The 57,671-nt window shown below is 55.4% G+C and carries 47 protein-coding genes, 2 rRNA genes and 3 pseudogenes (2 of these 52 running past the window's edge); 39 read left to right on the top strand and 13 right to left on the bottom strand.

Annotated features, from left to right (window positions below; genetic code table 11):
* The 8 genes from ACWHXD_RS26505 to yfiB form a co-directional block, all read left to right on the top strand.
* A 23S ribosomal RNA gene (locus tag ACWHXD_RS26505) occupies positions 1–1,542 on the top strand (it extends 1,350 nt beyond the left edge of the window).
* A gap of 158 nt (positions 1,543–1,700) precedes the next feature.
* Positions 1,701–1,816 (top strand): 5S ribosomal RNA (rrf, locus tag ACWHXD_RS26500).
* 160 nt (positions 1,817–1,976) lie between these two features.
* Positions 1,977–5,429, top strand: coding sequence for an exodeoxyribonuclease V subunit gamma (recC, locus tag ACWHXD_RS26495; RefSeq protein WP_138763281.1), 3,453 nt, complete (start codon positions 1,977–1,979; stop codon positions 5,427–5,429).
* Entirely contained in the window at positions 5,426–9,097 is a 3,672-nt protein-coding gene (recB, locus tag ACWHXD_RS26490; RefSeq protein WP_499084841.1) for an exodeoxyribonuclease V subunit beta, read from the top strand. Before recC ends, recB begins: the two co-directional genes overlap by 4 nt.
* Positions 9,094–11,163: an exodeoxyribonuclease V subunit alpha gene (gene recD, locus ACWHXD_RS26485; protein ID WP_138763279.1), complete on the top strand. Its 2,070-nt coding sequence runs from the start codon at positions 9,094–9,096 to the stop codon at positions 11,161–11,163. The genes recB and recD overlap by 4 nt, the downstream gene beginning before the upstream one ends.
* A 141-nt stretch (positions 11,164–11,304) precedes the next feature.
* Entirely contained in the window at positions 11,305–11,871 is a 567-nt protein-coding gene (gene yfiR / locus ACWHXD_RS26480; RefSeq protein WP_032895306.1) for a regulatory sequestration protein YfiR, read from the top strand.
* Positions 11,868–13,130 (top strand): diguanylate cyclase DgcN/YfiN, encoded by a 1,263-nt coding sequence (dgcN, locus tag ACWHXD_RS26475; RefSeq protein WP_098950366.1) that lies wholly within the window; start codon positions 11,868–11,870, stop codon positions 13,128–13,130. The genes yfiR and dgcN overlap by 4 nt, the downstream gene beginning before the upstream one ends.
* 5 nt (positions 13,131–13,135) lie before the next feature.
* Positions 13,136–13,624 carry an outer membrane lipoprotein YfiB gene (gene yfiB / locus ACWHXD_RS26470; RefSeq protein WP_032895308.1) on the top strand — a complete coding sequence of 163 codons (489 nt, stop codon included), beginning with the start codon at positions 13,136–13,138 and terminating at the stop codon, positions 13,622–13,624.
* A gap of 127 nt (positions 13,625–13,751) precedes the next feature.
* Here the strand turns inward: yfiB and ACWHXD_RS26465 are convergent, their stop codons facing one another.
* Positions 13,752–14,699, bottom strand: a complete 948-nt coding sequence (locus ACWHXD_RS26465) for a LysR family transcriptional regulator (protein ID WP_138763278.1) — start codon at positions 14,697–14,699, stop codon at positions 13,752–13,754.
* Between the two features lie 131 nt (positions 14,700–14,830).
* Here ACWHXD_RS26465 and ACWHXD_RS26460 point away from each other — a divergent pair, with 131 nt between their 5' ends.
* On the top strand, positions 14,831–16,348 hold the full coding sequence (locus ACWHXD_RS26460) for a CoA-acylating methylmalonate-semialdehyde dehydrogenase (RefSeq protein WP_044268513.1): 1,518 nt from the start codon (positions 14,831–14,833) through the stop codon (positions 16,346–16,348).
* Positions 16,349–16,363: 15 nt separating this feature from the next.
* Entirely contained in the window at positions 16,364–17,251 is an 888-nt protein-coding gene (gene mmsB, locus ACWHXD_RS26455; protein ID WP_044268510.1) for a 3-hydroxyisobutyrate dehydrogenase, read from the top strand.
* Between the two features lie 48 nt (positions 17,252–17,299).
* Here mmsB and ACWHXD_RS26450 read toward each other — a convergent pair whose 3' ends face one another.
* Positions 17,300–18,010 (bottom strand): SIR2 family NAD-dependent protein deacylase, encoded by a 711-nt coding sequence (locus ACWHXD_RS26450; RefSeq protein WP_098950369.1) that lies wholly within the window; start codon positions 18,008–18,010, stop codon positions 17,300–17,302.
* Positions 18,011–18,161: 151 nt separating this feature from the next.
* Here ACWHXD_RS26450 and ACWHXD_RS26445 point away from each other — a divergent pair, with 151 nt between their 5' ends.
* Entirely contained in the window at positions 18,162–18,698 is a 537-nt protein-coding gene (locus tag ACWHXD_RS26445; protein WP_138763276.1) for an N-acetyltransferase, read from the top strand.
* 41 nt (positions 18,699–18,739) lie between these two features.
* Positions 18,740–18,907, top strand: a complete 168-nt coding sequence (locus tag ACWHXD_RS26440) for a hypothetical protein (protein ID WP_169918575.1) — start codon at positions 18,740–18,742, stop codon at positions 18,905–18,907.
* A 65-nt stretch (positions 18,908–18,972) separates the two neighbouring features.
* Here the strand turns inward: ACWHXD_RS26440 and ACWHXD_RS26435 are convergent.
* Positions 18,973–19,116 (bottom strand): annotated as a pseudogene (locus ACWHXD_RS26435) (cupin domain-containing protein); the annotation flags it as partial.
* Positions 19,117–19,192: 76 nt separating this feature from the next.
* Here ACWHXD_RS26435 and ACWHXD_RS26430 point away from each other — a divergent pair.
* From ACWHXD_RS26430 to ACWHXD_RS26410, 5 genes are all read left to right on the top strand, one after another.
* On the top strand, positions 19,193–20,491 hold the full coding sequence (locus tag ACWHXD_RS26430; RefSeq protein WP_236300007.1) for a tyrosine-type recombinase/integrase: 1,299 nt from the start codon (positions 19,193–19,195) through the stop codon (positions 20,489–20,491).
* On the top strand, positions 20,488–22,152 hold the full coding sequence (locus tag ACWHXD_RS26425) for a hypothetical protein (RefSeq protein ID WP_236300010.1): 1,665 nt from the start codon (positions 20,488–20,490) through the stop codon (positions 22,150–22,152). The genes ACWHXD_RS26430 and ACWHXD_RS26425 overlap by 4 nt, the downstream gene beginning before the upstream one ends.
* Before the next feature lie 4 nt (positions 22,153–22,156).
* On the top strand, positions 22,157–24,178 hold the full coding sequence (locus ACWHXD_RS26420; RefSeq protein WP_236300011.1) for a hypothetical protein: 2,022 nt from the start codon (positions 22,157–22,159) through the stop codon (positions 24,176–24,178).
* Positions 24,165–24,578, top strand: a complete 414-nt coding sequence (locus ACWHXD_RS26415; protein ID WP_236300027.1) for a hypothetical protein — start codon at positions 24,165–24,167, stop codon at positions 24,576–24,578. Before ACWHXD_RS26420 ends, ACWHXD_RS26415 begins: the two co-directional genes overlap by 14 nt.
* A gap of 653 nt (positions 24,579–25,231) precedes the next feature.
* The gene (locus tag ACWHXD_RS26410) at positions 25,232–25,513 is read left to right on the top strand and encodes a hypothetical protein (RefSeq protein WP_236300030.1); all 282 of its coding nucleotides are present in this window, start codon (positions 25,232–25,234) and stop codon (positions 25,511–25,513) included.
* Between the two features lie 295 nt (positions 25,514–25,808).
* Here ACWHXD_RS26410 and ACWHXD_RS26405 read toward each other — a convergent pair whose 3' ends face one another.
* From ACWHXD_RS26405 to ACWHXD_RS26385, 5 genes and pseudogenes are all read right to left on the bottom strand, one after another.
* Positions 25,809–26,090 carry a BPSL0761 family protein gene (locus ACWHXD_RS26405; protein ID WP_236300045.1) on the bottom strand — a complete coding sequence of 94 codons (282 nt, stop codon included), beginning with the start codon at positions 26,088–26,090 and terminating at the stop codon, positions 25,809–25,811.
* A 67-nt stretch (positions 26,091–26,157) separates the two neighbouring features.
* Positions 26,158–26,349, bottom strand: a pseudogene (locus ACWHXD_RS26400) (antitoxin Xre/MbcA/ParS toxin-binding domain-containing protein); the annotation flags it as partial.
* Between the two features lie 99 nt (positions 26,350–26,448).
* Positions 26,449–26,943, bottom strand: a pseudogene (locus tag ACWHXD_RS26395) (DUF6088 family protein); the annotation flags it as partial.
* Between the two features lie 116 nt (positions 26,944–27,059).
* Positions 27,060–28,210 (bottom strand): IS3 family transposase gene (locus ACWHXD_RS26390; RefSeq protein WP_236300048.1). Its coding sequence is split into 2 segments (ribosomal slippage): positions 27,060–27,976 and positions 27,976–28,210, totalling 1,152 coding nucleotides; the frame shifts between segments, so codons are not numbered across the junction.
* 739 nt (positions 28,211–28,949) lie between these two features.
* On the bottom strand, positions 28,950–29,969 hold the full coding sequence (locus tag ACWHXD_RS26385) for an IS30 family transposase (protein ID WP_236300051.1): 1,020 nt from the start codon (positions 29,967–29,969) through the stop codon (positions 28,950–28,952).
* Positions 29,970–30,081: 112 nt separating this feature from the next.
* Between ACWHXD_RS26385 and ACWHXD_RS26380 the strand changes: the two genes are divergently transcribed.
* From ACWHXD_RS26380 to ACWHXD_RS26295, 18 genes are all read left to right on the top strand, one after another.
* On the top strand, positions 30,082–30,993 hold the full coding sequence (locus ACWHXD_RS26380) for a hypothetical protein (protein ID WP_236300053.1): 912 nt from the start codon (positions 30,082–30,084) through the stop codon (positions 30,991–30,993).
* A 9-nt stretch (positions 30,994–31,002) separates the two neighbouring features.
* Positions 31,003–31,458, top strand: coding sequence for a hypothetical protein (locus ACWHXD_RS26375; protein ID WP_236491289.1), 456 nt, complete (start codon positions 31,003–31,005; stop codon positions 31,456–31,458).
* A gap of 1,104 nt (positions 31,459–32,562) precedes the next feature.
* On the top strand, positions 32,563–33,561 hold the full coding sequence (locus tag ACWHXD_RS26370) for an ATP-grasp domain-containing protein (protein WP_236300071.1): 999 nt from the start codon (positions 32,563–32,565) through the stop codon (positions 33,559–33,561).
* A 78-nt stretch (positions 33,562–33,639) separates the two neighbouring features.
* A complete protein-coding gene (locus ACWHXD_RS26365) occupies positions 33,640–34,779 on the top strand; it encodes a trypsin-like peptidase domain-containing protein (protein ID WP_236300074.1) in 1,140 nt (379 codons plus the stop codon).
* Positions 34,780–34,852: 73 nt separating this feature from the next.
* Complete coding sequence (locus tag ACWHXD_RS26360; RefSeq protein WP_236300077.1) at positions 34,853–35,992, top strand: phosphoribosyltransferase domain-containing protein; 1,140 nt, start codon at positions 34,853–34,855, stop codon at positions 35,990–35,992.
* Positions 35,982–36,740 (top strand): HAD family hydrolase, encoded by a 759-nt coding sequence (locus ACWHXD_RS26355; protein ID WP_236300080.1) that lies wholly within the window; start codon positions 35,982–35,984, stop codon positions 36,738–36,740. The genes ACWHXD_RS26360 and ACWHXD_RS26355 overlap by 11 nt, the downstream gene beginning before the upstream one ends.
* Positions 36,733–37,827, top strand: a complete 1,095-nt coding sequence (locus ACWHXD_RS26350; protein WP_236300083.1) for a cysteine protease StiP family protein — start codon at positions 36,733–36,735, stop codon at positions 37,825–37,827. The genes ACWHXD_RS26355 and ACWHXD_RS26350 overlap by 8 nt, the downstream gene beginning before the upstream one ends.
* A complete protein-coding gene (locus ACWHXD_RS26345) occupies positions 37,827–38,777 on the top strand; it encodes an HpcH/HpaI aldolase/citrate lyase family protein (protein WP_236300086.1) in 951 nt (316 codons plus the stop codon). Before ACWHXD_RS26350 ends, ACWHXD_RS26345 begins: the two co-directional genes overlap by 1 nt.
* Positions 38,774–39,532, top strand: a complete 759-nt coding sequence (locus tag ACWHXD_RS26340) for an HAD family hydrolase (protein ID WP_236300089.1) — start codon at positions 38,774–38,776, stop codon at positions 39,530–39,532. The genes ACWHXD_RS26345 and ACWHXD_RS26340 overlap by 4 nt, the downstream gene beginning before the upstream one ends.
* 2 nt (positions 39,533–39,534) lie before the next feature.
* Positions 39,535–40,122: a TerD family protein gene (locus ACWHXD_RS26335; protein ID WP_033896476.1), complete on the top strand. Its 588-nt coding sequence runs from the start codon at positions 39,535–39,537 to the stop codon at positions 40,120–40,122.
* Positions 40,122–41,303: a TerD family protein gene (locus tag ACWHXD_RS26330; RefSeq protein WP_033896477.1), complete on the top strand. Its 1,182-nt coding sequence runs from the start codon at positions 40,122–40,124 to the stop codon at positions 41,301–41,303. The genes ACWHXD_RS26335 and ACWHXD_RS26330 overlap by 1 nt, the downstream gene beginning before the upstream one ends.
* 45 nt (positions 41,304–41,348) lie before the next feature.
* Positions 41,349–41,798, top strand: a complete 450-nt coding sequence (locus ACWHXD_RS26325) for a tellurite resistance TerB family protein (protein ID WP_033896478.1) — start codon at positions 41,349–41,351, stop codon at positions 41,796–41,798.
* A gap of 44 nt (positions 41,799–41,842) precedes the next feature.
* Positions 41,843–42,844: a TerC/Alx family metal homeostasis membrane protein gene (locus tag ACWHXD_RS26320; protein WP_042562209.1), complete on the top strand. Its 1,002-nt coding sequence runs from the start codon at positions 41,843–41,845 to the stop codon at positions 42,842–42,844.
* Positions 42,845–42,871: 27 nt separating this feature from the next.
* Positions 42,872–43,447, top strand: a complete 576-nt coding sequence (locus tag ACWHXD_RS26315) for a TerD family protein (protein WP_042561212.1) — start codon at positions 42,872–42,874, stop codon at positions 43,445–43,447.
* A gap of 84 nt (positions 43,448–43,531) precedes the next feature.
* Positions 43,532–44,110, top strand: a complete 579-nt coding sequence (locus tag ACWHXD_RS26310) for a TerD family protein (RefSeq protein WP_033896483.1) — start codon at positions 43,532–43,534, stop codon at positions 44,108–44,110.
* A 166-nt stretch (positions 44,111–44,276) separates the two neighbouring features.
* Complete coding sequence (locus ACWHXD_RS26305) at positions 44,277–45,284, top strand: hypothetical protein (RefSeq protein ID WP_095668235.1); 1,008 nt, start codon at positions 44,277–44,279, stop codon at positions 45,282–45,284.
* Between the two features lie 83 nt (positions 45,285–45,367).
* Positions 45,368–46,342, top strand: coding sequence for a lysozyme inhibitor LprI family protein (locus ACWHXD_RS26300; RefSeq protein WP_052491574.1), 975 nt, complete (start codon positions 45,368–45,370; stop codon positions 46,340–46,342).
* Between the two features lie 137 nt (positions 46,343–46,479).
* The gene (locus ACWHXD_RS26295) at positions 46,480–47,673 is read left to right on the top strand and encodes a DUF4236 domain-containing protein (RefSeq protein ID WP_080896062.1); all 1,194 of its coding nucleotides are present in this window, start codon (positions 46,480–46,482) and stop codon (positions 47,671–47,673) included.
* 57 nt (positions 47,674–47,730) lie between these two features.
* Here ACWHXD_RS26295 and ACWHXD_RS26290 read toward each other — a convergent pair whose 3' ends face one another.
* The 5 genes from ACWHXD_RS26290 to ACWHXD_RS26270 form a co-directional block, all read right to left on the bottom strand.
* Positions 47,731–48,987 carry a VWA domain-containing protein gene (locus ACWHXD_RS26290; RefSeq protein WP_042561210.1) on the bottom strand — a complete coding sequence of 419 codons (1,257 nt, stop codon included), beginning with the start codon at positions 48,985–48,987 and terminating at the stop codon, positions 47,731–47,733.
* Between the two features lie 648 nt (positions 48,988–49,635).
* Complete coding sequence (gene tnpC / locus ACWHXD_RS26285; RefSeq protein WP_019818069.1) at positions 49,636–51,192, bottom strand: IS66 family transposase; 1,557 nt, start codon at positions 51,190–51,192, stop codon at positions 49,636–49,638.
* A gap of 81 nt (positions 51,193–51,273) precedes the next feature.
* The gene (tnpB, locus tag ACWHXD_RS26280) at positions 51,274–51,609 is read right to left on the bottom strand and encodes an IS66 family insertion sequence element accessory protein TnpB (RefSeq protein ID WP_019719038.1); all 336 of its coding nucleotides are present in this window, start codon (positions 51,607–51,609) and stop codon (positions 51,274–51,276) included.
* Complete coding sequence (gene tnpA / locus ACWHXD_RS26275; protein ID WP_019818068.1) at positions 51,606–51,938, bottom strand: IS66-like element accessory protein TnpA; 333 nt, start codon at positions 51,936–51,938, stop codon at positions 51,606–51,608. The genes tnpB and tnpA overlap by 4 nt, the downstream gene beginning before the upstream one ends.
* A gap of 97 nt (positions 51,939–52,035) precedes the next feature.
* The gene (locus tag ACWHXD_RS26270) at positions 52,036–52,995 is read right to left on the bottom strand and encodes a TerD family protein (RefSeq protein ID WP_236299917.1); all 960 of its coding nucleotides are present in this window, start codon (positions 52,993–52,995) and stop codon (positions 52,036–52,038) included.
* Positions 52,996–53,413: 418 nt separating this feature from the next.
* Between ACWHXD_RS26270 and ACWHXD_RS26265 the strand changes: the two genes are divergently transcribed.
* The 4 genes in view from ACWHXD_RS26265 to ACWHXD_RS26250 are tightly spaced (at most 22 nt apart) and all read left to right on the top strand, a layout consistent with a single transcriptional unit that may run on beyond the window.
* A complete protein-coding gene (locus ACWHXD_RS26265; RefSeq protein WP_236299920.1) occupies positions 53,414–54,673 on the top strand; it encodes an imelysin family protein in 1,260 nt (419 codons plus the stop codon).
* Positions 54,674–54,695: 22 nt separating this feature from the next.
* Positions 54,696–55,553 carry an SH3 domain-containing protein gene (locus ACWHXD_RS26260; RefSeq protein ID WP_236299923.1) on the top strand — a complete coding sequence of 286 codons (858 nt, stop codon included), beginning with the start codon at positions 54,696–54,698 and terminating at the stop codon, positions 55,551–55,553.
* A gap of 9 nt (positions 55,554–55,562) precedes the next feature.
* On the top strand, positions 55,563–57,440 hold the full coding sequence (locus ACWHXD_RS26255) for a hypothetical protein (protein ID WP_236299925.1): 1,878 nt from the start codon (positions 55,563–55,565) through the stop codon (positions 57,438–57,440).
* An 11-nt stretch (positions 57,441–57,451) separates the two neighbouring features.
* Positions 57,452–57,671, top strand: the 5' portion of a protein-coding gene (locus ACWHXD_RS26250; RefSeq protein ID WP_236299928.1) for a hypothetical protein. The gene runs 992 nt beyond the window's last position; the window shows 220 of its 1,212 coding nt (coding positions 1–220); the start codon lies at positions 57,452–57,454; the stop codon falls past the right edge of the window.

Here is a 57,671-nt window from a genome sequence, read left to right as displayed (position 1 = left end):
TGAAAAGCGTAGTCGATGGAAAACAGGTTAATATTCCTGTACTTCTGGTTATTGCGATGGAGGGACGGAGAAGGCTAGGCCAGCTTGGCGTTGGTTGTCCAAGTTTAAGGTGGTAGGCTGGAATCTTAGGTAAATCCGGGATTCTAAGGCCGAGAGCTGATGACGAGTTAACTTTTAGTTAACGAAGTGGTTGATGCCATGCTTCCAAGAAAAGCTTCTAAGCTTCAGGTAACCAGGAACCGTACCCCAAACCGACACAGGTGGTTGGGTAGAGAATACCAAGGCGCTTGAGAGAACTCGGGTGAAGGAACTAGGCAAAATGGCACCGTAACTTCGGGAGAAGGTGCGCCGGTGAGGGTGAAGGACTTGCTCCGTAAGCTCATGCCGGTCGAAGATACCAGGCCGCTGCGACTGTTTATTAAAAACACAGCACTCTGCAAACACGAAAGTGGACGTATAGGGTGTGACGCCTGCCCGGTGCCGGAAGGTTAATTGATGGGGTTAGCTAACGCGAAGCTCTTGATCGAAGCCCCGGTAAACGGCGGCCGTAACTATAACGGTCCTAAGGTAGCGAAATTCCTTGTCGGGTAAGTTCCGACCTGCACGAATGGCGTAACGATGGCGGCGCTGTCTCCACCCGAGACTCAGTGAAATTGAAATCGCTGTGAAGATGCAGTGTATCCGCGGCTAGACGGAAAGACCCCGTGAACCTTTACTATAGCTTTGCACTGGACTTTGAATTTGCTTGTGTAGGATAGGTGGGAGGCTTTGAAGCGTGGACGCCAGTCTGCGTGGAGCCATCCTTGAAATACCACCCTGGCAACTTTGAGGTTCTAACTCAGGTCCGTTATCCGGATCGAGGACAGTGTATGGTGGGTAGTTTGACTGGGGCGGTCTCCTCCTAAAGAGTAACGGAGGAGTACGAAGGTGCGCTCAGACCGGTCGGAAATCGGTCGTAGAGTATAAAGGCAAAAGCGCGCTTGACTGCGAGACAGACACGTCGAGCAGGTACGAAAGTAGGTCTTAGTGATCCGGTGGTTCTGTATGGAAGGGCCATCGCTCAACGGATAAAAGGTACTCCGGGGATAACAGGCTGATACCGCCCAAGAGTTCATATCGACGGCGGTGTTTGGCACCTCGATGTCGGCTCATCACATCCTGGGGCTGAAGCCGGTCCCAAGGGTATGGCTGTTCGCCATTTAAAGTGGTACGCGAGCTGGGTTTAGAACGTCGTGAGACAGTTCGGTCCCTATCTGCCGTGGACGTTTGAGATTTGAGAGGGGCTGCTCCTAGTACGAGAGGACCGGAGTGGACGAACCTCTGGTGTTCCGGTTGTCACGCCAGTGGCATTGCCGGGTAGCTATGTTCGGAATAGATAACCGCTGAAAGCATCTAAGCGGGAAACTAGCCTCAAGATGAGATCTCACTGGAACCTTGAGTTCCCTGAAGGGCCGTCGAAGACTACGACGTTGATAGGTTGGGTGTGTAAGCGCTGTGAGGCGTTGAGCTAACCAATACTAATTGCCCGTGAGGCTTGACCATATAACACCCAAGCAATTTGACTACTCTAACGAGCATCAGATTGCGGTGTGTGAAGACGAAAATGAACCGAAAGTTCGACGCTCACAAAACACCGAGATCTATCACCTACCCAATTTGCTGAAGCGAGGCCAGCTGGCCGCGACTCAGTACCCGAATTTCTTGACGACCATAGAGCATTGGAACCACCTGATCCCATCCCGAACTCAGCAGTGAAACGATGCATCGCCGATGGTAGTGTGGGGTTTCCCCATGTGAGAGTAGGTCATCGTCAAGATTAAATTCCGAAACCCCAATTGCGAAAGCAGTTGGGGTTTTGTTTTGGGCGCTCGAAAAGTGTCCACCTTGTCCCCGTACACCTGTTCGTCCTGTGTCCGCCCCGTGCATCACAGTGCTAAAGTCCACCCCTCGATTTTGCTTTTCCCAAGGAAGCCGTTATGCCGGACGCGACGTCCCTCAGCCCTGGATTCATGGTGGTTCATGGCAACCGCCTGGACGAGCTGCGAAGCCTGGTGGTCAGTTGGATGCGCCGTTACCCACTGGCGCCTTTGGAAAACGAAATCGCCCTGGTACAAAGCAACGGCATTGCCCAGTGGCTCAAGCTGGCCTTGGCCGAAGACCCGCAAGCCGATGATATGGGCGGCTGTGGCATTGCCGCAGCCATCGACGTGCAACTGCCTGGCAGCTTTATGTGGCAGCTTTATCGCATGGTCTTGGGCCGTGATGAGATCCCGCCCAAGTCCCTGCTTGATAAAGCCCCGCTGACCTGGCGCCTCATGCGCCTGTTACCCGAGCTGATCGACCAACCGCACTTCGAGCCGCTGCAACGCTTCCTTACGCAAGACTCCGACCTGCGCAAGCGCTACCAACTCGCCGAGCGCCTGGCTGACTTGTTCGACCAATACCAGGTCTACCGTGCCGACTGGCTGGAAGATTGGGCCGCAGGCCGGCACCAACTGCGCAATGGTCGAGGCGATTCCAAACCGCTCAACCCAGCCAACTGCTGGCAAGCCGAGCTATGGCGCGCGCTGCTGTTGGATGTAGGTGAAGCAGGCATGGCCGAAAGCCGGGCCGGCGTTCATCAGCGCTTCATCGAGCGCATCAACAGCCTTGAACAAGCACCTCCCGGCTTGCCTCCCAGGGTGATTGTCTTCGGCATCTCATCGCTGCCGGCCCAGGCGCTGGAAGCCTTGGCGGGCCTGGCCCGTTTCAGCCAAGTCCTGCTCTGCGTGCATAACCCCTGCCGCCATCATTGGTCGGACATCGTCGCCGACAAAGACTTATTGCGTAACGAATACAAACGCCAGGCGCGCAAAGCGGGCATGCCCGTCACTATCGACCCACAAACCTTGCACCAGCACGCCCATCCGCTGCTTGCTGCCTGGGGCAAGCAGGGCCGTGATTACATCAGTTTGCTGGACAGCTACGATGACCCCAACAGCTACCGCGCGGCATTTCGCGACGGTCGTATCGACCTGTTCAGCGACAGCGAACCCACCACGCTACTCAACCAACTCCAGGACGATATCCTCGAACTGCGACCGTTGAATGAAACCCGTGAGCTCTGGCCCGCTGTCGACTTGCAACGCGATACTTCGATCCGTTTCCATATCGCCCACAGCGCCCAGCGCGAAGTGGAAATCCTCCACGACCAATTACTTCATCGCTTCAGCGCTGACCCCACACTGCGTCCTCGGGACATCATCGTCATGGTCCCCGACGTCGACAGCTACGCGCCGCATATTCGCGCGGTCTTCGGCCAGCTCGAACGCCATGACCCACGCTTCATCCCCTTCACCCTCACAGACCAAGGCCAACGCGGTCGCGACCCGCTGTTGATCGCCGTCGAGCACTTGCTCAAACTTCCCGACAGCCGCTTCCCTGTCAGCGAAATCCTCGACCTGCTTGACGTCCCCGCCTTGCGCGAACGCTTCGCCATCAAAGAGCGTGATCTGCCCACCTTGCATCGCTGGATCGAAGGCGCCGGCATCCGCTGGGGCCTGAATGCCGAGCAACGCGCCGGTTTAGGCCTGCCCACGGAACTGGAGCAAAACAGTTGGCGATTCGGCCTGCGCCGTATGCTGCTGGGCTATGCCGTCGGCACTGGCTCGGCCTGCGACGGTATTGAGCCTTATGACGAAATCGGTGGCCTCGATGCGGCCTTGATCGGCCCGCTGGTCGCCTTGCTTGACGCCTTGAACGATGCCCATCAAGCGTTATCGGAAGCCGCCTCGCCGCAAGCCTGGGGCGAGCGTCTACAGCGCTTGATGCAGCTGTTTTTCCTGCCCAGCAGCGAGCACGATGACTACCTGCTCGGCCAGCTCGAGCAGTTAAGAGAAACCTGGCTGGAAACTTGCGAGTCCGTCGGCTTGCAAGACGAGTTACCCCTCACGGTAGTACGTGAGGCATGGCTGGCCGGATTGGATCAGGGGCGCCTGTCCCAGCGCTTCCTGGCGGGAGCGGTCAATTTTTGTACGCTGATGCCCATGCGCGCGATCCCGTTCAAGCTGGTTTGCCTGCTGGGCATGAACGACGGCGATTACCCGCGGGCCCAGCCACCCCTGGACTTTGACCTGATGGGCAGTGATTACCGCCCCGGCGACCGTTCTCGCCGCGAAGACGACCGCTACTTACTGCTCGAAGCGCTGCTGTCGGCCCGTGACCAGCTGTATATCAGCTGGGTAGGCCGCAGCATCCGTGACAACAGTGATCGCCCGGCCTCGGTGCTGATCGGCCAACTGCGCGACCACTTGGCCAGCGGCTGGCAGCACACCAGCGACGATCAGCCGCTGATCGACGCAATGACCCAGGAGCACCCGCTGCAACCCTTCAGCGCCCGCTACTTCCACGAAGGTGACCCGCTGTTCAGCTATGCCCGCGAATGGCAATTGCTGCATCAGGCACCGGCGGTCATCACCCAAGAGCAAGGCTTGGCCCCTCACCAACAGGAAGAACCCCTGAGCCTTGGCCAGTTACAGGACTTCCTGCGCAATCCGGTCAAACACTTCTTCAGCCAGCGCCTGAAAGTATTCTTCGAAGCCGCCGAAGTGCCCCTGGCTGACGAAGAACCCTTCGTGCTGGACGCGTTGCAACGTTACAACCTCAGCGACAGCCTGTTGAGCGCGGCGCTTACTCAACCCGATCAGCTTGATCAGGCGCTCAACGCCCAGGCCCTGCGCCTGCAAGGCAGCGGCCTGCTGCCGATGGTGGGTTTCGGTGAATGCCTGCGTAACGAGCTGATCGAGCCGCTGCCGGACCTGGTGCAACGCTATCAACACCTTCTGGCGCTGTGGCCCACCCCGCATACCGGCGCTGAACCGATCAGTTTTGCGTACCAGGGCATCCAGCTCGAAGGTTGGATCAGCGGCCTGCACCGACGCAGTGATGGCGGGCTGTTAAGTGTCACCACCATCCCCAATAGCATCGGCTCGATCAAGACACGCAAGTGGCATCGCCTCATCCGCCCCTGGGTCAATCACGTGGTGGCCTGCGCCTGTGGCCTGCCCTTGAGCACCGGTCTGGTAGCCAGTGACGACACCTTGTTGTTGGCCCCGCTGGACAAGGCCAGCGCCGAGGACATCCTCGGCAACCTGCTTTTGGCCTGGCACACGGGCATGAGTGCGCCGCTACCGGTCGCAGTGAAAACCGCGTTCGCCTGGCTCGGCCAGACTGACCCCGCCAAGGCCCAAGCGGCTGCGAGCAAAGCCTATGAAGGCGATGGCATCACCACTGACGGCGAACGCCGCGAAACGCCCGCCCTCACGCGGCAATTTCCCGACTACGCGGCCTTGGTCGCCAGCGAAGAATTCGAAGGCTGGTGCGAAACCCTGTATCGCCCGCTGATCAACGCCCCCTGGCGATCGCTTTCCAGCACGGAGGCCAACGCATGATCGGCAAACCCTTGGCCCTGGCGTTCCCGCTCAAAGGCAGCCAGTTGATTGAAGCCAGTGCCGGCACCGGCAAGACCTTCACCATCTCCGCCTTATACCTGCGCCTGGTGCTCGGCCACGGCGGAGATGAATCCGGTTTCGGCCGCGAACTGCTGCCACCGCAAATCCTCGTGGTGACGTTCACCGACGCCGCCACCAAAGAGCTGCGAGAACGCATTCGCATCCGCCTGGCCGAAGCCGCACGCTTCTTCCGTGACGAAATCGAACAGCCCGATGCGCTGATCGCAGACCTGCGCGAGCACTATGATCCGCAACAATGGCCGGCCTGTGCCAATCGCCTGGACATCGCCGCGCAATGGATGGATGAAGCGGCGGTTTCGACGATCCACAGTTGGTGCCAGCGCATGCTGCGCGAACACGCGTTCGACAGTGGCAGCCTTTTCACACAAACCCTGGAAACCGACCATAGCGACCTACTGGGCGAAGTGCTGCGCGACTACTGGCGCTTGTTCTGCTACCCCATGCATGACGATGCCCTCAACTGGGTGCGCAATAATTGGGGCGGCCCCGCGGCCCTGATGCCACGGGTGCGTGCATTGTTCGGCAGCGAGCGGCCCACCGACGAAACCCGCGAGCCAGCCGAACTGATCAGCGCCTGCTTGCAAGAACGCCGCGCCGCGCTGGTTACCCTCAAGGCGCCCTGGCAACAATGGGCCGCCGAGTTGCGGGATATCTGCCTGCAAGCCGTCGCCGCCAAAGCGGTCGATGGGCGCAAGATGCAAGCGCGCTACTTCGAGCCCTGGTTTGAAAAGATCAGCGCCTGGGCCGCTGACGAAACCCTGGAACAACTGGATATCGGCACCGGCTTCACCCGCTTGACGCCCGATGGCATGGCCGAAGCCTGGAAAGGCGAGCCGCCGCAGCACCCCGGCATCCAAGCCATGGCCGGCCTCAAAGCCAGCCTCGACGCCTTGCCAACGCCTGACGCCGCGGTGCTGCAACACGCTGCCGGTTGGGTTGGCAAACGCTTCGAAGAAGAGAAACGTCGCCGCGCCGAGATGGGGTTTGACGACATGCTGATCCGCCTCAACGCCGCCCTCCAGGCAGACGGTGGCGAGCGCCTGGCCAGTGTGATCCGCGAGCAATTCCCGGTGGCCCTGATCGACGAATTCCAAGACACCGACCCAGTGCAATACAGCATTTTCGACAGCATCTACCGCATCGAGGAAAACCACCTCGACAGCGGCCTGTTCTTGATCGGCGACCCCAAGCAGGCGATCTACGCCTTTCGCGGCGCCGACATCTATACCTACCTGCGCGCCCGGCAGGCCACCACCGGGCGCCATCACACCCTGGGCACCAACTTCCGCTCCAGCCATGCGATGGTCGAGGCGGTGAACCATGTGTTCCAGCGTGCCGAAACCGGCCGTGGTGCGTTTCTGTTTCGCCAACCCGATGGCGACAACCCGGTGCCTTTCCATTCGGTACTGTCCCAAGGCCGTAGCGAGCAGTTGCAGGTCGACGGCCATACGCTGCCGGCCATGAACCTTTGGCACCTGCCCACCGACCACCCGATTTCCAACGCGGTTTACCGTCAGCAACTGGCCGCCGCCTGCGCCACGCAGATCGTTGCGTTGCTTAATGGTGGCCAGCAAGGCAGCGCAGGTTTTGTCAAAGCGGGGCGCTTGAAGGGCGTGTTGCCGTCAGACATCGCCATCCTTGTGCGCGACGGCAAGGAAGCCCAAGCCGTACGTGCCGAACTGGCCAGCCGTGGCGTGCGCAGTGTGTACCTGTCGGATAAAGACTCGGTGTTTGCCGCCCAGGAAGCCCATGACCTGCTGGCCTGGCTCAAGGCGTGCGCCGAGCCGGACGTCGAACGGCCATTAAGGGCGGCCCTGGCCTGCGTCACCCTGAACCTGTCCCTGGCGGAGCTGGAACGTCTGAACCAGGACGAACTGGCGTGGGAATCGCGGGTGATGCAGTTTCGTGGCTACCGTGCGATCTGGCGTACCCAAGGCGTGTTGCCGATGCTGCGTCGCCTGCTCCACGACTTCAAGCTACCGCAAACCCTCATCGCCCGCAGTGATGGCGAGCGGGTGCTGACCAACCTGTTGCACCTCAGTGAGTTGTTGCAACAGGCCGCCTCGGAACTGGATGGCGAGCAGGCGTTGATCCGTCATTTGGCCGAGCATCTGGCGCTGTCGGGGCAGGCCGGTGAAGAGCAGATCCTGCGTCTGGAAAGCGATGAGCAACTGGTCAAAGTGGTGACCATCCACAAATCCAAGGGCCTGGAATACGACTTGGTGTTCTTGCCGTTCATCTGTTCGGCCAAGCCCGTGGATGGCAGTCGCTTGCCGCTGCATTACCACGATGAACAGGGCAAGTCCCAGGTTAGCCTACGACCCACGGCCGAGCTGATCGCCCAAGCCGATGACGAGCGCCTGGCTGAAGACCTGCGTTTGTTCTACGTGGCCTTGACCCGCGCCAAACATGCCTGCTGGCTGGGCATCGCTGACCTCAAACGCGGCAATAACAGCAGCTCGGTCCTGCACCTGTCTGCATTGGGCTATTTGCTCGGTGCCGGCGCGTCGTTGGGCGAATCAGCGGGTCTGGCGCGCTGGTTGTTGGACTTGCAGCAAGGCTGCGCGGCCATCGGTTATGACCTTGTGCCAGACGCCCAAGACGTCCTGTTCCACCCGCCGCGCAACCAAGCGACCCTGCTCGCGCCATTGCTGCCTGTACGCAAGGCCGCGGAAAACTGGTGGATTGCCTCCTACAGCGCCTTGCGCATCGGCGACAGCATGAGCGCCGCCAGCCTCGAAGCGCCCGAAAGCCCACAGGCCCAGAAGCTGTTCGATGACGAACGCCTCGACCCCGATGCCCCTCGGGAAACGGTCGCGTCCGGTGGGGATATTCACCGTTTCCCACGCGGTCCCAACCCAGGCACCTTCCTTCACGGCTTGTTGGAATGGGCCGGTGAAGAAGGTTTCAACGTGACCCCGGAGGCGATCGAAAAAGCCGTGGGCGCACGCTGCAACCGCCGCAACTGGGAAGGCTGGATCGTCACCCTCAGCGGCTGGCTGGAGCACCTGCTGCAAACGCCGCTGCCGCTGCACAACGACCGCTTCACTCTCAGCGGCCTGCAGCAGTACCAGATCGAGATGGAATTCTGGTTCGCCAGTCACACCGTCGACGTGCTCGCCCTCGACAAACTGGTGTGCCAGCACACCCATGGCGGCGTGTCCCGCGTGGCCGCCGAGCCCGTCCTGCTCAACGGCATGTTCAAAGGCTTTATCGACCTGACGTTCGAGCACGATGGCCGTTACTACGTGGCCGACTACAAATCCAATTGGCTTGGCCCAGACGACTCGGCCTACACCCAGGACGCCATGGAACACTCGATCCTCGAGCATCGGTACGACCTGCAATACGTACTTTACCTGCTGGCCCTGCACCGCCAACTCAAGGCGCGCCTGCCGCATTACGATTATGACCAGCACGTCGGCGGTGCCCTTTACTTGTTCCTGCGCGGTAGCCAGTCGGTGAGCCAGGGCGCGTATTTCACCCGCCCGCCCCGTGAGTTGATCGAAAGCCTGGACCTGTTGTTCCAGGGCAAGCCCATCCCGCCCAAGGTTGAGCCCGCCTGGGAACAAGGAGTGTTGTTATGAGCCTGTCGCCGTTACCGCTGGAGGCGCTTTTGCCGCTTGATCGCGCCGCCGACTTGCTGCAGTTGCTTGCGCGTTGGGTCGAGCGGGGTTGGCTGCGGGCCTTGGACAAAGCCTTCGTCGGCTTCCTGTACGAGCTGGACCCAAACGCCGATCCGCTGGTGCTGCTGGCGGCGGCCTTGACCAGCCATCAATTGGGCCATGGCCACGTCTGTCTGGATGTGTTCGAAACCCTCAAGGCGCCGGATTTCGCCCTGTCACTGCCACCCGAAGGCGACCTGCACACCGGCGCCATGCTGCTACCCTCGCAGTTGCTGCACGGCCTGGATGGCGGCCATTGGTGCCATGCCCTGGCTTCAAGCCCGTTGGTCGCGCTGGCCGTCGATGGCAGCGAGGAGGCCCGCAGCCGTCCGTTGGTGTTGTCCGGCAAGCGCCTGTACTTGCGCCGTTACTGGACCTACGAGCGGCGTATCGACCACGCCCTGCGCCTGCGCCTGGCCAGCGTGGAAGACGCCGCCGCCGACCTGCCGCAACGCCTCAATCGCCTGTTCGACCAACCGGCGCCCGATGGGGTGATTGACTGGCAAAAGCTCGCCTGCGCCCTGGCGACCCGCGGCGCCTTCAGTATCGTCACCGGCGGCCCCGGTACCGGCAAGACCACCACCGTGGTGCGCCTGCTCGCGCTGTTGCAGGCGCCGGCCGTGGAGTCCGGCAGCCCGTTGCGCATCCGCCTGGCCGCGCCCACCGGTAAAGCCGCTGCCCGCCTGACCGAATCCATCAGCCAGCAAGTGCTGTCACTGACAGTACCCGACAGCGTGCGGGAAAAAATCCCGACCCAGGTCACCACGGTCCACCGCTTGTTGGGTAGCCGTCCGGGCACTCGGCATTTTCGTCATCACCTGGGCAACCCGTTGCCCTTGGATGTGCTGGTGGTGGACGAAGCCTCGATGATCGACCTGGAAATGATGGCCAACCTGCTCGACGCTCTGCCGCCCCACGCACGCCTGGTATTGCTGGGCGACAAGGACCAACTGGCCTCGGTAGAAGCGGGGGCCGTACTCGGCGATTTGTGCCGCGATGCCGAAGCTGGCTGGTACAGCCCGCAGACTCGCCACTGGTTGCAAGCCGTCAGCGGTGAAGACCTGAGCAGCAGCGGCCTGCAAGAGGACCTCGATGGCAGCCATCCCCTGGCCCAGCAAGTAGTGATGCTGCGCTATTCGCGCCGCTTCGGTGAGGGCAGCGGTATCGGCCAACTGGCGCGTTGGGTCAACCAGCAAAACGCTGAAGAGGCTCGCCAACTGCTGGCCGCAGGCCGCCACGACGACCTGTTCTGTGTCAGCCTCAAGGGCGAACATGACCACGCCCTTGAGCGCCTGGTATTGGACGGGCAGGGCGATGGCGCCCAGGGTTACCGCTACTACCTGAACCTGCTGCAATCGGCGCGTCCCTCTGCTGATACACCGCGTGACGATCCAGCCTGGACCGCTTGGGCGCAACAATTGCTGCACGCCTTCGACGCGTTTCAGCTGCTTTGCGCCGTGCGAAAAGGCCCCTGGGGCGTCGAAGGGCTCAACCTGCGCATCACCGCCGCGTTGCGCAAGGTACGCCTGATCGAAGGTGACGAGCAGTGGTACGAAGGCCGCCCCGTGCTGATGACCCGCAATGACTACGGCCTGGGCCTGATGAACGGCGACATCGGCATCGCGCTGAAATTGCCCGAAAGCGATGGCGGCCCCCACGTGCTGCGGGTGGCCTTTCCACGTAACGATGGCCAGGGCGGCGTGCGCTTTGTATTGCCCAGCCGCTTGAATGATGTGGAAACCGTGTACGCCATGACCGTGCACAAATCCCAGGGCTCGGAGTTCACTCACACCGCGCTGATCCTGCCGGATGCCCTCAACCCGGTGCTGACCAAAGAGCTGATCTATACCGGTATCACCCGTGCCAAGCGCTGGTTCAGCCTGATCGAGCCCCGGGGCGGCGTGTTTGAGGAAGCGGTGCGGCGCAAGGTCAAGCGCCTAAGTGGATTGATGTTGGAGTTGGACCATCTGTCTGAAAAAAATGACTGATAGGTCAGGCAATATTTCTCATTCAGACGTCTGATTTTTCTGAAAAAATAGCGAACCCCTCGAATGCTGTGCTTCGTGGGGATGTCCGCCGCTGTGCTATCGTTGCGGCATCACCCTGAAAACCCTTGAGAGTATCGCTGCATGAACGTGGCTGTCTCGCCCAAAGTGCGCAGTATGAGTTGGAGACGCCTGTTACTGGTGACGGTGCTGTGCCTGCTTGCGCCGCGCGTATTTGCGCAGACGCCCAGCCTGGCCGAGCACCGTGCCCAGGCCGTCACCCAAGTGGTGCTCGGCATCCTCAGCTACGCCCGTTGGCCGGTTGAGCCGCAGACGTTGCGCTTGTGCATCGTCGGGCCCACCCAGTACACCGACGACCTGATCAAGGGCACCACACAGGCCACTGGCCGTCCGGTGTCGGTGCGCCGTTTGCTGTCCGACCATCCCGATATCGTCAGTGCCTGCGACGCGGTCTACATCGGCAAGCTGAGCATGGATGAACGCAACCGGCTGTTCACGTCGTTGATTGGCCACCCGGTGCTCAGCATCAGCGAAGGCGGTGACCAATGCACCGTAGGCAGCCTGTTTTGCCTGCGGGTGAGCGATGAGCAAGTATCGTTCGAAGTCAACCTGGACTCCGTTGCCCGCAGCGGCGTGCGCATTCACCCCAGCGTACTGCAACTGTCCCGCCGTCGAGCGCCTGCGCCATGAGGTTTACTAAAGGGCGGCCGACTCTGCGCTCGGTCATTGGCCGGGGGCATATGATCCTGGCGCTGGTGGCGGTGACCCTGGCCAGCGTCTCCCTGACTTTGCTCGGCGTGCTGGCGTTACGCGTTTACGCCGAGCATAACTTGCATTTGATCGCACGCTCCATCAACTACACCGTGGAAGCTGCCGTGGTGTTCAACGACAGTTCGGCGGCCACCGAAGCCTTGAGCCTGATCGCCTCCACCGAAGAGGTTGCCCAGGCCGAAGTCTTCGACGATGAAGGCAAACTGCTGGCGCAATGGGTGCGGCCGAACACTGGCATGTTGTCGCAGGTTGAGCTTCAGCTGGCGCGTGCCTTGCTCGAGCAGCCCATCAACCAACCGATTCTCCATCAAGGGCAAACGGTCGGGAGTATCCACCTGACTGGGCATGGCGGTAGCCTGCTGCGCTTCTTGCTCAGTGGCCTGGCGGGGATTCTGATTTGCACCGCCCTGAGTGCATGGGTGGCCTTGCACTTGTCGCGACGCCTGCTGGACGGTATTACCGGGCCGCTGCAAAGCCTCGCCACCGTGGCCCATGCCGCTCGCAGCGAGCGTGACTTTGACCGCCGTGTGCCCCCGGCAGAGATCGCCGAACTCGACAGCCTGGGCAGCGACTTCAATGCCCTGCTCGGCGAGATGGGTGCCTGGCAGACTCACCTGCAAAGCGAAAACGAAACCCTGGCCCACCAGGCCAGCCACGACAGCCTCACCGGCCTGCCCAACCGTGCATTCTTCGAAGGCCGGCTGATCCGCGCCTTGCGCAGCGCGGCCAAGGTCAACGAGCGGGTGGCGGTGCTGTTCCTCGACAGCGACCGCTTCAAAGACATCAACGACCGCTTTGGCCATGCCGCCGGCGACGCCGTGCTGGTGGCCGTTGCCGACCGCGTGCGGGCGCAACTGCGCGAGGACGACCTGGTGGCGCGCCTGGGCGGCGATGAATTCGCGGTATTGCTGGCGCCCCTGCACAAGGCCGAAGACGCGCAGCGCATCGCCGACAAAATCATTGCCAGCATGGACATGCCGATTCCACTGCCTGGAGACACCCAGGTGTTGACCTCCCTCAGTATCGGCATTGCGATTTATCCCGAGCATGGCGCCACACCCGGCACCTTGCTCAACGCCGCCGACGCGGCGATGTACCAGGCCAAACGACTGTCCTCGGGCGGCCAGCAAACGGCGGAGTCGGAGCACTCCGTCGCCAACGTTCAACACAGGAGTTGATTCCCTTGTTCGCTAACACACGCGTTTTATTTATTTCTTTGCTCGTGGCCTTCCTGGCCCTCAGCGGCTGCCAGACGCCACCCAAAGGCCTGACCCCGGCGCAAGTCGCCGTGCTCAAGCAACAAGGTTTCGAGCTGACCGATGAAGGCTGGGCCTTCGGCCTGTCCGGCAAAGTGCTGTTTGGCAGCGACGTCGAAACCCTCAACAAACCCAGCACCGACATCGTCGAACGCATCGGTAGCGCCCTGGTTGGCGCCGGCATCGAGCGCGTGCGCGTTGATGGCCACACAGACGCCTCGGGCAAAGAACCCTACAACGTGGCCCTGTCCCTGCGCCGCGCCAAAAGCGTGGGCAAGGTGCTCACCCGCGTGGGCATGAAAGAAGAAAACATCCAACTGCGCGGCCTGGGCAGCAGCGAGCCGGTGGCGTCGAACACGACCCCAGCAGGCCGCACCGAGAATCGCCGGGTCTCCATCGTTGTGATCGCAGACTAAGCGGGTTCACCTTCCCCAAGCTGAAATGCATTCAAAATGTGGGAGCTGGCTTGCCTGCGATGGCGGTTGATCTGTAGATATAGCTTCTGCTGATACACCGCTATCGCAGGCAAGCCAGCTCCCACATTTAGTCTGCAAACCGCATTTCCCTCGTCTCTCCCATCAACAACCCTCGGTTCTGCTCTGTTACCTCTCGAATGTAATCCCACAACAACGTAATCCGCTTCAACTTCCTCAAATCCTCCCGGCAATACATCCAGAACTGCCGCGTAATCGCAATCTGATCCCCCAACACCGGTAACAAGCGCGGGTCCTGCGCGGCCAGGAAGCACGGCAAAATCGCCATCGACCGGCCTTGCTGGGCCGCCACGTACTGCGCGATCACGCTGGTACTGCGCAGGCTGGCGCTGGCGCCGGGCACCACATTGGCCAGGTACAGCAACTCCGAGCTGAAGGCCAGATCATCCACATAGCTGATAAACGGATGCTCGGCCAAATCCGCAGGTTTGCCGATCGGCGGGTGTTGGTCGAGGTAGTCCTGGGTGGCGTAGAGCTGCAATGTGTAGTCGCACAGTTTGCAGCACACATACGGCCCGTGTTCCGGGCGTTCCAGGGCGATGACGATGTCGGCTTCGCGCTTGGACAGGCTGATGAAGTGGGGCAGGGGCAGGATATCCACCGAGATCGCAGGGTAAGTGTCGACAAAGTGGCTCAGTTGCGGGGTGACGAAAAAACTGCCGAAGCCTTCGGTGCAACCCATGCGTACGTGGCCCGACAGCGCCACGCCGGAGCCGGACACCTGTTCGCAGGCCATGTGCAGCGTGCTTTCGATGGCTTCGGCGTAACCCAGCAAACGCTGGCCTTCGCTGGTGAGCACGAAGCCGTTGGTCCGGGATTTTTCGAACAGCAGCGTACCGAGGGACACTTCCAGAGAGCTGATGCGCCGCGACACGGTGGTGTAGTCCACCGCCAGGCGCTTGGCGGCGACGCTGGCCTTGCGGGTGCGGGCCACTTCGAGGAAAAACTTCAGGTCATCCCAATTCAGGGCGCCCAGGGAGGTGATGTTTTTTTGCATATTGGACCGGCTTTTATGTGCGTTCTTATTAGAGATTTGCACATCTATACTCCAAAAACAGTCCGAACGCCTCATTCTTCAAGGCGATTCACGCGCCTTGTCTCTGTATAAATATAAGAGTTGGAGACCACATGAACGCATCTGCCGATATTTCCGTGCAACCGGTCAAGTTGCTGATCAATGGCGAGTGGGTCGAGTCCAAGACCACCGAGTGGCAAGACATCGTCAACCCCGCCACCCAGCAAGTGCTGGCCAAAGTCCCGTTTGCCACGGCCGATGAAGTCAACGCGGCCATCGACGCTGCCCATCAAGCGTTCCAGACCTGGAAACTCACGCCGATCGGCGCACGCATGCGCATCATGCTCAAGCTGCAGGCCTTGATCCGCGAACATTCCAAGCGCATTGCCGTGGTCCTTAGCGCCGAGCAGGGCAAGACCATTGCCGATGCCGAGGGCGATATTTTCCGTGGCCTGGAAGTGGTGGAGCACGCCTGTTCCATCGGCACCCTGCAAATGGGTGAGTTCGCCGAGAACGTGGCCGGCGGCGTGGATACCTACACCCTGCGCCAGCCTATCGGCGTGTGCGCCGGCATTACTCCGTTCAACTTCCCGGCGATGATTCCGCTGTGGATGTTTCCGATGGCGATTGCCTGCGGTAACACCTTCGTCCTCAAACCTTCCGAGCAAGACCCGCTGTCGACCATGCTGCTGGTGGAGCTGGCGCTGGAAGCCGGTGTACCGGCCGGCGTGCTCAACGTGGTGCATGGCGGCAAGGACGTGGTGGATGCACTGTGCACTCACAAAGACATCAAGGCGGTGTCCTTCGTCGGTTCGACGGCTGTGGGCACCCATGTCTACGACCTGGCCGGCAAACACGGCAAGCGTGTGCAATCGATGATGGGCGCCAAGAACCATGCAGTGGTGCTGCCGGATGCTAACCGAGAACACACCCTCAACGCCCTGGTCGGTGCCGGTTTCGGCGCGGCGGGCCAGCGTTGCATGGCCACCTCGGTGGTGGTGCTGGTGGGCGCGGCCAAGCAGTGGCTGCCAGACCTCAAGGCCCTGGCACAAAAGCTCAAGGTCAACGCCGGCAGCGAAGCGGGCACGGATGTCGGCCCGGTGATCTCCAAACGCGCCAAGGCACGTATCCTGGAACTGATCGAAAGCGGCGTGAAACAAGGCGCCAAGCTGGAACTGGACGGCCGCGACATCAAAGTGCCGGGCTTTGAGCAAGGCAACTTTGTCGGCCCCACCCTGTTCTCGGGCGTGACCACCGACATGCGCATCTACACCGAAGAAATCTTCGGCCCGGTACTGGTGGTGCTGGAAGTCGATACCCTCGATGAAGCCATTGCTCTGGTCAACGCCAACCCGTTCGGCAACGGCACGGGCCTGTTCACCCAGAGCGGTGCGGCGGCGCGTAAATTCCAGAGCGAAATCGATGTGGGCCAGGTCGGCATCAACATCCCGATTCCGGTGCCAGTGCCATTCTTCAGCTTCACTGGCTCGCGCGGTTCCAAGCTCGGCGACCTGGGCCCGTACGGCAAGCAAGTGGTGCAGTTCTACACCCAGACCAAAACCGTCACCAGCCGCTGGTTCGACGACAACACGGTCAACGATGGCGTCAACACCACCATCAACCTGCGCTGAACCTGGGAGACGACCATGAAGATTGCATTTATCGGCCTGGGCAACATGGGCGCGCCCATGGCCCGCAACCTGATCAAGGCTGGCCACGCGCTGAACCTGTTCGACCTGAACCAGGCCGTACTCAAGGAACTCGCCGAACTGGGCGGCACCATCAGCAGCTCACCGCGTGACGCCGCCCAAGGCGCCGAACTGGTGATTACCATGCTGCCGGCCGCCGCCCATGTACGCAGCGTGTGGCTCAATGAAGACGGCGTGCTCGCGGGCATTGGCAAAGGCGTGCCGGCGGTGGACTGCAGCACCATCGACCCGCAAACCATCCGTGATGTAGCGGCTGCGGCAGCCAAACAAGGCGTGGCAGTGGCCGATGCGCCGGTGTCCGGTGGCACCGGCGGTGCCCAGGCCGGGACGCTGACCTTCATGGTCGGCGCCAACCCGCAATTGTTCGCCACCCTGCAACCGGTGCTGGCGCAGATGGGTCGCAATATCGTGCATTGTGGTGATGTCGGCACAGGGCAAATCGCCAAGATCTGCAACAACCTGCTGCTGGGTATCAGCATGGTCGGCGTCAGTGAGGCCATGGCCCTGGGCGATGCACTTGGCATTGATACTCAAGTGCTGGCCGGCATCATCAACAGCTCCACGGGGCGCTGCTGGAGTTCCGATACCTACAATCCTTGGCCAGGCGTGATTGAGACCGCGCCATCATCGCGTGGCTATACCGGTGGTTTTGGTGCCGATCTGATGCTCAAGGACCTGGGCTTGGCCACCGAAGCTGCACGCCAGGCACACCAGCCGGTGATCCTCGGCGCGGTGGCCCAGCAGTTGTACCAGTCGATGAGCCAGCGCGGGGAGGGGGGCAAGGACTTCTCGGCGATCATCAACAGCTATCGCAAGCCCAAATAGAACGCCTTTTTCCTGGGGCCAGCAGAGGGTTGGCTCCTGGTTTTATACTTAGCGTGCCTTCTGGCCGTTGAGCCAGCATCCGACGACGTAAGGCACCAGGCTTGTTGCTTTTCCTCGCATGAACGCATAGCCGTAAGGCTTGCGCGAAATCTCCAGCGCAATCAGGACCTTCTCCGCCGTGTGTCTGGCTTTGGTAACTAAGCCAGCGGCCGGCTGAGTGGTCAGTGATGTTCCCACGACCAGCACTTTCTTCGCACTTTTGAAAAGCAGCTGTGCTTTCTCGATATTTGGTACGTTTTCGCCATACCAGACGATATGGGGACGTAATTGGCTGCCTTTTTCGCAGAGGTCGCCCAGAAGGATCGGGGACTCGTCAATCTTATAGATCAATTGTTCATCGACGGTGCTTTGCGCCAAGTTGATTTGGCCATGCAAATGTAGAACGCACTTAGAGCCTGCACGCTCATGCAGATCGTCGACGTTTTGAGTAATGACTACAACATCAAATCGGGACTCTAACGCAGCGATGGCGAGGTGCGCGGCATTGGGCTGTGAGTTACAGGCCTTCATCCTCAATTCGTTATAAAACGCTAGAACCTCTTGAGGATGCCTATGCCATGCCGTCGGGGTGGCTACGTCTTCAATACGATGATTCATCCACAGGCCAGTTTGGTCGTTAAACGTGTCCAGGCCACTTTCGGCACTGATGCCGGAGCCGGTGAAGATGACGATCTTTGTTTTCTCGTGTTCATCGATCATCGGAGGGACCAGTGTTCATGGCGAATACGCCTGAAAGATCTTGAATTCATCGTTGGCCCAAGGCTACACCCGATCTTGCTAACGTTTCCTCCTTTTCGCTGCTAGGGCTACCTCGTGATCATTCCACTGTACCCGTAAAAATCAGGTCTTTATGGCACGTCGATACTCAAGCTCCCTTAAATATCTGGTCTTCCAATCTCAAGCGAGAAAGTCTGCGCTGGCGTCATTTTCCGAGCTATGGGCTTCATCGGGCCATCAGTTGCTCGATGCTTCAAAAGTGCGTTTCGACGTTATTGACGGGCGAGCGGTTGGCGCTTTTTATCTTTGGGGAGGCGACGCCCAATTTCCCTGGGAGGATGTTCCTGCTTGGAAGGCGTTGGACGCCCGAGGGTTTGATCTGTCGATTTGGCACGACCAGCAATTGTGTGGCCTGTGTTATGCGACGCCTCGTAACAGTAAAGTCACGATCAAGATAGTGCTACTCGAAGGGAGCTCAGATAGCGAGCATCCCTTGAAGGGCTTGATTGCTGCGCTTGCACTAGGCGCTATCGATTCATACGCACGAATTATTGGCTGTTCTCGTATCGAAATTCAGGAGCCACGTCCTGACGTCGTACCGACGTACGAGCGACTTGGGTTCAGCTATGACGAAAGTCAGCGCCTTGTGATTTCAGTTGAGCACACCTAGTATGGGGCGCATGTACAAGGCTTGGACAGAGGCTTGGTTTAATGAAAGCGACTAACCAGAAAGATGCGCAATGGGTCGAGATGTTTTGCGCCGAGGCTAAAAAGCTTGGCGGATCTACGTCGGCCAATCAGAAACGATTTTTCAACGCAGCTGTTGAGCACGGCAAGGACATGGAGCCAGCAGGCCCCTTGGCTGGCCAGGGCCGCTAAGCCGCACTATAAAAAACCGCCGTTAAGGGCGGTTTTTTTGTTTGTGAGCATGTCTGATCGCTAACTCATGCAAACACAAAGTACTTACGCACCGTCTCGACCACTTCCCACGTTCCTTTCATCCCCGGTTCCACCACAAAGATATCCCCAGCCCGCAGATGGATCGGCGCCATGCCTTCAGGCGTGATCACGCAGTAACCTTCCTGGAATACTGGTTACTTTTCATCTATTGACATGGACTGGTTACTTCGTTGTCATGGACGTAAATCGAACCGGAGATAAGCTATGGCACGTGCCGAATTTATCCAGCTCAAATTGTGTGAGCGTTTCAGTTTGCGAGATCGATTGATTCGTTCTCGCCTTGAGGGGAGGAGTGCGGCTGAGACGATTTCAGATGTCCCGCAGTTGTATTGGCAATCGGGGCACCCTTGGCATGAAGTGAATCTCTGGTTTTTTAACCAAGCGAAACTTGTTTCTTTAGGGCTTAGAGATATCAAAACATTACATGCAATAGCAGTATCCATGAAATTCTATATGTCTTTCCTCGAGAGTGAGCGGTTAAGTTGGGATGTGTTTCCTGACAAGTACGCTGAACGATGCCTGGTTATATTTCGAGGCTACCTTGTAAAGCTCAGGGTCGACGGTGAGCTAGCACCCTCCACGTGTAAGCGTCGGATGAATGACGTTTTGAAATTTTATGATTGGTTGCTTGAGATGAAGATGCTTGACAGAAAAGTTCTTCCATTTCGAAAGGAAAGGAACGAAATACCGATTTTTAACGCGGCGGGGGTTAAAAGAACGTTAGTTACTTATAGGCGGGACTTGTCGATCCCTAATCGGAAGGCGAACTATACAGATCTTGAATATGGTCTGGAACCTCTCACCAAGGAACAAAAACAGGCAGTCCTTTTAAGTGCGAAGAAATTTGCTAGTGAAGAGCTATATCTTATGCTGCTTATGGCATTTTCAACGGGTATGAGGCTGGGGACGATATGTGATTTGAAGGTTCAAACGCTTTTAGATTGTGTGCCCTGCTTTGAAAGCAAAAATACATACTACTTAAGTGTTGGGCCGAAAGCGCGTGGTACGCCAGTGGCTACGAAATTTAACGTCAATGGACGTGTTATTATTCCTGTGGCAGTTCTTGAACTGGTTAGAAAGTACTGTAATGGTGCTAGGCGATTGATACGTGCTAATAAAGCAGATGAATACTGTAAGGATCTGGTGTTTCTTAATCGAGGTGGCAAAGCTTACGCCCGAAAGGGAAAGGATCAAAGCAGTTCAGTGAACGTCCAAATATTTAGAATGAAGGCTGCTGCTCTCCAGAGTGGAATAGATATATTAGATTTTAAGTTTCATGCTGCCAGAGCGACATTTGCCAGTGAGATCGCGGTGTTGGGGTTGGTGAAGTTGGGTGCGAAAAATCTGCCGGCCATTGTTTCGTTGGTACAAAAATTATTGATGCATAAATCCGAGAAAACATCGTTGGCATATATTTCATTCGTTAAGCAGCAAGCTGTAATTGATTCTTTTGATTTGGATTTTGATTGTTCTGAGGCTGAAGTTGAAGGGCTTATTGTTTGAAATTCTCAGATTACGAAATAACGAACCTCCAATACAGTGCTATTCATGTTCCTTATAATATTGGCGTGTTTGCTTTTAGTGGCGCCTCAGCGATGAAAAGGCGGGTCAGTTGCAGGCTTTGGCAGGAAGGAAAACTGGGGGCGCCGATTGAGTCGAGGATACCGATTATCGCTAAAATGCATGAGTATCTAGAGGGGCGAATCGTTGGTGGACTTAGAGTTTCGACAGTGCGAGCTCTTTTTAATGCCTTGAGGAAGTTTTTTTCTCATGTTGACTTTGTTGGTGCAGATGTTGGTTTGAATAACTTGATGGAGGTGTTCATTTCTTGGGGAAGAGAGTTGTCTGATCGGCATGCGAGGAAAGAGCCAATGTCGACGACTGCAAGAGGCACTGTTTCATGCGCTGGCGTTGTAGTTGCCTATGTATGTGGTATTGCCAGTAATGTATTGGTGCGGAGTTGTCGATTTTCAACGCCGCCGAGAAGATTCAAACGACCTGCTAAATCCCAATATATCCCTAAAGTGGCGAGCTACATTGAGGATTTGGAAGACGTGGTTGACTGTCTTTCTATTTCAAATATTTCTGGGCCTCTCCCGGTATGCATTACATCTAAGTCAAGTGATAATTTGTTTTACTCTTATGGTGGTGTTTCTAATTTTGTTGTTTCTAAAAAAAGATGGCGTGAAGAAAGTGAGTCGATTGATGTTAGAGATAGCAGTGTTTGGGCATTCAGGGTGCATGTCAATCTAAGATTGATATGTGAAATGATGCTTTTTATTAACGATACTTCTGCAAACTTTGAGCAGGCTTCGAAGTTAAAGTTTTCCAGTAGAAGGATGACCTATACAGAGAACGGTACGAAATATCATGCTTATAAGGATCGGAAGGGAGGTGAGGTTTCATATTCGATAACTGCAGGCTACTCAGGCAGATTTAAGAGATATTTAGAGTTTAGGGCGTTCTTAGTTGAAAATAACCCATCTGACGAGTTGTTTCCGTTTATTAGGCATCCCCGTAAATACAGAAGTGGTAATATACAGGATAGACGATTGAGAACTTTGATGTCTTTGCTCGGAAGGCCCTTTGTTCCTGCATCGGTTTTGAGGACGTGTGCGCTAAATAAAGTTCTGCAGGAAGGTGGAAATATAGATGACGTGCTAAAGTTAGGGCAGCACTCTAGGAGAACATTCTTCCGAAGTTATTTTTTGCCAAACCATCAGTTGGCGTCTAAAGAGTGGAGTGATTTTTTTAAATTTGTTAATGATCGACGTAAGGCTGCCCTTGTGTTTGGGGGGTGTAGTGGAGAGTCAGGGAAAAAGATACCAATTGTAGCGGGTGGTTCTCCTGAACCCGACTGCATAAATCCGGCAGGCTGCTTATTCTGTGTGCATTATCGTGGAGAGGAGAGTATGGACTATATATGGGCATTGCTTAGCTATAAAAAACTAAAATGTCTGGAGTATGCTTGCTCAAAAGCAGCGGCGCTAAGTGATTCAATAACGCCCCTGGAAGGTTTGCTTGCGAGAATCGCTGATGTTGAAAGTCAGTTTATTGTAAAGGCAGCGTTGCAGGAGAGTCACAGTGAAGCATCAGAACGTATATTAGAGGAAAATTATCATCCTTATTGGCGTGGGTTTATTGAGCTGCTGGAACGTCAGTAAAAATATGAGGAAAACAATCGAAAAGCTGGGGTGCGACTCTGGAAACTCAAAAGATGTCTTGGCCGATATCGCTATTTTTCCTCCGCCAATGGATCATCCTATTGTCGTGAGTTCGAAAGGAGTGGTGATTAGCAGGTACGGGGACTCAATTTATGATTACTCTACGTATGCAGGAAAACCATTGCGGGTAGCCTTTTTTAATGATAGGTCATCTAGGTATAATTTAGACTCTTATCATTACGAGTTACTAAGAATTTTCCTCGCCTATTGCCAGTTTGTTCACCATAAAAGGCTTGGCTTCAGGACGATGGTAGGAAAGTTTGAGTTGCTCAAAAAAGCAATGCACTTCTGCATTTCTCGTAAAGTTAATTTTGACGAGTTGAGTAGGTATCCTCGCGTTTGCGAGGAGTTTGCAATCTGGCATGTTGGATTGGGTGCTTCCGCTGGTAAGTTGTCATCAATTCTGTCTGATATATTTCATGCGAGAAATATGCTCGGATTTCATGGGCCGGATATTGGTTATCTTTCAACGATGAATGCTCTCATTTCTCTTGATGAGCCGAGTGAGCAAACTCCTTACATACCCACCAGGATTTGGGATTATCAATGTAATAGGCTGGAGTACTTTTTAGATTCATTCTTGAGTAGAAAACAGTCATTTATTGACTTGTTTAATACTATGCTCGATGCATATGTTACTAACGCGGGGTCTATCGAGAAGGCATGTCGGTCTGGAGCCTTGAAGTCACTATCCCCTTTTAGGCAGGTAAATCCGACAGGAAAGGTGAAGTTTGGTACGTTTACTAGCATTGCAAGTGAATACGGAGTGCTTTCATGTATAAGGGAGTTAATTTGTTCTGCAGATGAAAAACCATTCTCTAGTAACGCTGGAGCTAAGCCCTTTGGCCGTTACTTTAATGCCATATCATTTGTGGCTCAGGCTTTCTTGGTTGCATTTAGTGGTATGCGTATATCAGAGGCTGCAACACTTCGTAAAGACTGCATCGAAGTGGAAAGTGTAGAGGGATGGGGAGATGTTTATTATCTGAGAGCAATGACCAAAAAAACAATAGACGACCCGAGTGCGCTTTGGATCACCTCTGAGGTCTCAAGGAAGGCTGTGGAGGTATTGTCGATTATTTCAGATTTAAGAATGAGCGTGATGCAAATGGACTCAAGGATTTCCTTGAGTGCAGATGACATTGCTAATCCCTTTTTAGTGGTTTATGGCGTCGAACCCTGGCTGCCCTCTAAGACTAAAAATGCAGAGCGTGACATTAACGTTCGGTCTTGGTTGCCCTATCGCTTTTGGAAGAAAGTAAGTCCTGGTTTGTTTTTACATAGTGAGATTTTAATAAGGGAATCTGATCTGGATGAAAGCCTTCAGGTTTCACCTGACCTCGACCTAAAAGTGTTTTCGGTAGGCAAAGAATGGATGTTTGCATATCATCAGTTACGACGTACATTAATGGTGAATTCTTCAAGATATGGATTAGTAAGTGGCTACTCTCAGCAGTATCAAATGAAACACCTATATCAGGCGATGTCAACTTATTACGGTAAGGGAGGAGGGGGGTTATCATTAAATCAAGATATTCAATACTCATTTGTAGAAGAGGTCTATCGTCAGATTGCAGCCAGTGCAAAGGAGCTCGTTTCTGATAGTTTTTTCTCGCCGCTAGGTGATAAGCATACGGAGTCTATGATACAACTGTTCGCAAAGGCTGACTTGGTACAGCTAGTTAAGAAAGCTAAGGCTGGGGAGTTTAAGATTCGGCAGACACTGATTGGTGTATGTCTCTCAAAGACTTTCTGCAGTCTCGGTGGTGTTGATAATTTGGTTGATTGTGGCTCATGCCATGAGGCGTTAGTCGATAAAAGAAATTTGTCTTTTGTTGTTGGCTTTTTAAAAAATGTTTCTTATATTTTGCCTGACATAGATGAGGGCACTCCCGCTTATCAAAGCTTAGATAAGCAGCGAGTTGTGGCAAGTAAGTTAATCGAGGCAATTAATGTTAGAAGTTAAGGATGGTGCTGAAGCTGCTTTTCGTGAAGCGTTCTGTAGACTTAAGAATGGAAATCCTAGGGTTGTCGATTCAAAATCGCCCGTCTCACAAAATAACGTCGCCAAAGAAGCTGGTCGTGATCCTTCCGCACTTAGGAAAAGTCGCTATCCTTTATTAATAAGTGAGATTCAGGATTGGATTTCAAAGAATCGTCAACCTTCTGAAGAGAAAAGAGTATCTGATCAGCTTAGACTGAGAGTCAATACGCTGCAGCAGAGGATTTCCCAGTTAGAAGCTGATCGTGATTTGTCTCAGAGCTTACTGCTAGAGGCTCACGACCGAATTATTGAGTTGTCGCGTCAAAATGAGATACTCATCTCTTCTTCTCCGCCCGCAAACGTTCATAGGCTAAAGGTATAAGACAGTTTAGCCCAGGTTTAAGATGTGGGTGGAGTTTCAGTGATGATTTGCGTTATATGAGATGGTTTGTTGAATGTTCCTTGGTTGGGTAGAGTTTCTATGGTTTGTCCCGAAGCTTGTGGACAGGTAGCCCAGTATTCTGGACTACCCCCGAAGACATCTCCAGCATATGCGGAAACATCGTCACTATTCAGCGCAGCTTAGGGCTTTCGAGCCTCGCCACAACTATGAGGGTAAGCACACCTTTCGCCTGACCATCTATATAGTTGCGCTCCATCAAAGGTAAGATCAGTGCTCTGGCAGGAACAGTCCTGGTGCTTGCCATTGTCGCCCTAGTCGGAATCTCGGTACGGTTCAGGCCGGCGGGAGCCACCGTTCTGGGGTAGTCCAGTAGCACCGTGACTTTGAAGCTAAGTGCGATTCATAATGTTCTGTATCGGCAGTTCATCGTGGCAGTGCACCTCTCCAAGGGCCTTCATCGAGCCACACTATATCGTCCCCTGCCTTAATAGGGAGAATAGATCAATTGCTGAATTGCCCCCTACCCAATATCCCGCCTCGGTTGGATTTTTTGTGACCGCTGGCTACCAGAACCCCTAGGACTGGAAGACCAAGGCCGGCTAGACTGGCAAAAATCTCACCCGGAGGTATGCATGAGCACCGCCCTTGCGGATCAGCTCGGACGCCGTTTTGGTTGCTGTCCGTTAAGCCGTCGCGACTTTCTCAGCTGGGTTGATGACCAGCTGGAGCGTTGCGCCCGTATGGGGCTGCCGGATGAGGAGGCACAGCGCCTGATCGAAACGGGCTATGTCCAATGGCGTGCTGAATTACTGGGGATTGATCTGGACTGGGAAAACGCCCCGCCTGTAGGACGCGAGTTTCCAGACCGCGAACAACCCGTTGGGCAGGAACGGGAGCCGCTGGAGGATGCATAACGCCATTTACACTGATACACGCGCCGCATTCGAACGCACGCTGGTGGTTGCCCAGGGTGAACGTGCCTATGGCGAAACCTTCCAGATCATCAGGAGTGCGTGGCGGATATAAGAAAGGCCATTGACCAGGACACCCTGCAAGCCCTGATCGAGACCGATGCCGCACGGGAATTTCGGGCCACCATGGGGGCGGTTCACTTCACTGCGTCACCACACACGCTACCCTACCATACGTTACCTGGTCGATCAGTGGTCGGCCGTACCGTGACCTGATTGCGCGTTCCGCAGATTCCGGTCAGCCGTTTTCATCACAGAGAAATGGTTCGCCGTCCAACCAAAGCCCCAACACTGGCGGGAGCTTGAGAGTTTCATGAGCGTCTGCCAGTTGAGATAACGCTAATCGGCATGCCGCTTCAGACCGGCCCTCGAGATGAATCGCCGCCGGTTCTGGGTAATGCCGCAACAGTTGTTTTGCCTGCAATCGCACCAACTCTGGGAGCGAGTCATTCCGAGAAAGTTCGCGCAAGAACTCCCAGGTATGGATCAGGCTCCGAGCTCGTTCATCGACCATGGTCATAGCAGCAATCCTCGTCGATTACGGTCGAGCCACCATGCGTACCATGATCCCGACCAGGGGAATGGGCTTACTGATAGATCCCATAATTGATGCGTTCCAGATAGGCCTCGACAGCGTGAAATCTTTCAGGGTTGTCGATAACATCCCGGGGCACGTCGCCGCCCAAATAACTGCACGGGCGCGCTAACCACTCCTCGGCCAACCGTCTATTGCCGAACACGTTAATGGCGCGATCCCGCACCTTGGCGTAGTGCAGGGTCGCAGCGCTCGCTGACGCTTCATCCACAGCCGACCGCATCCATCGTGGCATTCGGCAGTTTCTAAGGGTGATCAGATCGTCACGGCCCAGGGTAGTGACGACCTTGAAAACGATCTGAGATGAGAGCCCCCTTTTCCCAATGTAGTGCAGAGCGGTGAGCACCGTTCCCACATTCGTTCCTGCGTGCTGCAGTTTGTCATAGGACAAATGCCTGAGACAAACCACTGCATTACCAATCCTAATGTCGCGAGTCGCACCGCTGGTGTAGTAGGTCGGAATCACCTGCACCTGCGTACTGAGGCCCAACCTGCGAACAGCCTCAGCTCCGTGTATCTGAATCGTCTCGCCGTTCGCCTTAGCGATAGCCATCACGACGCTCAGTGGGCTGGGTCGAACCCGGCCGATGTGTTTGCTGACCTTGGGCCGCATGTAGATGCCGCGAACAAGTCGTTCCAGGCAGCCTGATTGTATGAGCCTGGACAGTGCTTTATCGACCGCTGCACGGGACCCTATCTGTGCAAAAACCACTCGGGAAAAAGGCTTGCCCTTGCGCATATGTTTTAGTCGCTCAGAGATCGCATCAGCAGCCGACATTGGTTTTTCGCCGTATTGAGCCCAGGTGCGACCATAGCGCTTTTCAGGCTCTTCGCCTACGCCGCATTGGTTGCTGTCGCCGTTCGTTTGAACGGTATTGAATCGCCCCTGGTTTTCTAGACACTCTCCAAGCTCAGGAAATAGCGTTTCTCATACTCTACTGGAGACAGCTGCATAGCACTGCTGTGTCGGCGTTTAGGGTTATAGAACATCTCGATGTAATCGAAAATATCACTTCGGGCTTCTTCACGGGTTGTGTAGATCTTTCGTCGGATTCGCTCTCGCTTCAAAAGCTGGAAAAAGCTCTCGGCTACGGCATTGTCGTGGCAGTTTCCCCGCCGGCTCATGCTGCCGATTACATTGTTGGCCTTCAAAAAGCTTTGCCAATCCGAGCTACTGAACTGACTGCCTTGATCTGAGTGAATCATAACTTGCTGCTGAGGCTTGCGTCGCCAAACAGCCATCAACATCGCGTCGATAGCCAGGTCGCTGCACATCCTTGGCTTCATTGACCAACCAATTACTTGGCGTGAGAACAGATCCAGCACTACCGCGAGGTAGAGCCACCCTTCATAGGTGCGGATGTAAGTGATATCTGTCACCCAGACCTTGTTCGGCTCACTTACCTTGAACTGCCGCGCGAGGTGGTTGGGCGAGGCCACTGTTGGCTTTCCACCATAGAACCCTGGACGCCGCCGATAGCCCGTTTGAGAACGCAGCCCCTCCGCCTGCATCAAGCGCCCGACTCGATTTCGGCCGCATTCCTCTCCCAGCTCACGCAGGTCATCGTGAATTTTGCGGTAGCCGTATACACCTCCGCTTTCCAGCCAAGCGTGTTTGATCAAGCCAAGCAGACGTTGATCTTCTTTTGCTCGGGCAGATTGAGGCTCGGCCAGCCAGGCGTAATAGCCGCTGGGGTGCACCTTGACGGTTTGGCAAAGGCGCCGCACCGGGTAATCAGTCGAGTGCTTCTTGATGAAGGCGTACTTCAGCCGCACTCCTTGGCAAAGTACGCGGCGGCCTTTTTTAAGATGTCTCGCTCTTCCGTCACGCGCTTGAGTTCAGCGCGTAGCTTGCGCAGTTCGGCCTGCTGATCGTCGTCTTGCTGACGCTGCTCTTGGGGCTTGCTGTAGACCTTGATCCAGGCGTAAAGACTGTGCACGGACATGCCCAGGCGCTGGGCGACATCGGCGACAGGTTTGCCTTTCTCGGTCACTTGCTTGACCGCTTCGATCTTGAATTCTTCGGGGTAACGCTGACGACTCATGGCACCTCCTATTTGGGCCTCATTATGAGGCTTGGAGGTGTCTACGAAACTAGGGGCGATTCATAGATTGGAAGAAAATACTGAGTTCGGACCAATCGCTAAGGTACTTTTCGAAAAAATTTGCATCCGAATGGACAAAAGAACATAGGCTGTTCACGCCAAAAGGAAGCTATTATTTTTCAACCGGACAGTTCGTTGACGCTATAGGATTACTAGAGCGATTCAAGAAGCCATCGAAGGCAGCGGCGTACCTCTGCACTACAACTCGCGTTTTTAACCGTTTGTTAAATAACCAGATCGCGATGTCACAAAAGGTTTATCTGTATGAGAAAAGTTGGGATGAACTTGCTCCAGTGACCTGTGAAGTTGAAAACTGGCAGAGGAAACTGCGGATGCACCCGGCGGTCTCAAGGAGCAAGTGCAACAGTCAGTTAACTTTTCTGCACTTGCTAAGCGAACGCAATCCCGCTTCCAAAACATCATCATCAATGGACGTCTGACCGAACCGAGCCGATCTGCTTGCACACGATTTTCACTGCCGAAAGCTTACCCCATGACAAGCTCTTCCGTCGCTGAGACAGCGGCTATACACAACCCCCCTTTCATCGCTTAAACAATGGCTATACACAACCCCCCCTCTATCGGCGATTTGACGGCCTGCAATGCCACGACAGAAACACCCATCAGACGCCTCCACCAGGTAACTGGTTGGAGCTCAAGCGGGCCTTGCTCGTCACGATCAGTTTATCGTTTCGAGCTTGTTGGTCGCGCTGAGCTGAAGATAATCCACCAGCACCTCAACCGGAAATTTCCAGCCCAATGTCTGGCGAGGACGGGTGTTGAGCAAATCGGCTATTTCGTCCAGCCGTGCCTGCGTCACCAGCGAGAGGTCTGTGCCTTTGGGAAGGTATTGGCGTAACAACCCGTTCGTATTTTCATTGCTGCCACGCTGCCAAGGCGAGTGTGGATCGGCGAAGTAAATCTTCATCCCCGTGCGTGCGGTGATTTCGGCATGACGGGCCATTTCGCTGCCTTGATCATGCGTCATGGTTTTTAATAGCGATGGCGCCATCCGCGACATTTCCCTAACAATGGCTTCCGTCGCCGCCTCTGCGGTGGGGGCTTCGAGCTTGGCGAGAATTACATAACGGCTCGTACGCTCGACCATGGTGGCAACCGCTGAGCGATTATTGGCGCCCATGATCAGGTCGCTCTCCCAATGGCCAGGTACCAGACGATCTGTAACCTCAGGGGGGCGTAGGTGAATACTCAGCTGTGCCGGGTAGCGTTCTCGACGCACATTGCTCTGGGTTCGCTTACGACGTTTGCCGTTACCCTGACGCAAATAACTGACCAGCTGACGTTTCAGTTCGCCGCGTGGGTAGGCATAGATGGTGAGGTAAATAGTTTCGTGACTCACATGTCGCTCGGGTTGGCCGGGCCAGATACTGCGTAGTCTGCGGGCAATTTGTTGCGGTGACCAGCCAATGCGGAGCATTTCGACAACCACCTGAAACAGCTCTGAATCTGGAGACAAACGCCGCTGGCGGCGGGGTACCTGCCGAAGCTGTTGAGCCCTGCTGGCAGCCTGGGCGGCGTCATAGTGATGCTGGTGGGGGTTACGTCTGATCTCACGACTAATGGTGCTAGGGTGACGGCCCAGCAAAGCGGCGATAGCTCGCAGTGGTTGCCGTTGAAATAGCATCACCATAATGGTGACGCGCTCCTGGGTACTCAGGTGGTTGTATTGGGTAGACATGGCAACACCTTACATCAGGCGTTGCACTTGCTCCTTGAGACCGCCCCCTCATTCGATAACCGCGAAGTGTATGGAAAAAAATTGTGGGGTGACTGTCTCTGCGAGAAGTTGGATGCGGGAAGTAGTGAGAGGGGTATTTGATGATGCATTATTATGTCAGCTCCAAGATAAAGTATACCCGTTTGAACGCGACTTTAAATATGAGGAGGAGTTCTATTGCTCGATCTCGCCGACAATTCGTGCAAACTCGAAAACGTTATTAGAGCCTGAGGACTCGTTGTTCGTTATTTCGCGTAATCTTTTGACCTATTCAAAATCCGTAAGGTCGAACGAGTTTAGAAAAGTTAGTGACGGGATGTTCATAAGTTGGTTGGGCGGTACGTCAGCACAGGGTGGCTCACTATTTAGAAAATTTGATATCCTTGATCCGCGAACAGGCACTGTTGCAGCGTTTACTTGGCATGATATCCGTCATTGGCTCAATACTGTATATAAGCAGGGCGGGCTTTCGGACGCTCAGGTGAATATTATTTTAGGACGAGCGGATTATACGCAAGCTCAAATATACGACCACACCTCGGCATTAAGTAGATCACTTATACTTCAAGATATGATGCAGCGCGTTAGGGAGGACAAGGCGGTGGGATTGATACAGACTACGTTCAATAATCTTAAGATAGCAGATCGTAAGGAGGCCGAAGATTATCTTACGGCTGCTATTCGTGTTATCAACCCAATGCCTCATGGCGGGTGCGCTCATAATCTTGCACTCAAGCCTTGTCAAAATCATCTTTCCTGTTTGGCAAAGGGCGGTGATGGCAAGCCCTGCGAGGTGCTTATTGTCGACTCGCAAAATGAAAAGCAAAGGTCTGAAATTCAGCGAATAGCTCACGACGCGAGTTTGATCAGAGTTCATATAGTCAACGCCGGTGGTAAGTCAAGTCCTCAATATAAGCATTTTGAAAACGTAGAGCAGTCTGCTAATTTTTTGCTGACAGAGATTTTTAAAAAGAGTGATCATTGAGGAGGTTGTATGAATTATAGGGGGGAAAGACTCAAGGAGTATCTAAGAAGTAAGCTGTTGGAGTTGATTGTTTTTTATCGCGATCGCTCTGTGCAGTATACATACAGTCAAAAAGAATTCTCCATTTACGCAGGAGTCTCAAGGGAGACTATCAGAAAATATCAATTTGAGATTGATGTCGTATTGCAATCCTCACTTATCTCCAAATGGACACTTGATAAAGATGCCAAGTGTAGGAATTTGCAGGAGAAAATTTTAATACTTCAATGTGAGTTAAATAAGGTTGATAAAATGTATGTGGCGATGCGCACTCAGTATATTGGTATTTTAGAAGCGTTGTTAATGCATTCTATAGATATTCGTGCTTTAGTCGTCCGGTCTCCTGATGCGCTGAAGGTGGAACATGCGTATAACGAATGCGTTCTATGTAACTCCGTTGTCTGTGATGAATTGCCGCTCGGCTAGGGCCGTATCTCACATGTCACGACACTGACGTGTTGTGATCCAAGGTGCTGATTCTTCTGAGCCCTATGTTGCCACCAATAGTATTCGCGTGCAATTGAGTGTTGAGAACTTGGTGAGTCTATTAAAAAATATAATTCGATTCTGTATTGATAAGAAAATATTCGTGTCATGAAAGCCGTAATATGCATCATCCTAGATATTCTGACTGAGCGCATTGGGCGTCAGTCAAGAGAAGGACTTAGCTATTCAAATTTGGCAAAATCTGAGAAATCATGTCAGCACCCGAATGAAAAAATTGCTATGCCCAGTGACCCCATTGCTCCACAACTCACCACCGCAAGACCAGTGCACCGGATGGCGTAAAAAATGTGCCCATCACCCAGGCTGGCGTCCGGTCTCGGCGCACCGCCTATTAATCTGAGCGGTGGTGAATACACGAACTACCTCCAGGTAGTCCAAGATTTCCGCCGCATCCCCACCGGGTCAGTTTTTAATCAGCGCCAACAGTGCAGTTGTACAGCCGTTCCTGCCATGTGGTACATAACAAGTACGCGCGAGCTGCAATCGGGTTGGGGTCGTGGAAAACATATCGTGTATCCGCGTTTTGGCTGATCACCATGAGGGCCTCAATAGTCTGGGCCACTTGCGCTTCTACTGGTTCAAAACTTGAGAACGGTACGGGGTGAGCTTCAGTTGCCCTGCAGCTTCATACGCTGAAATAGAATGTCTGTGGACGACTTACTTGATATCGCTGCAAAATTGTTAGAAAAATGTTGCGATCGGTGCCCATTCTTAACTGGACTCGACTCGAAAATGACGATGCTGTTTGTTTTTCTCCGGCTGACCCCGCCTAGTTTTGCCTCACCACCACCGTCCCGAATTACTTTATGAGTGCAGGAACCGCATGCAAGCGGTCCAGTTTTAAAACCTGAAATCCAAATTGTGGATGGGAGCTTGTCTTGTGATGACGCTCTCCTGGAGCAACGCGCTGCATTGCCTTGACGCTACCGCGGGACTCGTTATGTTCCGGTTGAACCATCGGATGCTGTCAGTCCCCGTCATAGGGTTTGACTGTCAGTGCACATCTACAAGTGAGGTTAAAACATGATTTGGTTTCTCGAAGGGCAGTCTAGCCAGCGCGACATTATTCAAGGTGCGCGTGATGCGCTGCCACCTGAGGTGAAGATTTTCGCCTCGCATCGCGACGATCGCCCTGAAATCACGGCTGGTGCAGATATCAGTTTCACCGAGCCTCGTGGTGCTGAAGAGCGGATCTCGTGGGTGATTTCGACTGCACGCACCTATGGCATCAAAGTAATCCTGGCAGGCCGATTGGGGGGTGTATTTGAGCAGGCCCGGGCTAGCTTCGAGGAAGCTGGCCTGGTGCTGGTAACCGGTGGTACATCAATGCGAACCTTCGACCTCGTTGATGACAAGAGCAGGTTTACTGCTGAGGCAGAGCGTGCTGGCTTGGCTTGCGTGCCGGCGATCACAGCTACGAATGCTGAGGATATGTTTGCTGCTTACGAAACTCTTTCGGCGTCGGGTGAGGTCTGCGTAAAACCCGCAGTCGGCATCTATGGCCAAGGCTTTTGGCGTTTCAAAGAGGGTGCTGATCCTTTTCGCTGCTTTGCTGATCCTGATGCACGGGTTGCGAATTTCGCTACATACATGCGTGCTTACAGCGAAAGAGCAACGCCGCCAGCGATGCTTGTGATGCCTTACATGCCCGGGAGCGAGTGTTCGGTCGATATGGTCTGCGAGGCTGGCCGAGCGATCGCGTTCGTGGCCCGGAGGAAGACCGGCGTCCATCAGATTTTTGAAAACGATGGTGCAGCGGTTGAGCTTGCACTCAAAGCGGCCGAGCATTTCCAGTGTGACGGAATTGTGAACGTTCAGACAAAGGATGATGCGCAGGGTATACCCCACTTGTTGGAAATTAACCCGCGCTACTCTGGTGGCGTTGGTTATACCCGGGAGGCTGGCGTCAATTTGGCGGGCATATTTGCTACGCGCCGCCTGAATCTCCCTGAGCCAGCTACCGTTTGGCGGCCAGACGTACGTGTGAAAGGGGTCACCGTTGCAGCTGTAGTGCCAAAATGACATCCTGAGGCATCGAGAAACCTGAAGTTTGGTACCATTGCAGCGCGGTGGTTTTGGCACTCAAGGAGTAATTAAGGAATGATGGTGCTCGCGCCAGGCGCAAACACCGCGGTATCAGGTGCACGGAGTGAATGGACTCTGGAATGCGGAAACTCCTCGGCTTTCGGGGAGTACGCGGCGCTGGCCATACTGCCGGTAAATGACAAACGCCAACCCACTGGTGAGGCTGCACTATTCCAGACTACACAGTCATGGATGGAGTGGAGCGGCGACCAAGCGAAGGTTGGTTGTAAGTTGAACCTGTCAGCCCTCCCGCCCGGCAGCGATCGGGTGCTTCTTATCGCGTACACATTTTCCGCTGCCGGCCCGGTAAGCGAGCTTCGTTCGTTGCATCTGCTTGTGGACGAACAGATCGAATACCGATTAAACCTTCATGATAACGGTGAAGCGGCGATCATCATCGGCGAGTTCTACATCCGTAATCAACAATGGAAGTTTCGTGCCCTAGCTGAGGGTTCGGCTTATGGGTTGGCAGCCCTTGGGCGTCGGATTGGCATCGATATCAATGACGCTCATCCCAAAGGGCGCAGTCGTACAGGTGATCCTAATCGATCGCGCACGGGAGCAACCGGTACCGGCTTCGCTGTTTCGCAGAACCATGTGCTCACCTGTGCCCACGTAATCGAGGGTATGAGTGAGATATCTATTTCCTCCTTTGAGGGGCGTTATCGTGCGGAGCCAGTCGTAATCGATCAGCGTAACGACATCGCTCTCCTCAGAGTCATGGAATCCCCCGCATTGAAACCAGTGTCTTTCAAAAAGGGCTTTGGCTGTGACCTAGGCGAATCTGTTGCTGCTTTGGGTTTCCCGTTGTCAGGTTTTGCCGGCGGCGGTGTGCACGTTACCCAGGGTGGTGTGTCGGCGTTGTTTGGCCTCCACAACGATTCAAGCCTTTTGCAATTTACCGCGGCCATCCAACCAGGCTCTAGCGGATCTCCCTTGTTTGATTCATCAGGTGCCGTAGTCGGTTTAGTCACGTCGACAATGCCTGATGCTCAAAATATGAATTTTGCGGTTAAGGCGTCGTTGCTCCTCTCCTTTCTGGATGCGTGCCGCGTCGATGCACCTCAAACATCCAGCAGCAAGACGTTCACCACTGCTGAATTAGCTCGCTCGGCCCAAGCATCTATGTGGCGCGTCGAGGCCAAGAATTTTTAGCCCCTATTTTGCCTTGAAAGCTGCGGACGAGACGTTAGGTTACCTACCTCACGCTAACCTAGGAATTTGTTTCATGGAAAGTAACGCAGTAACAAAAGCGCTAAGCGCACAACTGATGCGCGGGCGTCTCGATGTCACCGTCGATGCCTCACAGATCGACCCGGGCTCATTGTTCGGTTTCGCCGAGCGCCGTAATCCCAAGCGTGCGTTTCTATTCGTGTCCAAAGTACTGGGCCGCCATGTCCCTGTGCGTCCTTCGATCATGAACGCGAGCTTTCACAGTCTCGCGGCGCAAATACCAGAAGATCTGCCAGGGCCTGTTCTCGTTATCGGCATGGCGGAAACAGCAGTTGGCTTGGGTGCCGGCGTACATCGTGCCTTCAGCGCGACCCGCCCTGACACCGTCTACATGGTCAGCACACGTCACCCGACGGGCAATGAATTGTTCGCCCGTTTTGAAGAAGAGCATAGCCACGCCAGCGCTCATCTCATTCATCTGCCTGTCGATCCCGATGTTCGGGAAATGATGTTGAATGCCCGTTCGCTGGTGCTGGTCGACGACGAAGCCTCCACCGGCAAGACCTTCATCAATCTTCACCGTGCACTGGTCGATGCCGGCCTGACTCAGGTCGAGCGCGTGGTGACGTGCGTACTGACGGATTGGTCCGGCGATGCTGTTCGCAAAACCATTGGGGACTCAGCACATCAGGTATCGCTGTTGCAGGGTTCGTACACCTTCCACGAGGACGCTGAGGCGCCGCTACCGGAAATGCCGGCCGTTGATACCATCGAGCCTGGTGAGTGGCCGTTGACGGCGGAGAGTGACTGGGGGCGTCATGGTATTCGCGTCGTCGAAGACACCCTGGCTCTGGACCTGGACCTGAACCTGAACGTCAAAGCAGGTGAGCGCGTACTTGTGATCGGTACCAGTGAATTCGTCTGGCGTCCATTTCTGCTCGCTGAACGCTTAGAGCGTGCTGGCGCAGATGTGCATTTCAGTTCAACCAGTCGCTCGCCAATCGCTCTGGGCCATGCCATCGGTCACGTGTTGTCGTTCGCGGACAACTACGGTCTCGGTATCCCCAACTTCCTCTACAACGTGAGCCCCGGACAGTTTGATCGCGTCCTGATTTGCTCGGAAACACCTGTGCAGGCTGTGTCCGCCTCGCTGATTGAATCCCTGAACGCGGAGGTGATTGTCGATGGTCAATAAGCGCCCCCTCGCCCTGGTCGATCTCGACGACACCCTGTTCCAGACTGCTCGCAAAATGCCAGAAGGTTTGCCGCGGGTCACTGCGACTCTCGATATTGAGGGTCAACCCAATGGCTACATGAGCACGGTCCAACATTCCCTTGCCCATTGGCTCCTATCCACAACCGACGTGATCCCAGTTACAGCGCGCAGCGTTGAAGCATTCAGTCGTGTGCAACTGCCTTTCATGCACGGTGCCGTCTGCTCCCATGGCGGCGTAATCCTTGGTCCTGATGGAAAGCTTGACGAGGAATGGCAAGCACGCATGAGCGATGTTCTTGCTGACTATCAGGCTCGCTTGCCAGGCCTCAGTGAAGCAACCCTCGCCATTGGTAAGGAGCTTGGCATTTCCTTGCGCGGATGGGTTGTCGAGGAAGAAGGCCTGCGCCACTACGTGGTGACCAAGCACAACGAATCCAACGATGAAGTCCTGCAAACGGTACTCGCGGAAGTACAGGCTCGCGGTTTACTGGAAGGGATGCACATCCACGGAAATTCCAACAACCTCGCGTTCTTGCCGTTGGGCCTGTCGAAGGAAGTGGCCGTTCAAGAATTGTTGCGCCGTGATCGTGAGGCCAATGGTGAGCGTCCGGTGCTGGGCTTTGGGGACAGCATCACTGACCTCGGTTTCATGCAGGAGTGTCATATGTGGGCGACCCCTGCGCGTAGCCAATTGGCCAAGCTGGTTGGAGGGAAAATCCATGACTAAGGCCATTGCGGGTCTGGTGACCGTAGGGAGCGGCAGCTATGCAGCAGATGATGTTCAGTTTCTGCTGCAGGCCGTTCAGATGGAAACCACTGATGTCTTGGAGAAGGAGCGTCTGATTCAGTCGAAGCAGAAGCACTACTCCGAAATGATCAGCCTGGAGAGTGCGCCGACTGCCGTGCATAAAGCCCTATACGAGCGCGCACTTGAACAAAACGGTACTCGCATGGCCATGGACGTTCAGTCCCTGGCGCTGGCGCTGAGCGAGGCATGCACGAGTCCGTCAATTGTGCTCGTGTCGTTCGTTCGTGCTGGCCTGCCGCTCGGCGTGTTGTTGCGTCGGGCCCTGCTCGACATGGGTCGAGATGCGCACCACTACGGAATCAGCATCGTTCGGGATCGGGGGATAGATAAGGTCGCCCTCGAAGCCATCATTCAGGCACATGGTGCCGAGAACATCGTCTTCGTCGATGGCTGGACAGGGAAGGGCGCTATCTCTGGTGAGATTCAGCGCAGCCTCAATGGCGACTCACGTTTTCCTGAGGAACCTCGGCTTGTTGTGCTGGCAGATCCCTGCGGCCGGGCGTGGTTGTCCGCGTCGGCTGAAGACTGGGTTATCCCCTCCGGCATCCTTGGTGCGACGGTGTCTGGTCTGGTTTCGCGCTCCATTTGGCCCGCAGATGGAGGTCTGCATGGTTGTGTGGTTTATGACCATCTGCGTGAGCACGATGTCACCCGCGAGTTCATCGAGCAGATCGAGGAGAAGCGAAAGGCGCTGGGGACGGTTCCTCAAGCCTCTCCATGGACCGATACCCAGCGTTTTGAACTGCAGGGTGCAGCTTCGCACGTAGTCAAGTCGCTGGCGTCCCAGTTCGGCATTACCAATCTCAATCGAGTAAAGCCTGGTATTGCCGAAGCAACCCGCGCGGTACTGCGTCGCGTACCGGATCACGTCTTGGTACGCAGCCGTAGCGACACTGATGTTCAGTTGCTCATGCACCTGACTGAGGGCGCTGGGGTCGCTGTAGAAGAAGTGGGTGCTGCATTAGGCCCTTACCGGGCGGTAACCATCATTCGGAGTGTGAGCTGATGAAAGTTCTTTCTCCTTACGCCCTGGGGGCAACGCTCTACATGCCGGCCACACGTGCGGATCTGCTTGATGTGGTTTTCCGCACAAAACTTCCAGAACTACGTTCTTTGGTCGTGTGTCTGGAGGATGCGGTCGCGGAAATTGACGTCGACACGGCTTTGAGAAACCTGAATGGCCTGCTGACCGCGATCAACGAGCGCGGTGGGCGTCCGTCCGATGGTCCGCTGCTGTTTGTTCGTCCCCGAGACTCGGTGATGGCTGCTGTGCTTAATGATTGGCCGTTGATGGCCCACATTGATGGGTTCGTTGTGCCGAAATTGACCCTACGCAACCTCGGGGAATGGGAACAGGCCGTTACGAACCCGGCGCTGTACCTCATGCCGACGCTGGAAACTACAGACGTGTTCAACCCTGGGGCAATGGTCGAGTTGGGCCAGGCGTTGAAGGGGAACCTGAATCAGCGGATTATCGCCCTACGTATCGGTGGGAACGACCTGATGGGAAGTCTTGGACTTCGAAGGAATCCTGCAACAACGCTCTATAGCACCCCTATGGGCTACGTGATCCCAATGTTGGCAGGCGTCATGGGGTCCCTAGGTTTCGCACTGACGGCACCGGTGTTCGAGCAACTCGCGACACCGCATTTGCTGATGGAGGAGCTGGAACTCGACATTGCCCATGGCATGGTAGGGAAGACGGCGATTCATCCATCGCAGATCAGCACGATCCAGGACACGTTGCGCGTAAGCCTCGAAGACCTCAACTGCGCGAAGATGATTGTCAGTGACGTTGCTCCGGCAGTGTTCAAGCACAACGATGCCATGTGCGAACCTGCGACCCATTACAAGTGGGCGGTCAACATCCTTGAACGAGCGGAGTGGCACGGGGTTCGGCAAGCAGATGTAGGACCCATTGAGGCCCCTATCCGTTTGGCCGAGGCTGCGCGATGACATTGGAATTTGACGATGCTGGCGGGCAAAGACGTCAGGTGCTGTCAGTTTTTGACTTCGACGGCACGCTGACCCGGCACGATAGCTTCGTTCCATTCCTGAAGTTTGCCTTCGGACCCCGGGAATTCAATCGACGCATTTTGCGGCTTGCGCTGCCAAGCGTTCGATTCCTGGCTCGGCGTTTGAATCGTGATGAGTTGAAAGCACAGCTGATCAGCACGTTTCTTACAGGCGTAGAAATGAAATGGGTGCAGGAGCAGGCCGTGAAATTCTGCGGGTTGTTTTGGGAACAGCTCATGCGCCCTTCAGGTTTAAAATCTGTCGCCGCCGAAGTAGAGGCAGGTGCAGTAGTTACTCTCTGCTCCGCGTCCCCAGCGTTGGTGCTCCAGCCGTTTGCGGATCGACTTGGCATCAAGTTGATCGGCACCGAGCTTGAGGCGGTAGACGGTCTGTTGACCGGACGCATGACTGGCAACAACTGCAGATGCGAGAACAAAGTACTCAGACTTGAGGCTGTGTATGGGCCGCTCGGCCAGTACCGGCTTAAAGCATGGGGTGACACCCGCGGTGATTTCGAGTTGTTGGCCGCGGCGCAAGAAGCACACTGGCGACACTTTCACCCCGCATGGCGCCGTCTTCGCCTGCGGGCAGATAGAAGCGGGAATTTGGGTGTGAGCAATGTCGCGCACGCTAACCTGCAAGTGGCGGTCAACCCTGATCGACACGCGAACACTGATGACCAACAAGGAGCGTAACCATGGCACTTACCCTGCAAAAACAGCAATCCATCTCCCTAGCTAAAACGGCCGGCAGTTCGCTGACCAGCATCAGCCTTGGTTTGGGTTGGGACCCAGTCAAGGCGGGCGGTTTCCTCGGCAAGATGTTTGGTGGTGGTTCCGAGATCGACCTCGACGCTTCCTGCATTTTGCTGAACAGCGATTACCAAAAAATCGACCTGGTGTGGTTCCGCCAACTGAAGTCCCAGGACGGTTCGATCAAGCACTCCGGTGACAATCGTACCGGCGATGGCGAAGGCGATGACGAGACCATTAATGTCGACCTGCAGCGCCTGCCAGCCTCCGTTAAGTACTTGATTTTTACCGTTAATTCATTCACGGGCCAGTCTTTTGAGAAGGTCGAAAAGGCCTACTGCCGTATCGTGAATGGCAGCAACAACACCGAGCTGGCACGCTTCAACCTTTCTGAAAAAGGTGGGCACACCGGCATCGTCATGGCGAGCCTGGCTCGCGAAAATGGCGACTGGGAATTCAAGGCGATCGGCACCACCACGAATGGTCGTACTGCTGACGACCTGATCACTCTGGCCGTTCAGGCGTTACGCTAATGGCTAATCTCGTACCTGGTGGTAATGCGCCGGTTGCCAGCGGCCAGCTTCGCGTTGATATCAATTACTCGCCTATCCCGGGGGCCGACATTGACGTATCGGCCTTCGCACTGGGCGCCTCGGCCAAAGTCCGAGGCGATGGCGACATGTGTTTCTATGGCCAGCCTCAAATTCTGGGTGGCGCTGTTCAGCTGACCGAATCCTCGGCTGGGCGCGCAGTATTTTCACTCGATACGAGTCGTCTTGAGTCTGCAGTTGAGAAAGTGGCGCTCACTGCCACGATCTACGAGAACAAGGCGAGCTTTGAGCGCGTGTCACAACTTTCGGTTGTGGTGACGGGTGGAATTGAAGCTCAAATCCCAACCGGTGGCATGAAGGAAACAGCACTCATCCTCGGCGAATTTTATCGCCGAAATGGTGACTGGAAATTCCGCTGTGTGGCCCAGGGCTTCAATGGCGGCCTTGAGCCGTTGGCCAAGCACTTTGGTGTAGAGGTCGCCGCACCAGCGCCGGCCCCTGCACCTGCACCTGCTCCAGTGGTACAAACGCCGCCGCCTGCTCCGGCCGCTGCACCTAAATCTACGATTAGTCTGAGCAAGGTCACCCTCGATAAAACACGATCGTCTATCAGTCTTGAAAAGACGGCAGCCGGTTTCGGCGAAATCAAGGTGAACTTGAACTGGAACAAAGGCAGCTCGGGCGGCTTCTTCAAGCGAAGCCAATCCGTCGACCTGGACGTTGGTTGCCTGTACGAGCTGCAAGACGGCGAGAAGGGCGTTGTTCAAGCCCTCGGGGAGTCCTTCGGCAGTCTCAATCGGGAACCATACATACAGCTGATGGGCGATGACCGTACTGGCTCTGTTTCCGGTGGCGAGTGGTTGCATATCAATGGCAAACAATGGAGTGAAATTCGCCGCATTTTAGTGTTCGCCTTCATCTATGAGGGCTCGCCTTCTTGGAAAGAAACCGATGGAGTGGTGACTATTTACATTCCTGGTCAGCCTGACATTGAGGTGCGTCTCAATGAAGAGGGTGGCCGTGAACCAATGTGTGCCATAGCGATGCTTGAAAACGTGAACGGTGCCGTTAAGGTCTCTCGGCGGGTGGACTTCCACCGAGGCCACAAACTCATGGACCAGGCTTATGGCTGGGGCATGAGGTGGACTGCAGGGTCCAAATAGAAATCATGGCGGGGTCATACGACCCCGCCCTTGGGGGAACACAACATGTTTGCATGGCTTAAGCAAAACGCAGCAGCAGCGCGTGAAGCACTAACTACCGAAGTTTCGAAGTTCAAGAATCAGAAATTTCTAGATGCGATGACCGCCAATTGCGCTCTCATCTCAGCTGCATCCGGCGGTATCTCTTCTGAGGAAAAACAGAAGATGACCGGCTTCATCCAAAACTCGCCTGAGTTGAAAGTTTTCGACATGGGCGATGTGATCAAGGCGTTCAACGCACACTGTGAAAAGTTCGAGTTCGACTTTCAACTCGGCCAAGCCGAAGCACTGAAGGTCATCGGCAAGATCAAGAACGATGCCGGCGCGTCCCGACTCCTGGTGCGCGTGGGCTGTGCCATCGGTGCGTCGGACGGCGACTTTGACGCCCAAGAAAAAGCGGCCTGCCGTTTGGTCTGCCTTGAGCTGGGCCTTAACCCAGCTGATTTTGAACTCTAAGGAGCGTTACTTTGGACACTCAAATCGGTTTCCCTCCGCTGACCATGGCGGTATTCGTCGGGATCGCGCTCGGCGCGCTTCTCCTCGACATGGTTACTCACCGCGGTGACAAGCCAATTTCCCTGGCTAAGGCTTCGATTTGGTCGATCTTCTGGATCGCTATCTCGTTAGCGTTCGCCGGCTTCTTATACGTACAGCACGGCCCTGAAGTCGCCAGCCTGTTTGTAACTGGCTACGCCCTGGAAAAAGTTCTGAGCGTCGACAACCTGTTCGTGTTCATGGCGATTTTCGCATGGTTCAAAGTGCCAGATGGCATGCGTCACCGAGTCCTGTATTGGGGCATTATCGGCGCCATTGTGTTCCGCGGCATCTTCGTTGCCATTGGTACCGGCCTGTTGGCTTTCGGTCCGTGGGTCGAAATCGTCTTCGCAGTGATCGTGGCTTGGACCGCAGTTATGATGCTGCGCGCCGGCGGTGATGATGAAGAGGAAGAGGACTACTCCAAGCATATGGCTTACCGCTTCGCCCAGAAGTTGTTCCCTGTGTGGCCGAAACTCCATGGCCATAATTTCTTCGTCAGCCGTAAGCAGCTGGAGGTGGAACTCCAGAAGCCTGAGAACAAAGGCATGACTCTGGCAGCAAAAGGAACGATTTTTGCGACCCCGCTGTTCCTTTGCCTTGTAGTGGCCGAAGTGTCTGACGTGTTGTTCGCGTTCGACTCTGTGCCGGCGGTGATCGCGGTTAGCCGTGAGCCCCTGATCGTCTACTCTGCCATGCTGTTTGCGATCCTGGGTCTGCGTACCATGTACTTCGTGCTCGAAGCGCTGAAACGCTACCTGGTCCACCTGGAAAAATCTGTAGTCGCGCTGCTGTTCTTCATCGCCATTAAACTCGGCCTGAACGCAACCGACCACATGTTCCACCATGGCTACACAATCGATGCAAACACCAGCCTGCTGATCGTTATGGTTGTACTGGCGATTGGTGTGGTTGCAAGCCTTGTCTTCCCAGGCAAGGAAGAAGCTCAACCTGAAACCGCTGAGTAACAGCCCATACCACAAGGAGTAATACCCATGGCGTTGACCCTACAGAAAGGTGGCAATCTTTCGTTGACCAAAACCGACCCGAGCCTGACCAAAATCTTGGTAGGCCTGGGCTGGGACCCGCGTGCTACTGATGGTGCTGAGTTCGACCTGGACGCCAGTGCGCTATTGCTGGCAGCAAATGGCAAAGTACGCGGCGAAGCCGACTTCATTTTCTACAACCAGCTGAAAAGCGTTGACGGTTCGGTTGAGCACACTGGCGATAACCGCACCGGTGCGGGCGATGGCGACGACGAAGTAATCAAGGTTGACCTGAGCCGCATCCCGGCCGACGTGGACAAAGTCGTCTTCATCGTTACCATTCACGATGCTGAAGTACGTAAGCAAAGCTTCGGTCAGGTCGGCGGTTCCTTCATTCGTATCGTTAACGATACGACCAGCGCGGAAGTCGTTCGTTACGACCTGGCAGAAGACGCTTCGACCGAAACTGCGATGGTGTTTGCTGAGCTGTACCGCAACGGTGGCGAGTGGAAATTCCGCGCTGTTGGCCAGGGCTATGCCGGTGGCTTGAAAGCTCTTGCCAATAACTACGGCATGAACTTCTAGCGCGTAGGTCGTTGATTTAATTAAATATTTTTCCTGATTGGCCTTGTATTAAAGGCCTTTCAACCTCACTAAAAGGAATCAAAAATGGCCGTATCTTTGCAGAAAGGTGGGAACGTAAGTTTGTCTAAAGAGGCTCCAGGCCTGACCGAAGTCACTGTAGGTCTGGGTTGGGACGCACGAGTTACCGACGGCTCGAAATTCGACCTCGACGCGTCGATCTTCATCCTGGGTGAAAGCGGCCAAGTCCTCGACGACGCCAGCTTCATTTTCTACAACAACAAAAAATCGGCTGACGGTTCGGTTGAACACCTGGGCGACAACCAGTCCGGCGAAGGCGCCGGTGATGACGAGCAAGCCAACGTCAAGTTGACCGGTCTGGCTGCCGCTGTGAAGAAACTGGTATTCGCCGTGACCATTCACGACGCTGAAGCACGCAAGCAGAGCTTCGGCCAAGTTGCCAACGCTTACATCCGTGTGGTGAACAAGGCTGACGGCAAAGAACTGGCGCGCTACGACCTGAGCGAAGACGCTTCGACCGAAACCGCCATGATCTTCGGCGAGCTGTACCGCAATGGCGACGAGTTCAAGTTCAAGGCGATCGGCCAAGGTTTTGCGGGCGGCCTGGCCCCTCTGGCTAAATCGATGGGCGTGAACATCGGCTAAGCCGGAAGGCTTGAGAAAGCCCCCGCGAACCGGGGGCTTTTTCTTGCCTACAGAATGACCTCGGAATGGGTCATGTGGGCGGCGGTTTGATCTCTTCAACATTAGGAACGACTGCTGGCGATCTCCACGGCAGTCCACCGGTTCTCGGGTTTAAAAGGATATTTGGATGGGCATGTTTCGTGGGGTTGTAGCTGTAGGTGTTTTGGTGTCCATGTCAGGCTGCGGAGCCTACAACGACTTCAAGGCCAACAACGCAGTTCAAGAATACAGGCAGGCATGCCTTGGAAATTATACGAACGAGTGCGAAAGCAAACTGGTCGACACGAACATTGTCATGCTCGAGCTCGCGCGCAGTAATATTGACCGGGAAAAGGACTCGATCGTGCAGGTCGTTGGCAAGGATGGATTTGAACGCTTCTCAAAAACCGCCAATGAGCTGATTGACCACCTGGTCGACCAACAAGAAAACAAACGTCCCGGTTTTTTTGCGCGATGGTTCCTGGGGGAAGCCCAACCGTTCGGAAATACCCGCAACCAACTCTTCGACATTTCAGACATGCAAGAACTGCGTGCCGCAGTGCTTCAAAAGGTCAGTGCCGGCATTAAGGCCACCAACGCTTCTGCTAAGCCTGCCGAGCCAATGTCTGAGACCGAGGCAATCTTGTTAGGTAAGGTTCCTCACACACCGACTCAGACTCCGGCCGCTCCAGTTACCTTTGCAGCTGAGCCAGCGAGCCAGTCCGTTGTGCCTGCAGTTCAGGCAAAGGCATTAGTGCCATCCGATCTTGCTGCATCTGCAGATCGGATGATTGCGAGTGAGATTGCTCAGGATGGCGGGGATGAATACAAGGACGGCCGTCAGATCATCTTTGCAGACTTGAATAGCGACGGCATCAAGGATGCTGTGGTGCTCTACACGATCGAAGGCCAGGGTGGTGGAAATGGCTACTTCCAAACACTTGCCGCGTTCATTGGCGGTTCGGCAGGCTGGGAGTTCCGTGGGAAAGCTGTAGTCGGCAATGGTGTCCAGGACATCCAGGTTGTTGACCCCCAAACCGTCAGGCTGACTGTTCTCTCCGTCGGTCCGGATGATGCAGATTGCTGCCCGAGTGTTCAGAGCACCGAAAACTACAAGTGGGACGGCACGACATTTCTTCAGGTCCCAACGTCGTAAATAAGAGCCAGACATCAGGCACCTAGGCGTTCGCATACGAGCGCGGTTAGGCAGGGCTCTGGCGAAACGCTGGAGCAAACAAAATGAAGGGAAAATCGAATATGTCGCGACTCAACATCGGCTCTGGCCTTTTCGTAATGTTGCTCACCCTAGTCTCAGCCCACTCAAATGCCACCAGCTTTGATTGCAACAAAGCTGCAAGCTTTGCTGAGAAATCGATTTGCGCAGATTCTGCACTCAGTCATCTGGATGAGCAGATGAACTCCGAATATGTCCGCGCTCTAGACGCAGCGCCGAACAAGGGACAGGTCCGTCAAGACCAACGAGACTGGTTGCGCCTGCGTGACAACTGCAAGACCGCCAGTTGCTTATCCGCATCGATGAATGAGCGGCTCAGTGCTCTATCACGCACCAAGGTTGATCTGCCATCTAAAGCGCCAACCTCCGTTGCCGCTACCCGGGTTGATCAATCTGAAACAAATGTGATTTCAAAGGCTGCTTCTTCTCCAATGGTCTCTGCCGTGGTGAAGTCGGCAGCGACGCGAAGTGCAGCGGATGATCATCAAGCGATCCTGAACTTGAAGATTGGCTTGTTCGTGATGGCAATGTTGCTGCTGGTCTGCATTTACCTGCACCGCCGGGGGACCATTACGATCTATCAGGACTACACCGACGCGCTTTGGACAACCTTGACTCCAATCTTGGGAATTGGTGCGTATTTCGTCGCGAGCGCCTGGCTCGAGGTCCCACGCAACTACTCCATCATTGCTGCCTGTGTCCTTGGTGGTCTTATGTCATTGCAGGTGCTTATTCAAACGTACAGAAGCAACAGCATCTGGTTTTTTCTTCTATCCCTCTTCGCAAAGGTCATTCTGCTGACCTTCTACCTCCTGATGATGGCCCTCCTGCTGTGCGGTGGTGCCCGCACCAAAAGTGAGGCCCGGCGGCGGCGCGGCTGGGCAGTTCTTGCCACGACGATATTCGTATTCCTCTCAGGCTGGATGTGCCGCAATCGGCAATTCAGTTCGATCGACGATTACATTGCCGGACGGGCATAAGTGATATATCGGTGGTTGCGCTATTGCCACAGGCGCGACCTCCGATGTAAATGGACGTCGAGCCTATCGTAGGGGCTCCGACCGATGCCGGCATTTCAAACAACAAAGAATCCAGGAATAAGGATCAAGGAGTAGTCATGGGATTTCGTTTCAGCAAGCGAATCACGATTGTGCCTGGCGTACGCCTTAACATCAGCGGGAAGGGGATCAGCACTTCAGTTGGCCCCCGGGGCTTGAGTATGACGATGGGCCGCAATGGCACCTTTCTCAATGCTGGGTTACCCGGTACTGGTCTTTCATACCGTGAGAGGATCGACCGGCCCAGTAGATCGAGTAGTTCCCAACCAGGTCCTGCCGGAAGCGAATACTCGGGCCAGGTAAAGGTCAAGGTAAACGACGATGGCACGTTGTTGATTACGGACATGGATGACATCGAGTTGCCGGCGGCTGTCGTCAAACGCGTCAAATCCGAGATGGCCGACTCCATTCAGGACTTGCTGACCAAAGCAGCTGATAAGGTCAATCAGGAGCTTGAATCCTGCCTAGGCGTGCACCTCCTGACGCCTCGGCCGGGGGCCATGCCGGTAATCCCAGCTCCATTCGCCATTGAAGAGCCCCGCAGGCCTGCTCAGCAAACACCGGGTTTGATGGATCGAATGCTCCTTCGCAGCGCGAAGATTGAGCGTGAGGCTGAGTCGGCGGAAGAGCAGTATCAACAAGACCTCGCGAACTGGCAGTCCACGCGGGACGCCCATGAACTTGAACGCACCGAAATCGAGAAAGCATTCCGGCTGGCGGCAAAGGGCTTCAGTGCTCAGATGGAACGTGCCCTGGACTATGTGTTGAGCGGCATTGCCTGGCCAAAAGAAACCCAAGTGGCCTATGAGTTCTCACAAGACGTTACCGGCGTCGCGCTCGATGTTGATTTACCTGATGAGGGCGATATCCCGCAGCGCAGCGCTGAAGCCCGGGGTAACGGCAAACTAACCTTCAAAAATCGTTCGGATGCCCAGGTACGCAGAGACTTTGTCGCGCTGTGCTATGGCTCTCTGTTTCGAGTTGTAGGAGAGGTATTTGCTCTACTGCCAGCGATCCAGAAGATCCTGGTGTCGGGCTACATTCAGCGTAACAACACCGCAACCGGTGCGGTGGATGATCACTACGTGCTCTCGGTCTTAGTAGGCCGAGATCAGTGGGATGCGATTGATTTTAATCGTCTGGATGCGATCGATCCTGCAGCGACCCTGAACGCGTGTGGCGCAGTGGTAAAGCTGGACCGCTCTGCGCGTTTTGTTGAGGTGACGCCGATGGATATGTTGGTCTTGAACTGAAGACAACCGCGGCGGCTTGAGCCGCCGCGGTGTGAGGCAGGGCAGTGCAGGAGAGGATTAGCGAATGATTCCTTCGCGCTTTGCCTCCAAGATCCACATCGGGAATTCCTGCATCAGTCGGTCGTACAACTGCTCTTCCGTCATGTCGTGAAGGTCATCCAGGGCAAAGAATCCGCAGTTGTCCACGACTCTCCCGGGCATGGTGTCCAGTTTTTCCAGAATGCCGTAATTCCGGCCTGCTAAACCAACGTATTGCCAGAAGATTCCCAGCTTCGCTGCATCCACCATCAGTTGCGTGATCTTGCGGTTTTCAGAAACGCCACCGTCGCTGATGAAAACGACAAACATAGGGGTTTTGTCTTTGGACGCCTGGAAGGATTCGATCACTTTTTGGATCGCTCTCGGTTCATCATTGTAACGCCGACCGACGTCCCACTTGGTCCAGCCATTGTTGTCGGATTCGACAAAGTTCTGGTAGTTGGTAAGCGTCACAGGTGAGAGTCGCAGTGGCCGTTCGGCGAATGTCCAGCACTCAAGTTCGGCATCTGTATCCATGGCTACGGCGATGGGCACAAGACGATTGAGAACTTCCTGTACGCGGCCGGTTTTGTATTGATTTCGCATCGAGTCGGTGACGTCGAGCACGAGCAAAACACGAGCTTTCATCCCAACCAAGCAGGCTTTCTCGAGGCTTACCTGTGCCTTCTTGGCCAGACTGACCAGTTCCGGCGCGACAGCAGCTACACGTTTCTCCAGAGAGATTGTGGAGGGAGATGGGGCAGGTGCTGGTGCCGGTGCAGCTTCTTCAGTAACTTCGCCGCCAAAGTGCCTCACGAGAGCGTCCAGGCCCTCAGCAAAACCCTGAAGGTTAGAGGCCAACCGCCACTCCCCATTCTTTCGGTAAAGCTCAACGATCATTACCGCTTTCTCGGTTGTGAACGTGAGCCCTGAGAACGCGCAGGTCGCTCCTATCTCACCAGCGGGGCTGATTACTTTGAAGTTGCCATTCCGGATGTCACTCATCGCCCCGGCACCGTCGATGGAGGCAGTGAAGATCAAGCGATCGATAGTGGCGGGCAGGATGGCTAGATTAATTTCAAACTGGCCACCCGCAGCAAGCTTCACACTGCTGCAAGGCGTAACAGGCTGATTGAAGAAGACCATATAGCGATCATCAGAAAGCTTGCCTTGGTCGTCGACACCGAAACAGACGAAGTCGACTACGCTGGGGCTTTCGATGTTGACCGAGAGAGTGAAGGATAGACCGGGAAGAATATTTGCCAGCGACATGCGCTGGCCTTGGGTGATCTGCATGCATGGTTCCTTTGTGACGATTAGAGCGCCTGATGATGAGATGGCCTTGGTGAAACAGCCGTATCTGCACCGGCGGCTGGTTCATCCGTCGGGTTAAACCTAACGGCGCTCGAAGTTCCTGCAAGTCTTATACGGCCAGTGAGGTCGCCGCGGGAAGTTCCTATGGGAAGAGCTGTTTTGTTCGAGGGCGCGGGGCGATTCAACATGGGTTTATGAGGCCGATGATGCTGGCATACAACCAAAATAGAAATCCCGCGGCGGCCGTGTGCCGTCGCGGGAGTACTGGTCAGGCATGAAGCTGCTTAAAGCGCCTACTAGCACGAAAGCTTAGACGTACTGCTTTTTGCCGCTCCTTTCGATTGGGCGCCCTTTGAATACGTGTGGGCCGTCCATCGTTAGCTCAATTTTGTCTCCCTTCCGAGTCAGCCAGGGGGTGGCTTCACTGCCGGCTTTGGAGGTAACTCCGGATGGACTTAGATGGATACCATCTTGGTCAATTTCGATTTGACCGATTACATAGGTGAACACCATTGAGCTGAAAAACCCGGACTTGAATTCGAATGCGCACTCTACGACCTGGTCGCCGTATTCCATCCGCATCTTTGGTTTTAGCGATGCCACCGAAACCGCACCGTAAGCGAACGGGCATTACAGGTTGCGTAACGGCAGCCAGTTATGCGGCAACAACTCGGCGATCTCACTGGCGCGCTGCGTCGGCAGCCGCATCAGCACATCCTTGAGATAAGCATACGGATCATGCCCGTTAAGCTTGGCCGATTGGATCAAACTCATCAGCGCAGCCGCGCGTTGTCCGCTGCGTAACGACCCTGCAAAGAGCCAGTTCTTGCGTCCGAGCGCCCATGGCCGGATTTGCTGCTCGATGTGGTTGTTATCAATAGGCACCGCGCCGTCATCCAGATAACGTGACAACGCCGTCCAGCGTTTCAGGCTGTAATCCAGGGCCTTGGCGATGGCCACACCCTCGTGTACCAGCTCGCGCTGGGCGATCATCCAAGTGTGCAGCATGTTCATCACGGGGACGGCTTTTTCTTGTCGTATTCGTCGCCGTACATCGGGCTCCAAATCGCGGATTTCACTTTCGATTTCGTACAGCAACTGGATATAGCGCAGAGCTTGCTCGGCGAGCGTGCTTTTGTTCGTGGCGTGCAGGTCGAAGAACTTACGCCGCGCATGGGCCATGCAGCCGATTTCAGTGACACCGAGTGCAAAACTGGCTTTGTAACCACCAAAATCATCGCAGACCAGCTTGCCCTTCCAGTCTTGCAGGAAGTTGCGTGCATGTTCGCCCGAGCGGCTGGGGCTGAAGTCGTACACCACTGCGCGGATATCGGCAGACGCGGTGGTTGCATAGGCCCAGACGTAGGCCCGATGGGTTTTCTTCGAGCCAGGCATGAGCACCTGTACCGGCGTTTCATCGGCGTGCACCACGTTGTGTCCAAGCACCACTTCGCGCAGAGCATCAACCAGTGGTTGCAGTTGCACACCGCAAGTGCCGACCCACTGCGCCAAGGTCGAGCGCGGGATGGCGAGGCCGGCCCGGCCAAAGATCTTTTCCTGACGGTACAGTGGCAAATGATCACCGTATTTGGCGATCATCACTTGAGCCAGCAAACCTGCTGTGGGGATGCCTTTATCGATGACCTGCGCAGGAACAGGTGCCTGGATCAGGGTCTCGCAGTCCTCACAGACCCACTTGCCACGGATGTGTTGTTCAACCGTGAACACGCCGGGCGTGTAGTCGAGTTTCTCGCTGACATCCTCGCCGATACGCTTGAGGGCGCAGCCGCATTGGCAGTGAGTGTTGTCCGGTTCGTGATGGATGGGCGTGCGTGGAAACTCGGGCGGCAAGGCGGTGCGTTTAGGTTTTTGCCGAGCCACGGTCGGGGCTGGAGCGGGTTGCAACGTCTCAAGCTCGGCTTCGATGGCCGCGATATCGGCATCGATCACGTCATCGAGCAGGCTGGTTTGATACGGATTTAGCTGCTCGCTGCGCTTGGCAAACTTGAAACGCTTGAGCTGTGCGATCTCGTGGGTCAGCTTGTCGTTGACCGTTTTGTAGTGATGGATCTGCTTGTCCATGGACTCGACTTTTTGATCGAGAGTCTCGACACGCTGCATCAGCTGCGCGGCGATAGCGCGCAGTTGTTCAGGGTTTAATTGGTCGAAATCAGGAAGCAAAGTCATGCCGCCGATTTTGTCAGAACAGGCCAACACTGACGATAGGCTCATCGGACAATTGCACGGCGACGCTGGCCATGGCAGTGATTACATCAGGGTAATCGCACTGTTTTGCCCAACTCTTTGCCAAGGTAAACCCAGCACCAGGGCATGCAGTTGTTCGGCACCCAATTCCATCTGCGAGCCGTGCCGAGATCCCGGCCAGAAAAATTTGCCTTGATGCAGTCGGCGCGCCGCCAGCCAGATGCCCAACCCATCGTGCACCAGCACTTTCATGCGATTGGCGCGGCGGTTGGCAAACAGATAAGCACAGTGCGGCTGCGCCGCACCGAACACGGCCACCACCCGCGCCAGCGCTGTGTCAGTGCCGGCGCGCATGTCCATGGGCTCAGTGGCGAGCCAGATGGCGTCGATACGAATCATCGCAACAGGTCTCGAAGAAAGGTTGCACAGGCAGCAGCACTTTCAGTTGGCCAGTTCACTTTAACGGTGCCGCGCGGATGCTGGATCTCAACGCTGATAGTCGATGATGCCGATTGCGACTCAGTGCTGGCGAGTGGCATGGGCAGTGAAACAAAAGCGGGATGCAGCGCCATGCTTTTCTGCGTTTGCAGCCGAATCCACTTGTGGACGAGGTTCGCGTTGAGGCTGTGGCTCAGCGCAACGTTGGCAATCGAGGCCCCAGGTTGGGCGCACTCTTGAATGACTTGGGCCTTGAACGACCTGGAATAGGAACGGCGTTGTGGCTGCATGAAAGACCCTCTTAAAAGGCTAGAAGTGGTGTCCACTTAAATAGGTGGACACCATCGCCTTTGGCGGTGGGGTCAGAAAGGTGTGTTTGCTGGCCGGTTACACCGCACCGTTGTCTACTGCTGAATAAACGCTGCAGACCAGCACTACCTTGCCCCCCATGAGCTGCGAGATTGCTGGATTAATTTCGACGGTTTCAATACCTGGAGCGGAGGCGCTGGCGCAGACTACGTCACCGGTATGGAAAACGAAGGGATCGACGTCAAAAGCCCCACGCTTGTCAGGTGCCTGGATGATGGACATTCGCCCATCAGGACGAAGGATGCCAATCCGCAGATCGAGGTCGTCATTGTCAGATCCGTCGCCGTTATCAACCCACGTTGCGCTGACCCGAATAACCTTTGGAGCGGACGGCCCTTTTTCGAGGGACACCTTGTGGCTGCTGCCAGGTTTGTCCAGTTTAACCACGGTCTTGGCGATGTTGACGGGCTTTGGAGGCGGTGCAGGTGTCGCCGCCGGCGCGGAGGATGCAACGTCTTCAACTTCGATGCCATAAAACCCGCAGAGTCCGGCAAGACCTGAGGCGAAACCTTGCCATACAGAGCGCGCCTTGAGCTGGCCGTTCCGGACGTACAACTCAAGCACGATGATGCCCGTCTCTTGTGAAAAGGGCTCAGGTGCCAGTTCCAGGGTTTGGTCCCCGGCAATGACGATAGCGCGAAGGTCTTTGACTGCTTCGAAGCCGCCGGCGTTGCCGTCTTGCGTCAAAGTGATTGCGATCTTCGTGATATTGGACGGGAGTCGAGACGAGTCGAAGCTGATGCTGTGACTGACCGTGTCGCCATGAGCGATCGGGGGCGCGAATGTCGCCGCGCCTGAAGAGTGCTCGGGTGCATTGAAGAAAACCATGCCGCTGTCATCCACCACCTTGCCAGTGTTGGTGACCAAAAACGCAGTAAGGTTTACGTCCAGATTGTTACCTGCCGAATGGGTAACTTCCACCCGCCCTTGGGAGTAAGAGATCGTTGTGTTCTCGCCGGGTTTGAGTGACTGATTCAATTCATGCCGCCTATTCCATGGGTTTTCGCAACGCATTGTTCATGCGCTGCGCTTTCGTTGTTTGAGCGCGAAGGCCGGCCAATGGGAAACATCCACTCATTGGGACTGATCGCATTAATGCAGTTTAACGGCTTGGCCGCCGGCGACCGCCGAGACATCCATTCTCCATTTACACACCGTCTGAAACCCAGAATTGGAACGTGCGGGAGGGAATGTTGTGCGCGGCATTGAAAGTCCTCTCAGTCCCGTTAAGTTCTGATCGTAGGTAACGAAAACATCTGCCAGGCGTTCTGCATCGGAATTCGACAAAGCATTTTGAGTGGTGCCGTCGCCTGCTAGATGGCAATATGCTACATCTATTTGCGCTTCCCCTCATCATCCAGGGCCTGGCGTTTAATTTCTGACAAGGACCCGTTGGATGCTAATCGCACTAGTGGTTTTGAACGCCCTTTATTTGATCTGCAGTCTGCTGTTCAACGCCGAGCTGCTCAACTTCGCTGGCGCTGATATCCCCCTTCGAAAACTCGAAGTCCTTGAGACCTATAGCCAAATCCTGGCGGCGACGAGCATGTGCTTGCTGGTATGGCGAATCTGTTATCGACGCTACCAAGGCAAGGGGAGGGTGCTGTGGGTTTGGCTCGGAGCATCGACACTTGTCGTTACGCCGTTGACGTGGTGGTTTCAGGGTGCGGCACCGGATTGGATCGCAGAGCAGTTCCCCGGCTCGCTACGGGTCAGCAGCCTCTACGCATATGTCACCAAAAAGGGATTGCTCTATGACTCCCTGACTATTCCGCAGATCCCCTATAAGGCTTACAAGGACCAGGGAGAGGGGAAGGCTTTTATAGCAAACCTCGGCGTTCTGATGAGTGTTCAAGGCTCCTACGTCGAGCGCATCGACAAGAACTTCCAAGGTTTTTCAGCTGCAGTTTTTCGTGGCTACACCGTCCGTAATGGAGACGCGTTATACGAGCGCCTGCAAGAAATTGTCGTGCCCTCCATCAGTGACATCAGCAGGGCGTATGCACAGCTCGAAGGTTTTCGTGCGGGAGGCATCTCGGGGAGTGAGTGGCGACCGATCAAATGGCCGAATTTAGGGGCAGATCTGGGATACCAGCCGACCATTGACGAGTACGCCAGGTCAATCAATCCCGGTGTGCGGACACGAGATGCTCTGGCCAACACCACCGAGGTTCGCCACATGGCGAAGACCAAGCTCGGTCCTCTCTATGTGAAGGGCATGAACCTTCTGGCTACGCGTGAGCAGTACCAGGCTTATCTGCCTGGCATTGCCGACAACATGGCCTATGACGTCGCTCACACCGACATCCACGGCGTTGAGGGTTTGAACGTCCTCAAGAATATGTGGTTTATCCCCTTCTCCCTTTTTAGCGGGTTGTTCTTCGGCGGCATCAGTCTTGTGGTCTTGATCATCTCGGGTATTGAGGCGCTTCGAAGCCTCCCCGGGCGAATTCCCTTCGTTCGACCGGTCGCCGTGATTTCGATAGTTATGCTGCCTCTCGTTGTTGGCAACGCAATTGTCGATAGCCCCGGTTATAGAGATGCGTTCAGGAGCTTGGGCAAACAGCCAGTTGTGCTTGCCACCGTTTTCCATTGGGCCATGTCCTCAGAAGCAATGCTTTACAACATCACAAGGCCTCTGCTGAAAGCAGAGTGACCTACATAAAGGGAGATTCACCGTGCGTAAAAAGTTTCTCGTTTCAGTACTAGCATTGGCCATCGCAGCATCAACCTCTGGCTGCGCTGAGTTGGGGATCAACAAGCAACAGGCCGGTACCGCAGTGGGTGTCGTCGCTGGCGCAGTCATTGGGCAGTTCATCGGCAAAGGCAGCGGACGGATCGTAGCCACCTTGGTCGGCGGTGCTCTCGGCGGTTACATCGGGAGTAAAATCGGTGCAAAACTCGATGAGCAAGACCAGCAGGCCCTGGCGCAACGCACGCAAGACGCTCTGAATGCCTCGCCTAGCGGGTCGAGTCTGCCTGTGTCCTGGACATCGGCGCATTCCGGCGCGTCGGCGGAGATCGTTCAGGGCCAAGAGTTCACCCAAACCAAAACGGTTGAAGTGAAACGTGCACCTAAGATCGTTGCCGTCCCTTCGATGAAACTCATCAACGAGCAGTACGTCACCAAAAGCAGTTCGAACGTCCGCGCCGCGCCTGAAAAAGGCGCAGACAAAGTGGGTGGTTTGAAACCTGGCACCGAGTTCACTGCCGTTGGTTCGACAGGCGACTGGATTCTTGTCGGCCGCAAGGGTGTCACTGTCGGCTACGTCCACAAAAGTTTGGTTGAGCCAAAATCTGTAGCCGTTGCGAAGAGTGTGAAGCCCGCGGCCAATTTGGACGAGATGAACGTCGCTGCCGACAAGGAAACAAAGGCCTTCGATCTGGATTCGATCCCGACGTTGCCAACTCAGCAGGTCGCTGCTGAAACGTCTTGCCGGCCGGTGACCGTGAGTCTCAAAGCGGCCGACGGAAACACTGAGCAGGAGAAGAGCACCTTCTGCAAACAAGCCAACGGCACCTGGGAACTCATCTAAGGGATCTTCATGAAAAACCGCGCACTCGCTCTCTTTGTAGTGGGTGCTTGTGGCATCGCGCCGCAAGCCTGGGCTCACCAGCTCGCCTACTCGAAAACAGAACAGATCCAGGTGAGCGTTGATGGTGAGGCGACCACCTGGTGCAAACCAGAAGTAACCATCACCATGCAGCGCCCAACGTGGGATGACCAGAAGCCGCTGAACACGCTTCTATCGAAGCTCCCGTATATTCTCGGCCAGGAATGCCCGACGGCCAAGGTCACCTGGAAAGCAGTCGACGCAAAGGGGGCGGTTTACGCCACCGGCGCGGGCAATGCGATCAATCTGGGCCTGGCCACGCTGACTTCGCCGCCTGCCGCTCCGGCCGCTGCGTCTGTACTACCAGCCGCCGCTGCTCCTACTGAGCCTGCCGTCGCAGCGCCTGTGGCTGCTGCACCGGCCCCAGCGCCTGTAACGGCAACTGTGATACCACAACCAGCACCAGAGGCTTCACCCGCGCCAGTGCAACCGGTGCCGGTGGCTCAAGTACCTATGACGGTTGCGCCCGTTGCCCCTGTTGCTCCTGTAGCTGCCGTGGCCACAGTACCTGTGGAGGCAGCTCCAGCCGCTGTTGCCGCCGTTCCTACCGGTGACTTCGGCCGCTCATTGGTGCTGGCCAACCAGAACCTGATGGGGATTACCGACGGAAGCGGATGCAAATGGGTTATCAGTAAGTCGGTAACTGATGAGTCCGATCCAAGTCTGTCCTTTGCGTCGACACCCGCCATGCCTTGCTCTGCATCAGGCTATGCCGAGGGGGCCTTTGACAAATTGCGTTGGGCGGTACCGAACACCTATCGCGGTGATACCTGGTCAAAAACAATCGTGCACCCGAGCGGTCTGATGTTCAACCAGGCACTGGTCCCAGCGGTGAAAGGCAAGGCGCTTTCTTTCCTGAATAGCCGGGCAGACCAAGCACTCTTTCAAGTGGGTGAACTGCCTGCGCGTAACATGAAGGTGTATTTGGCCTTTGAGCGCCCCAACTACCGTGTCCTGTCGCCGTTCTCCAGTGATCCGTATTATGTAGCGATCACTACAGACGAGGCATTTGCTCTTGATGCGGTTGAGTTGAAGCGCGCTGTCGTTGAGGTCTACCAATTGGTGAAGGCAACGTCGCCAACGACCGTAGGCCTGTCGAACCTCTTCTTCGCCAAGAACTTCGAAGCACTTTACCCAGAGGGATACGCGTCGGAAACCAAAGACAATATTCTCAAAACGCGTATGGGCGAGAACCGTGGTGAGTTTTACTTCGATGCTCGCCAAGGCAATAACTTCGCCCTGCGTCGCGAGGAGATCCGCCTGAGAGAAGTACGTCGCCTGCAGCAGCAAATGGCTGAGCTGCACACACGCGTCTTGGAGCGTTACGAACAACTCAAATCCGGGATGAAGGAGTTCGAAGGTCGGGAGGCTGAAGCGCTGGCGCAGATGGCCGGTATCAAAGTCACCTTCCCATCGCCGATCGCAATGCAGGACCCGAGCTCTTCAAAGTCCGCTGTGCCGATGATGATTCACGTCACCGGAAAGAGCGGCGACTTCTACGAGGTCGACTTCCCACGGAAGGGGCGTATACAGGCTGATGCTGAACTGGAGAGCCAGTGGTACGTGCTGCCGGCGGCAAACATGACACCCTTCCTGCCGCTCGAAGACGGTCGCGCCGTTCCTACGTATCGCGTGTATACCGCTGGCCCGGCTGAGGCCTGCAAGCAAGACCACTGTGCTGACAGAGTGTCATTTGGTGCCGTACTGGCCAAGGAATTTCCTAGCGCCGGGATCGACTTCAACTGGACGCCTGCAGTCTCTCAGCAGCACGTGATTGATTGGCAGCAAGCATCTGTTCAAATTCAGTAAGGCAACCGACTATGAAAACGATGAACCAGAAGCACATCCTCATCGCCGCTGCGGTCGCCGGTATTGCGATTCTTGCAGCCGGTGTGGGGTTATCGAGCTCCGGCAAGAAGCAAGCGCTGCGTCAGTACGATGAGATGAAGGAACAGTACTTCCTCGAGAACGTCCTAAGCGAGGGAGATATTTCCTATTCCTTCTGGTCGGGAAATGTCACCGTTGAAACACCGGAAATCC

The organism is Pseudomonas fjordensis, from assembly GCF_976987115.1.
The sequence above is the reverse complement of the archived record's forward strand: the minus strand, read 5'-3'. Positions and strand labels throughout refer to the sequence as shown.

Coding starts and splice junctions, on each gene's coding strand:
- tnpB (WP_019719038.1), bottom strand. CDS start 51,609: ATGATTCGTATCGACGCCATCTGGCTCGCCACTGAGCCCATGGACATG.
- ACWHXD_RS26290 (WP_042561210.1), bottom strand. CDS start 48,987: ATGCAGATCACCCAAGGCCAGCGCATGTCGCTGGCAAATATTCTTCCC.
- ACWHXD_RS26415 (WP_236300027.1), top strand. CDS start 24,165: ATGTTAGAAGTTAAGGATGGTGCTGAAGCTGCTTTTCGTGAAGCGTTC.
- ACWHXD_RS26365 (WP_236300074.1), top strand. CDS start 33,640: ATGATGGTGCTCGCGCCAGGCGCAAACACCGCGGTATCAGGTGCACGG.
- ACWHXD_RS26315 (WP_042561212.1), top strand. CDS start 42,872: ATGGCGTTGACCCTACAGAAAGGTGGCAATCTTTCGTTGACCAAAACC.
- ACWHXD_RS26370 (WP_236300071.1), top strand. CDS start 32,563: ATGATTTGGTTTCTCGAAGGGCAGTCTAGCCAGCGCGACATTATTCAA.
- ACWHXD_RS26310 (WP_033896483.1), top strand. CDS start 43,532: ATGGCCGTATCTTTGCAGAAAGGTGGGAACGTAAGTTTGTCTAAAGAG.
- ACWHXD_RS26265 (WP_236299920.1), top strand. CDS start 53,414: ATGCTAATCGCACTAGTGGTTTTGAACGCCCTTTATTTGATCTGCAGT.
- ACWHXD_RS26320 (WP_042562209.1), top strand. CDS start 41,843: ATGGCGGTATTCGTCGGGATCGCGCTCGGCGCGCTTCTCCTCGACATG.
- ACWHXD_RS26335 (WP_033896476.1), top strand. CDS start 39,535: ATGGCACTTACCCTGCAAAAACAGCAATCCATCTCCCTAGCTAAAACG.
- ACWHXD_RS26410 (WP_236300030.1), top strand. CDS start 25,232: ATGAGCACCGCCCTTGCGGATCAGCTCGGACGCCGTTTTGGTTGCTGT.
- yfiR (WP_032895306.1), top strand. CDS start 11,305: ATGAACGTGGCTGTCTCGCCCAAAGTGCGCAGTATGAGTTGGAGACGC.
- ACWHXD_RS26450 (WP_098950369.1), bottom strand. CDS start 18,010: ATGATCGATGAACACGAGAAAACAAAGATCGTCATCTTCACCGGCTCC.
- ACWHXD_RS26445 (WP_138763276.1), top strand. CDS start 18,162: ATGGCACGTCGATACTCAAGCTCCCTTAAATATCTGGTCTTCCAATCT.
- ACWHXD_RS26325 (WP_033896478.1), top strand. CDS start 41,349: ATGTTTGCATGGCTTAAGCAAAACGCAGCAGCAGCGCGTGAAGCACTA.
- ACWHXD_RS26460 (WP_044268513.1), top strand. CDS start 14,831: ATGAACGCATCTGCCGATATTTCCGTGCAACCGGTCAAGTTGCTGATC.
- ACWHXD_RS26440 (WP_169918575.1), top strand. CDS start 18,740: ATGAAAGCGACTAACCAGAAAGATGCGCAATGGGTCGAGATGTTTTGC.
- tnpC (WP_019818069.1), bottom strand. CDS start 51,192: ATGACTTTGCTTCCTGATTTCGACCAATTAAACCCTGAACAACTGCGC.
- ACWHXD_RS26350 (WP_236300083.1), top strand. CDS start 36,733: ATGACTAAGGCCATTGCGGGTCTGGTGACCGTAGGGAGCGGCAGCTAT.
- dgcN (WP_098950366.1), top strand. CDS start 11,868: ATGAGGTTTACTAAAGGGCGGCCGACTCTGCGCTCGGTCATTGGCCGG.
- recD (WP_138763279.1), top strand. CDS start 9,094: ATGAGCCTGTCGCCGTTACCGCTGGAGGCGCTTTTGCCGCTTGATCGC.
- tnpA (WP_019818068.1), bottom strand. CDS start 51,938: ATGCAGCCACAACGCCGTTCCTATTCCAGGTCGTTCAAGGCCCAAGTC.
- ACWHXD_RS26375 (WP_236491289.1), top strand. CDS start 31,003: ATGAATTATAGGGGGGAAAGACTCAAGGAGTATCTAAGAAGTAAGCTG.
- recC (WP_138763281.1), top strand. CDS start 1,977: ATGCCGGACGCGACGTCCCTCAGCCCTGGATTCATGGTGGTTCATGGC.
- ACWHXD_RS26330 (WP_033896477.1), top strand. CDS start 40,122: ATGGCTAATCTCGTACCTGGTGGTAATGCGCCGGTTGCCAGCGGCCAG.
- ACWHXD_RS26420 (WP_236300011.1), top strand. CDS start 22,157: ATGAGGAAAACAATCGAAAAGCTGGGGTGCGACTCTGGAAACTCAAAA.
- ACWHXD_RS26380 (WP_236300053.1), top strand. CDS start 30,082: ATGCGGGAAGTAGTGAGAGGGGTATTTGATGATGCATTATTATGTCAG.
- ACWHXD_RS26300 (WP_052491574.1), top strand. CDS start 45,368: ATGAAGGGAAAATCGAATATGTCGCGACTCAACATCGGCTCTGGCCTT.
- ACWHXD_RS26345 (WP_236300086.1), top strand. CDS start 37,827: ATGAAAGTTCTTTCTCCTTACGCCCTGGGGGCAACGCTCTACATGCCG.
- ACWHXD_RS26295 (WP_080896062.1), top strand. CDS start 46,480: ATGGGATTTCGTTTCAGCAAGCGAATCACGATTGTGCCTGGCGTACGC.
- mmsB (WP_044268510.1), top strand. CDS start 16,364: ATGAAGATTGCATTTATCGGCCTGGGCAACATGGGCGCGCCCATGGCC.
- recB (WP_499084841.1), top strand. CDS start 5,426: ATGATCGGCAAACCCTTGGCCCTGGCGTTCCCGCTCAAAGGCAGCCAG.
- ACWHXD_RS26385 (WP_236300051.1), bottom strand. CDS start 29,969: ATGTCTACCCAATACAACCACCTGAGTACCCAGGAGCGCGTCACCATT.
- ACWHXD_RS26340 (WP_236300089.1), top strand. CDS start 38,774: ATGACATTGGAATTTGACGATGCTGGCGGGCAAAGACGTCAGGTGCTG.
- ACWHXD_RS26355 (WP_236300080.1), top strand. CDS start 35,982: ATGGTCAATAAGCGCCCCCTCGCCCTGGTCGATCTCGACGACACCCTG.
- ACWHXD_RS26360 (WP_236300077.1), top strand. CDS start 34,853: ATGGAAAGTAACGCAGTAACAAAAGCGCTAAGCGCACAACTGATGCGC.
- ACWHXD_RS26430 (WP_236300007.1), top strand. CDS start 19,193: ATGGCACGTGCCGAATTTATCCAGCTCAAATTGTGTGAGCGTTTCAGT.
- ACWHXD_RS26305 (WP_095668235.1), top strand. CDS start 44,277: ATGGGCATGTTTCGTGGGGTTGTAGCTGTAGGTGTTTTGGTGTCCATG.
- ACWHXD_RS26405 (WP_236300045.1), bottom strand. CDS start 26,090: ATGACCATGGTCGATGAACGAGCTCGGAGCCTGATCCATACCTGGGAG.
- ACWHXD_RS26255 (WP_236299925.1), top strand. CDS start 55,563: ATGAAAAACCGCGCACTCGCTCTCTTTGTAGTGGGTGCTTGTGGCATC.
- ACWHXD_RS26465 (WP_138763278.1), bottom strand. CDS start 14,699: ATGCAAAAAAACATCACCTCCCTGGGCGCCCTGAATTGGGATGACCTG.